The following is a 42,020-nucleotide window of genomic DNA, read 5'->3' on the forward strand; positions in this document are numbered from 1 at the left end:
GGGGGAGGGAGATGGGGATGAGGCGGCGGAGCCGGCGTTCGGCGGGGCGAACGGATCGCGTGGCGCCCAACGCGGCGGGGAGAACCACGCGTTGCGCTCGTCCCGCACCAGAGTGCCGTCGGGGGCCATCAGCATGGCTTCGTAGGATCCGTCATTGCCGAGCACGGGAACCCCGTCATGGACGCCGAACCGGTAGTGCACCAGACTGCCGGGGCGATACGGGCGGTCGGAGAGAATTCCGGGCCCGGGCAGTCCCAGGGTCGCCTGGTGCAGTTCTTCGGCGAGTTCGCGGAGGTGGACCTCGTCGCCCTCGGGATAGGCGGTGAGGAACTTTCCGCCGGCGCCCCGGTCGTACTGCCGCGAAACGAGTTCGGTCGCCCGTGCCAGAGATCCTGCGTATTTGAACTGGCAGCGACGGCGGGCCAGGACATCGGAGGCCCGCGCCAGCACGAGCGGAGCGGACAGAGGAGTCGCGGAGAGGTGAAGTTTCCAACCCTGAATCCGGTGGCCCCTGTTGTGCGGTGCGACATGGCACCAGAAGTCTCCGTCACTGATGTACCAGTCCGTGGCCCCATGGCGTGCAAGAGCCGCCTGAACGCATCCGGAAAGCAGCGAGGACTCTCCCGGGAACGCGTGAACGTCGTACGGCATAAGGGATGTCGCTCCTCCGCGTGGACGGCGATGCGAAGAAGTATCACACCTGTGGTGAAATCCTGCTGAAATAGGTGATCTCATGATTGCGGGCAGGGGGGACTGCCCGGATCCGCGAGCGGATCCGACGATCGTGGCGCCGGCCACCGTCGCGGCCGGCACCACATCGGACGGCGGGAGTTCAGCCCACGTGCCACTGCTGTTACGGACTTGCGCCGTTCCACGGGTTCGCGCCCCAACCTGATCCTTCTGACGAACCTGGACGTGCCGGGCACTGTCGCTGCGCGGACGGCCGATGAGTCTGTCAGACCGGATGTTTGCGGATCCGCCAGAGGGCGAGAACGGCCAGAAGGGTTGTCAGGACGGCGAAGAGCGCGGTCTCCAGGTACTGGAAGGTCCAGTAGCGGTCGGCCGGCTGTTCGGTGATCTCGACGCGGATGTCGCCCTTGGCCAGGCAGGTGGGCAGTTCGGAGAGCGAGCTGTGATCCATGCAGTTCTGGAACCAGGCGGTGCGGCCCACCTCCTTGCCCGCGGAATCGAGGATCGGGCTGGTGTCGACGACCCAAGGCCCCCCGGGGATGCGCAGACCACCGATCTCACCGTACGTGCCGATCTTCGTCAGACGGCCGATCAGGTCGGCGGTGAGCGGCACCGAGGTGCGGACCGGAGCTTCGTAGTGCGGGCGGATCAGGGCGGGTACGGCGATCTGGAGGGCTGTGAAGACCACCAGGGTGGCGGCCATGGCGGGCACAGTGCGACGCAGGACCAGGCCCAGGGTCACGCCCAGGACGAAGGCGAAGGCGGCGTAGCCGAGTGGGGCGAGGTCGCGCGAGGCGAAGTTCACCGGTTCGAAACGGTTGTTGAGGACGGTGGTCACCGGGCCGGCCGCCCAGGTCAGCAGCAGGCTGTACACGCCGGCGGTGGCCATGCTCAGCAGGCCGACCAGCGCGAGTTTGGCGGCGAGCCACCGGGTGCGGGTGACGCTCTGGTTCCACACCAGCCGATGGGTGCCGGCCTCCAGCTCGCGGGCGATCAGCGGTGCGCCCCAGAAGACGCCGATGACACCGGGGACGGCGAGCAGCAGATAGCCGAGCAGGTCGGTCTGGAGGCTGTAGCGGTCGGCGAGAGCGCCGAGCGGGCCGGAGCACGCGTCGCGGGCGGCGCAGTGCGCGAGGGTGTCGTCGTACGCGCCGTGGATCCGCCCGCCGAGCACGACGAGGTAGACGGCCAGGAGCACGAGGGCCCCGAGGCCCACCAGCGTCTGGGCGCGGAACTGGCGCCAGGTCATCCAGATCACCGGTGGTCCTCCACGGTGGTCGATGGGGGTACCCCCGGTCGGAGGCGGGGGGAGGGCGGGGTGTCACCGCGGTCGGCCCGGCCGAGGTAGGCGAGGGCCAGCTCTTCGAGGCCGACGTCCGCCGTGGTCCAGGGGCCGCCGGCCAGCAGCGCGCGATCGGCGCGGACAATGGCGGTACTCTCCCGGCCGTCCCGTTCGGCCGGGTCGGTGAGTGCGACGATGTCCGCCGCCGTGAGCAGGGCCAGGAGGTCCGACCGGCGCGCGGTGACACGAACATGGTCGGCCAGCAGTCGTGTGATGTCGCCGGCCAGCTGGACCCGGGAGCCCGCCAGCACGATCAGGTGGTCGCACACCCGCTCCACGTCGGGCAGCGCGTGGGAGGAGAGGATGGCGGCGGCGCCGAGTTCGGTGACGGACTCCAGCAGGTGGTCCAGGAAAGCGTGCCGGGCCAGCGGGTCCAGGGCGGCGGCGGGCTCGTCGAGGATCAGCAGCTCGGGCCGCTTGGCCGCGGCGACGGTCAGGGCGAGTTGGGCACGCTGGCCGCCGGAGAGCCGGCCTGCCTTCTGCCGTGGGTCGAGGTCGACGCGGGCGAGTCGGCGGCGGGCGAGGGCCGCGTCCCAGGCGGGGTTGAGCCGGGCGCCCATCCGCAGGTGGTCGGCGACGGAGAGCTCGGCGTAGACGGGCGTGTCCTGGGCGACGAAGCCGACCTTGGCCAAGTGGGCGGGGCCCGCGGCGGGCGTGCCGCCCAGGACGCGGATCGTGCCCGAGCTGGGCCTGATCAGGCCGCAGGCCAGTTGCAGCAGGGTCGACTTGCCCGCGCCGTTCGGGCCGACCAGTCCGATCACCCGGCCGGGCGGAACGTCCAGGTCGACGTCGGTGAGCGCGTGGTGGCGGCCGTACCGCTTGCCCAGCCTCATGGCTTCGAGTACCGGTGTCATGTGCTCCCTCCCCGCCTCAGCCGCGCGGGCGGCGCTCGGCGCGCCACGACTTGACGAGCCGGTAGACGCCGTAGCCGACCGCGAACAGAACCGCCAGATTGAGCGCCCACCAGGCATACAGGAGCGGGCTCCGCTCGGTCTTCTCGGCCTGGGCCGCCGCCGTGGCGAGCAGGGTGGGTGTTGCTGAAATGAGATCAACCATGGGGCACAGCCTGCGGAACGCCCGCTGACCGCCGCAGCGGCCGAAGGTACGGTTCCTTGATCATCGAGTCGTACTTTCGGCTGGTTCGGGGGCCGGGCCGCATCGCCTAGCGTGTGCATGGTGAGTACGACAAAGCGGTACGCCCGGGGGCCGGAGTGGCTGGTCAACGCGGCACTGGGGATGTTGTTCGCCATGGTGCTGGTCGTCATGGCCGCCCAGTACGCGGCGCAGGGCCGGGTCTGGGCCCTCGACGCGGCGGTCGGCGCCGTCGTCTGCCTGATCGCGCTCGTCCGCGGCCGCCACCCGGGCCGGGCGGCGGCCCTGGGACTGGTCGTGGCAGGCATCGCGGCGGTGATCGCTCGGCTCGCCCACCTGCCCGGTGAGCCCGGAGCCGCCGCCGTGCTGGGACTGCTCGTGCTCGGCGGCCGCGCGGTACGCGCGCTCGCCCGGCGGCAGGCGGCCGCCGTCGCGGTGGCCGGGCTGGCCCTGATGACGGTCGGCCTGCTGACCGGCGAAGCGCCGAGCACCCCGTTCCGGGTCGGGATCGAGGTCTGGATCCTCGCGCTCGGGGCCGGCCTCGGCCTGCGCTTCCTGGATCACCGCCGCCGGGCCGCCACCGAGGCCGTGCGGCAGGACGAACGGCTCGCCCTGGCCCGGGAGTTGCACGACATGGTCGCTCATCACATCACCGGCATCGTGGTCCAGACCCAGGCCGCCCGGATCGTGGCCAGACGGCGGCCCGAGAGCCTGGACGCCACGCTCGCCGGCATCGAGGAGGCCGGCGGCGAAGCCCTCGCCGCGATGCGCCGGGTGGTCGGCCTGCTGCGCGATGCCGACGACGTGTCCACCACGGTTCCTCCGGCGTCCGGTCCGGATCAACTGGGCGAACTGGTCCGGCGGTTCGACGGGCACGGCCCCGAGGTGAGCCTACGACTGCCGGCCGACCCGACGCCCTGGCCGCCCGAGGTGGCCACCACCGTCCACCGGATCGTCCAGGAAGCCCTGACCAACATCGCCCGCCACGCCGCGCACGCCCGCTCCGCCGCCGTCGACATCACCCACGGCCCGGACACCGTCACCGTCACGGTCAGCGACGACGCCCCACCCGGCCACGCCCCGCGCAAGCGCCACGGCGGCTACGGCCTGATCGGCATGCGTGAACGCGTCGAGGCACTCGGCGGCCGGCTGTCCGCGGGACCCGGCCGCGACGCCGGATGGTCGGTTCACGCCACCCTGCCCGTCCCGGAGAGGAAGTCCCGTTGACCATCCGCGTCCTGCTCGCCGACGACCAGGCGATGATCCGGAGCGGCCTGCGGCTCATCCTCGAGGACCACGACGACATCGCCGTCGTCGGAGAGGCCGCCGACGGCGCCGCGGCGGTCGAACTCGCCCGCCGGCTGCGCCCCGACGTATGCCTGGTCGACATCCGCATGCCCGGCCTGGACGGCATCGACGTCACCCGCGCCCTGGCCGGCCCCGGAGCCGCCGACCCGCTCCGGGTGGTCATCGTCACCACCTTCGACCTGGACGAATACATCCACGGGGCGCTGCGCGCCGGGGCCGTCGGCTTCGTCCTCAAGGGCGCCGCGCCCGCGCTGCTCGTCGAGGCCGTCCGGTCGGCCCACGCCGGGGACGCCCTGATCTCCCCGTCCATCACCCTGCGGCTGCTCCGCGACCTCGCCCCGGCCCGTACGACCACCGTCGCCCGGCCGGCCCAACCGCTCTCCGCGCGCGAGACGGAGGTGATCCGGGCCATCGCGAGGGGCCGCACCAACCAGGAGATCGCCGCCACCCTCTTCATCACCCTCAGCACCGTCAAGAGTCACCTGGCGACCATCCAGAACAAACTCGGTGTCCGCAACCGCGTCGAGATCGCCGCCTGGGCCTGGGAGAGCCGCCTCATGGACTCCTCCGGCCCAGGCGACTGAGCACCTGCCGTGATGTCGCTTCCGGCCTTCGCGTCCGGCCGGTCGGCCGGAGCCCATGCGTTACGGACGGTTGGCGGCGCATTTCAGGTCGGTCCGTGGGAGGTTGCCGTTCGTCAGGTAGGCGTTGACAGCGTCGTTCACGCAGGTGTTGCCGTATTCGGTGCCGTAGACCGCGTGGCGGAAGGAGTCCGTTCGAAACGGGCGCCGGTGGTACCCAACGCCGTGCGACGGGCGGGGAGGAAGTCGATGACCGGGTCGCCAAGGCCACCCTCGTTGACCACCAGGGTGCCGATGCGGTGGGCCGCGTCCGCCGCCGGGATCCGGGCGAGGGCGACGGTCACGGTCCTGCCGCCGGGCCGCGTGTGGTCCAGTGGGACGGCCAGCCGCGCGCACCGGGCGCCCGCCGCCTCCAGTTCTCTGCCCGCGCTGTCGTCGGGGCCGCGCACGCAGCTTCCCCACGTCAGCTGTGGTGCGGCCGGGGCGGCAGCGGCCGTCCCCGGCGCGGTGCCGAGGCCCGGGTCCCCGCGCTCATGGCCGACGCCGTCCCGGGATTTCAGGGCATGAGGTCGCTCACGTGGAGGGCGACGGGTCCGAAGAGGTCCCTGATGGTCGTCAGGGCCGTGCTCTGGAGGGCCGCTGCGGGCACCGTGGTGCCGTCCGGGGCCGCCAGCGACCGTGTCGCGGTGGCCTCGGCGACGACCGTGGGGCGGTAGCCGAGGTTGAAGGCGCCCTGGGCGGTGAACGTGACGCACATGTGGGTCATGAACCCGGCCAGCACCACGTCGGGCCCGGCGCCCAGCGCGCGCAGCGTCGCGTCCAGGTCGGTGGCGTGGAAAGCGTTGGGGAACTGCTTGACCACCACGGGTTCCCCCTTGAGCGGGGCGACCTCGTCGCTGATCGCGCCGATGTCGGCCCGGACGTCGTAAGGGGTCCCCGGGCCGCCGTCGTTGACCACGTGCACCACCGGTGCCCCCTGGGAGCGGGCGGCGCTCAGCAGCCGGGCGCCGGCGACGAGGGCCTCCTCGACGCCCTCCAGGGCCATGACGCCGGAGCGGTAGGTGTTCTGGAAGTCGATCAAAACGACAGTGGTGTCCTTCAGGAGCGGCAGCTTGCTGTCGAGGCCGATCACGTCGCGCAGGCTCGTCGATATAGACATGGGTGCATTCCTCTCAATTGCGAACATAAGGGGCGCATCGAGGCGCGCTGGCGCACGGCCGCGATACAAGGAAACAGGCGGATGACGGTCAGGCAGTGCGGAAGCGGCGGCGATACGCGGCCGGGGTGGTGCTGATCTGCCGGCGGAACGCCCGGTGCAAGGTCTCCAGCGACCGCAGACCGCAGGTGAGGGCGACCTGCTCCAGGGGCTGGTCGGTGGTCTCCAGCAGCCGGCGGGCGGCCTCGACCCGGGCGGCTTCGACGTAGGCGGCGGGGGTGGCGCCGGTCTCCTGGGTGAACACGCGGGAGAAGTGCCGTTCGCTCAGGCACATCCGCGCCGCCAGAGCGGCCGCCGACAAATCCTCGTCGAGGTGTTCGCCGATGTACTGGCGCAGCTCGTCGATGTCCCTGCGGGAGGAGGCCGGGCGGCTGATCGGCACGCTGAACTGGCTCTGCCCACCATGTCGTCTGAGGTAGACGACCAGCTGCCGGGCGACGGCCAGCGCCAGGTCCTCGCCGTGGTCCTCCGCGACCAGGGCGAGCGCCAGGTCCAGGCAGGCGCTGATGCCCGCCCCGGTCCACACCCGCCCGGAACGGATGAAGATCGGGTCCGCGTCGACCTCGACCCGCGGATGGTCGGCGGCCAGCTGCGCTGCGGTGGACCAGTGGGTGGTCGCCCTCCTGCCGTCCAGCACGCCGGCCGCGGCCAGCAGGTGCGCGCCCACGCACACCGAGGCGACGCGCCGCGCGTGGGGAGCGGTGGCCCTGACCCAGTCCACGATGTCGTCGTCGATCCGGGCCCGGGGGCCCTCGGGTCCCAGGTCGACCGCGCCGGGGACGAGCAGCGTGTCCACCGCCGTCCCCACGTCGCCCAGGCTCATGTCGGTCACCAGGCGCACACCCGCCGATGTCGCCACGGCCTGGCCTGCCGGACCGGGACCGGCCAGCAGGACCTCGTAGGCGGCGCGGCCGCCGCCTTCCCGGTTGGCCAGCGCGAACACCTCGGCCGGGCCGGTGGCGTCGAGGAGATCGACGTCGGGAAAGACCGCGATCACAACGCGGTGGTGCGTCTGGTGCATGCCCCCATCGTCCAGTCATCACGGTCACGACCGCAATGACGCGGTTCTGTCACATCCGGACACCGGGGGCGTTCACCGCGTGGAGTCCGGGCCGCCGCCCGTTCCGGGTTTGCCGCCTTCACGGGCGCGAGCCGCCGCCTCGAGCGCCGCGGTCGGCGACCAGCTCCGCCGCCGGGTTTCCCCGCCAGCGCGTATGAGCCGGTACGTGTTCGCCTTTCATCAGGAAGGAGTCGGCGTCGATGTGGGCGTTGTCGTCGATGACGACGCCGTAGTGGACGAACGCGCTGGTGCCGATGGTGCAGTCGTTGCCGATCGCGATGGGGCCGGACTTGAAGACACCGTCCTCCAGGGAGTGGGCCTGGAGAGTGCTGCCCGCGTTGAGGGCGCAGTCGTCGCCGACCCGGGTGAGGGTGCGCTCGATGATGTGGCATCCGTCGTCGAGGACCCGGTGGCCGATGCGGACTCCGAGGAGCCGCCAGATGACCGGCTTGAGCGGGGTTCCGTTGAAGATGGCGAGGTAGACCGTGGCCGGTACCTTCCAGTACCGCTCGTGTCTCCAGAAATCCTTCTCGTAGATGGAGCAGAAGCGGGGCCGCAGTCCGTGCGGGCCCACCACGGCCCGTTCGACCAGGACGAACCAGCCCACGGTGAACGCGAGCCCGAGTACGACGGAGCAGGCTGTGCTCAGCCAGTACGACACGTCGTTGTCTCCCGAGGGGAGCATGGAGATCAGCACCAGGCCGAAGACGTACAGACACCGGACGGTCAGGAACAGGGCGACGGTGACGGCGTTGTGGCGGTTCTTGGCCGCGAGCCCCCTGCGGCGCTCGGGTCCTGTGCCCATGTGGTCGAAGCGGCGGTCGCGTTCGACCGAGCGCGGGATGTCGAAGGGCGGCGAGCCGAGCAACCCGGTGTTCTCCTTGACCGTGCCACTGACCGGGATCATGGTCTTGGTCGCCAGCAGACAGCCGTCGCCGGTCCTGCCGCCGGCGGGGTAGGCGATGTTGTTGCCCAGGAAATTGTTCCGGCCGACGGCGGCCGGGACGGCACGGAAGGAGGTGCTGGAGAATTCGGCGTTCATCAAGGACAGCCCGTCCGAGACCATGGTCCCGGTGCCTATGCGGCTGAGGGTGGGGACTTCGTGCTTGACGACCATGCCGAAGTTGGACCCGGTCTGCTCGAGAGGTTTCAGCCGGTAGCCGAGGGCGTGCAGATAGTGCACGACGGCCGAGCTGTCGCCGAACAGGGCGTTGAAGAAGCCGATGTTGGTGAGGCGGGCGGTGGCGCGTTGCAGTGCGAACCGCGCGCCGTAGAGCGGATGGACCACGTTCGGCCTGACCAGGCGGCACAGCAACCGCGACAGGGCCGCGATCAGGATCGGTCCGAGGACGGCCAGGCCGAGCACCGCGATGGCGGATACCCGCAGGCCGTCGGCGTAGTACGTCCAGCTGTCCGGGCCGGCCGCGCCCGTGACCGCACCGGCCAGTGGGGAGGGCCGGGACTCCAGCAGCGCGGCGACGGTGATGCCGCCCACCCCGGCGATGGCCACCTCGGCCAGCAGCCAGACGACGCTGTGGCAGGCGCGGCGCACGTTGCCGCAACGGGCCGGCGGGACCGTGAGGTACTGGCAGCCGGCCGGTGCCGGTACGGCCGGTGAGCCGTGCCAGCACTGCCCGTCCGGTACGGACTGGCCGGAGTGCAGTGCGGAGGCGTGGCCGAGCTGGGCGGCGTCCCCGAGGCGCACGTCGATGTCGAGGGTGCTGTGCTCGCCGACGAAGGCGCCGTCGCCGATGGTGACGCGGCCGGTCTCGATGACCCCGTCGTGGGCCCGGTAGCCGTTGAGATAGGTGTCCTTGCGAATGACGCAGTCGGCTCCGATGGTGAGCAGGTCGGTGCACACCGGTACCCGGAGGGTGAGGATCAGGACGTGGGGTCCGATCCTGGCGCCCAGGGCTCTCAGGTACAGCGTGTACAGCGGCGTTCCGACGGACAGCAGGGCGAGCGGGTTGGTGGTGACCAGGGTCTTGACGCACCAGAAGCGGACGTAGGCCATGCTCCACAAGGGGATGCGCCGCGCCGACCACCGGCCGACGAGAGCCCACTTCGCGGCGATCGGCACCAGACCCGTCGCGCCCAGCGCCACGGCGGCGAAGAGGATCGCGCGCCCGTAGGCGTCGGGCCATCCACTGCCCTGCCTCACCCAGGCGGTCCCGGCGTCGAGCGCCACCGAGCCGAGGCATACGTAGGTCAGGAACAAGAGGAGTTGCGCTGCCGTGCACAGGGCGTACCGGGGGGTGCTCGCCGTAGGCGCCGGTGCGAGTGGCGGCGTTTGACGCGGTGCCTGTGCCGGTGTGCGGTCCGGTGCGGCCGGCGCCGTCCGGTCCAGGGCCGCGGCGAGGGCGCGTACGGTGGGATGCAGGTAGACGTCCTTCATCGACACGCCGGGCAGGCCCGGGAGTTCGCGGGCCGCCGCGTTGAAGTGGGCCATCAGCAGCGAGTTGGCGCCGAGTTCGTCGAAGAAGTGGCTGTCCACGGAGACTTGTTCGACCCGTAGGGTACGGGCCAGCAGCTCGGCCAGCGCGCGTTCGGTGCCGGTCGTCGGTGCGACGAAGTCGCGCCGCGCGGTGAGCCGGCGCGGTGCGGCCGGTGCGGGCAGACGGCTGCGGTCGGCCTTGCCGCTGGGCAGTACCGGTATCGACGCGATGGGTTCCAGGTAGGCGGGGACCATATAGCCCGGCAGCCGCTCCCGCAGCTGCAGGACGACGTGATCGGGGTCCACGACGGCGTCTTCGCGCGTGGTGTAGAACGCGCACAGTTCCACGGCGTCCGGGGCGGCCTCGTGCCGGGTCACCACGGCCTGGGCGATTCCGGGGACGTGGAGCAACACCGATTCGATCTCGGCCAGTTCCACACGGTAGCCGCGGATCTTGACCTGGGTGTCGATGCGGCCGTGGTGCTCGATCTCGCCGTGAGCGTTGATCCTGCCCAGGTCCCCGGTGCGGTAGATCCTGCCGGACGGGTTGTCGGGAATGCCGAGGAAGTCCGGGACGAAGGCGCGTTCGGTGAGGTCCGGCCTGTTGAGGTAGCCGTTGGCGAGCCCTGTGCCGGCGATGGCGATCTCGCCCATCGTGCCGGGTGGCAGAGCGGTGTTCTCCCTGGGGGCGAGCAGGACCACCGCGTACGTCGGCAGCGGGACGCCGATCGTCACCGGACGGTCCGGGTCCAGCAGGGTCCAGGTCGCGGTGACGGTCGCCTCGGTCGGGCCGTAGACATTGAGGAACCGCCGTCCGGGCCGGTGCCAGCGGCGGACGAGGTCCTGCGGGCACGACTCCCCGGAGACCAGCAGGAACCGCAGCTCGGAGTGGCCGGCGTCCAGTGTGGCCAGCAGCGTGGGTACGCAGCACAGCGCGGTGACCTGCCGGTCCCGCAGGAAGGCGTCCAGCTCGGCCCCGAGCAGTCCGGGCCCGGCGGGCCGGGGCACCAGCGTCGCACCGGCCATCCAGGGCACCCACGTCTCCTCGACGGAGAAGTCGAAGGCGAGGGTCATGCCCTGGTACACCCGGTCCTCGGCGGTGATGCCGTAGACCTCCGCCGCTACGCGCACGAAGTTGCAGATGGCCGGGTGCCCGATGGCCACTCCCTTGGGGCGGCCGGTGGAGCCCGAGGTGTAGATGACGTAGCAGAGATCGTCGGCTTGCCGTCCGGTGGTGGTGGCGGTGGTATCGAGGCGTCGGGTGGGTCGCCGCGCCATGTCGGCCCGTATCCGGTCCAGGTACAACAGCTCTGTTCCATCCGGGAGATGGGCCACCCGGTCGTCGAGACGGGAGAGCGTCAGGACCGTTCGCACGGCGGCGTCGGAGACGATGTACGACAGCCGGTCCGCCGGGAATCCGACGTCCATCGGGACGTACGCGGCGTGCGCCTTCAGCACGCCCAGCATCCCGACGTAGGCGTCCACCGGGTCGTCCAGCAGCAGCCCGATCCGGTCAGCGGGGCGTGTGCCCTGGTCCAGCAGAAAGCGGGCGAGCTGATTCGCCCTGCCGTCCAGCTGCGCGTAGGTCAGCGTGACATCACCGGCGTCCACCGCGAGCCGGCTCTCCTGCCCCTCCGCACGCAGCTGGTCGCACCGCTCCTCGAACAGATGCTCAAGCCGCTCGCCGTCCCGCCACCGGACGGACCCGCCGTCCCCGGCGCAGGTCAGCACCCCGTCCGGTCGACTCGACGACCGTGGCACCCACTGCCGCGGTGGATCCCGCCCGGGGGTCTCTCTTTCTCTCCGCTCACCATCCGAGGTCATGATTCGCCACACAAAACCGCGATCCCATACATTTTACCGCCCGACACCCCACCGCCACAGCCTTGTGAAATCCGGCCCGGCGGGTCTGTCGGCCGGCCGTGTGAGCCGTCCAGGTGAGCTGTCGCCGGGGGCGGGGCTCTCGGCGTGCGTCGGCAGGCGGCGGGCCCTTGACTGGAGAGCGAACCACTGAGGGCGCCCCTGGAGGAGAAATGACTCGACGCTGGACACACCGCGCGACGGGCGTGACTGAAAGAGCGGATCGGAACGATCAACAGGGGTCCGGCCCGGCGGCGGTCGCGGTGCCGCCACGCCGGTGGTGACAGCGGTGGGCAGGTCAAGGGCGGTGAGGTCGAGGTGGGTAGGCGTCGGGGTTCCTCCGGAGCAGCGTTGACTGCCTTGGTGACAAGGTCGATTCTGCTGGGAGCAGGCACTGTTGCCCATCAGTGATCACCCTGGCCACGGACCCCTGATTCACCCCTGATTCACCCCTGAGACACCGCCCACCCAACCCGTGCCGCGTTCCGCGGACGGCCTGCGGGATCAGGCGCGGTCGGCGGCGATGAGCAGGTACTGGAAGCTGCCGTTCTTGTACGCGGTCAGGAACGTGTCCTCGATGCCGGTGGCCAGGGAGGACTGGGCGCGCAGTTCCCAGTACGGGATGGTCGCCGCGGTGAGGTCCACCACGCTGATCGGCACGAGCCGGTGGTTGGCCAGCTCCCTGAAATAGGCGGAGCGGGGGTGGATGTCGCAGATGTAGTGGGCGTTGATCGTCGAGACTTCGCGGGAGGGCAGCCCGTAGGTGTCGTTGTAGCAGCCGGTGATGGTGACGTACCGGCCACCGCGTACGAGGAGGCGGGCGTATTCGGCGAACAGCGTCGACAGGTCGACGTACATCGTGGATTCGTTGTTCCAGATGGCGCGGAACGAGCTGGACTCGAAGCCGGTGTCGAGCATGTTCCTGAGGTGGAAACGAACCTTGTCGTCCACGCCGTGCTTCCCGGCCTGTTCGGTGGCGAAGGCCACCTGGGTCTCGGAAATGGAGATCCCGTCGACGTGGCAGCCGAACCGCTTGTTGGCGACCAGGCTGCCGCCGCCCCGTCCGCAGCCGGAGTCCAGGAGGCGTTCGTCAGGGTTGACGGCGCCGAGGTGGTCGGCCAGGAAGTCGGCCTGGTCGCACTCCAGGCGGTGCAGTTCGGCGATGATGTGCTCGTCGCGGGTGCCCTGGGGAGCCTGCAGGACGGACCAGTCGACGCTGCCGATGCCGTAGTGGTGGTGGTAGAAGCCGTCGACCGCGCCCAGGCGGAGGTTGACGGGGTTGCTCTCGTGGTTCCAGTAATCGGCCACCGACTCCTGGTAGGGGCTGATGGCCGGAGCTGCTGCCGCGCCGGCGCGGGGCGCTGTGGTGGTCATGCGGGTGTCTTCTCTCACCAGTAGTTGGGTAGGGAGTAGCGGTGGGTGTTGGTGTGGTGCCATTCGTGGTTGCCGGCGACCCAGGCGGTGAGTCCGGCGGTGTAGCGGGCCAGGACCGGGTTCTCGGTGGCCAGGACGGAGGATTCGTCCTCGAAGGCGTGCATGATCTCGTTGTGGATGCCGACGGCCTTGAGGTAGGCGTCCTTGAGGCCGCGGCGCTCCTCGGCGGCGATCACTACCGGGAGGTTCAGGTGGTGCTCGTCGGCGGCCATCTCCTTGGTGAAGGAGTACAGGTCGTTGACGAGTGTGGTGGCGTTGCAGGCCAGCGCGGTGACGCGCTGGACCTCGGGACGGGAGTAGAGCGGATCGGGAAGCTCGTAGCCGTCCACGGTGTCCACGATGGACAGGCAGGGGCGGAAGTTGTTGAACTGCCGCATCACGAGGTATTGCCACACCGGTGGGGTGGTGCGGGTCTGTGCCCAGGCGCCCTCGGCGAGATATCCCAGGTGGAGGCGCGCCATGTCGTGGAGGAACCGGGTGACCTGGCCGGGAGTGGCGATGTCCCGGAAGGCGCGGATCGCACCGGCGTAGGAGCGCAGCGAGGCGTCCGCGCCCAGGCCATCGTGCCACTGCCGCTGGTAGTCGTCCGCGGTGTGCAAGGGATCCAGGGAGCTGTGCGCGATGATGAGCCGGCCGCCCAGGCCGATGGGGGATCCGCCGTACTCCTCGCAGTAGCAGTTGTCGACGACGTTCTCCGCGACCAGGAGTTTGCCCGCGACGACGAGGCGTTCCAGGTCGGCCCCCGCGGGGTGTTGCAGGACGACCGCACGGCCGAACTGGAATCCGGTGAAGTCTCCGGCCCATTGAGGGGGGAACAGTTCGAGTTCACGGGCCCAGGCTTCGAGTCGCCGGTCCACCTCGGCGACCTTGGCAGGGTCGGCCGGTACGGCGGGCGGGCAGTGGAGGCCCGGGATCGGGTCGCCTGCGCGGGGCCGGTCCGTGAGGGCGGGAGCAGAAGCAGGAGCGGCCCGGCTGTGGTCAGCGGGTGGCGGAAGGAGGTCCCTGGCCGCTGCTGTGCCCAGGCCGGTCGGGCCGCCGGCGAGCCACGCCGCTGCCAGGCTCGCCGAGGAGGACGGATTCGTTCGCCCGGGCGGTGCCGGGGTGGAGGGCAAGGCGCTCACCAGACCCGCCGCCTCATGGATGGTGGGAGCGGCGGGCATCCGGGGTGACGACGACACCGTCTCAGCCCTCCTCCGCTCGTCTGTCCGGGTACTCAGTCACGCGGTCGTACCTCGACGTTTTCGAGAATGCCGATCGCGTCCGGCACCAGGACGGCGGCGGAGTAGTAGGCGCTGACGAGGTAGGAGATGATCGCCTTCTCGTCGATTCCCATGAACCGGGCGTTGAGTCCGGGCTCGACCTCGTCGGGCAGGCCGGTCTGGTAGAGGCCGATGACGCCTTCGTTGTCCTCGCCGGTGCGCATGGCGATGATGGACGAGGTCTGGTGTTCCGAGACCGGGATCTTGCCGCACGGCAGGATCGGCACGCCTCGCCACGCGGGGATGTGGTGGCCGTCGACATCGACGCTGCTGATGGCCAGGCCCCGCTTGTTGCATTCCTTGCCGAAGGCGGCGATGGCACGTGGGTGGGCGAAGATGTACCGGGTCCCACGGCGCATGCTCAGCAGGTCGTCGAAGTCGTCCGGGGTGGGCGGGCCGGAGTGGGTCGGGATGCGCTGGTCGAAGTCGGTGTTGCTGAGCAGCCCGAAGTCGGGGTTGTTGACCAGCTCGTTCTCCTGACGCTCGCGCAGCGCCTCGATGGTGAGCCGCAGCTGCTGCTGTGTCTGGTTCATCGGCTGGTTGTAGAGGTCGGCCACCCGGCTGTGCACCTTCAGGACCGTCTGCGCCACGCTCAGCTCGTACTCGCGCGGGTTGAGTTCGTAGTCCGCGAACGTGGTCGGCAGCGTGGGCTCGCCCGTGTGGCTGGACAGGAACTCGATCGCGGCCTCACCGGCCTTGTTCGTCGGTTTCCGCGCGTCGGTCATGCGCCGGTGGACGTGCGACCGCAGTGCTTCGTGCTGGCCTGCGACCGTCTTGTACGCGCTGTGCGGCAGCGTCAGGACCGTCGTCGCGGTGGTCGCGCGGGCCGTGAAGTCCCATTTGCCGTCCGCCTCGGCCAGAACGTTGCCGCCGAAGCTGTCACCGTCCGACAGTCGGCCCACGACGTCCTCGCCCTCGTACTTCGCGGGCCTGACCTTGTCCACTCTGCCGTGCACGACCAGGAAGACGTGATCAGCCTTCCGGCCCTCCTGCACAATGACCTGACCGGGGTCGAACTCCTTCTGTTCGAACTTGTCGGCCAGCGCGCCCAGCGCCGTGCGGTCATCGAACCCCTGCAGCAGCGGCAGCTCGGCCAGCTCCTCCGGGATCACACGAACCTTGGCCCCGTTCTTCTCGAACGTGACCTTCCCGTCCCCGACGGTGAACGACAGACGCCGGTTCACCCGGTAGGTGGCGCCGGGAACATCCACCCACGGCAGCTTCCGCAGCAGCCACCGTGAGCTGATCCCCTGCATCTGGGGCTCGGACTTGGTGGTGGTCGCGAGGTTCCGCGCCGCCGCTGTGCTGAGGCTGAGCTGCTCCTCTGTTCGTTCCTGTGTCTTCGCGGCCGTACTTGGGCGCGTCTCGACAGTCATGGACTACCTCTCCCCATTCATGATTCATGAGATGATCCGCCTGGCTCCAGCAGGGCAGACGTCACCAAGAGTCAGAAATGCCGGTTTTGTAGCTATTAGTAACGCATTGGGGCAAGTGTGGGCGGCAGGCGCGCTGCCGTATCCGGCCCGGCGTGGCCCTCGCGCGAGCCGGACAGCAGGACGGCCGCGCGAGGGCGCGACGAACCGCTTTTTGGACCGTATGCTTTACGGCCGCTTGACGGCTCTGCCGTCTGCGGGGGAAGGGAACGGTTCGGACCGGCGGCCGTGCATCTGTAGCGAGCTGTACCGATCCGTGCCGAGCCCATTCCTCGTTCCGGCGAGGCCGGTGCCGCCACCGCGACGATCGCGGCAGCCGCGGGCGTTCCGGCGACCTGTGAGACGTTCGCTGCTCTGCCGCCCGAGGTGATCCTCGCCGCGCAGGACGCACCGCTGCGCCAACAGGATGGGTTTGCCTACGCTTTGAAAACCGTTGACCCCTATCGCCACCGGCCACGGGGGAGTACGACGATGACTTGCTCGCCTGTGGACGTGGGGCGGCGCCACCGGTGGACCCGGAGGTGCCGGAGCCGTGCCGTCTCCACCCGGCCGGACGGGAGACGCCTTCGCGCCAATCAGCCCAACCGGGTTCGTACGTCTGCCACTCGCCGCGCCGTGGCGGTAACCTGCGCTCGCCTCGCGACCCGGCATCGGGACGCGCCGGGTCGGCACGACTCCTGCTTCACGCACTTCAGGTCCATGTACTTCCGTCCGTCGACGAAGACAAAGGGGACACATGAAGTCGCACTTCCGTTTGCCCGGAATCCTGGCGGCCGCCGCGGCACTGCTCCTCACCTCGGGTGTGACCACGGCCTCCGCGACCACACAGCAGGACACCGGGAAGTCAGAGAGACGCGCGCAGAACGGGGCCGACAGCTACGGCTGGGTCCGCAACGCCAACAGCGGCCAGTGTCTGGCCGTCCCGGGTGCCAGCACGGAGAACGGCAAAGGGCTCATCCAGTGGGGTTGCGGCAGCTGGCGTGACCACTACTGGGAGTTCGAATACGCCTTCTCCAGCGGCGCCATCAGCTATTACCGCGTGCACAACCTGAACAGCGGCCAGTGCCTGGCGGTCCCGGGCGCCAGCACCACCGCCGGCACCCAGGTCATTCAGTGGCCCTGCGGCACGTGGCCCGATCACTACTGGGGCATCGAGTACACGAGCAACGGCAAGCGGCTCGTGAACTGGAACAGCAGGCAGTGCCTGGCCATCCCCGGCGCGAGCACCGCCCAGGGCGAGAAGGTCATCCAGTGGCCCTGCGGCACATGGCCCGACCACTACTGGAACTTCTGAGACACGGTCCGAAAGCGCACACGGGCATGCTCTGCGGTGTGGTCACCGCAGGGCATGCCCGGCCGTCCACGGCCACTGCGACCGACGGGTTGGGCAAGCAGAATTGACGACGTCGGACAACCCTCAGTAGTCGAACGTCTCGAAGGTGACGACTGCGGTGTCCTCGCCTTCCCAGCGGACGTCCACCCTCACCTCGTCGGCCTCAAGTCCGCCCGGCGGCCTGAGGATGCCGAGGGCGAGCCCTTCCTTCCGTTCCGCCACGCTGTCGGATCCCACCCCGTCCGGCCGGTTCCGCTCCCCGGGGAGCGAAGCGAGCCAGGGGTGGGCATCGGCGCGCCGCATGCGGAAGGTGCCCGACTGGGTGTGGCCCGCGAGGCCGCCGACGAACTCGGTGCACCGTTGGTCGCTCGCATGGTCGGGAAGCACCCAGCCCATGGCGTACATGGCCTCCGAGCAGGCTATCGGGCGTTCCTGGAAGCCCTTGCCCACGGCGTCCCCGGCCCCGGTGAAGGCGTACGCCAGGCCCCCCAGGGCCGCGGTCGCGGCCAAGGCGATGAGCCACCGCGCCTTACGGCGCTTCGGGCGAGGGGCGGGCGCTGGGGTCATCGCGGCTATAGACACCGAGAAAGTATGACCTAATGCCATGTGTCCTGGTGGCAGGTCGGCCTCGGGGGGGCAGGGCGATGGTCTTACGGGCACGGCAGGGCAGAACACTTCTGGGTCTCGGGACTTGGCCTCGACGGGAGCGTGCGGCGGCGCCGGGCATGCCACCAACTGCTGATTGGCACTCGACCCGGAACGGGGCGTCGGTGAGACTGGGGCATCTCGTACTTGAAGGAGTTGTGATGCAGGTAGCCGTGGTCACCTTCGACGGGTTCAACGAACTCGACAGCTTCATCGCTTCCGCGTTGATCAACCGATGCCGTAAGGACGGCTTGGAAGCTTTCATTACGACGCCGACGCCGGTGGTCACGTCGATGAGCGGCGTGGAGGTGACCGGGCAACGCCCGATGGAGTTCGTGACCGAGGCCGACGTCGTGCTGATCGGCAGCGGAGTGAAGACACGCGACGTCGTCGCCGACGACCTGCTGATCTCCAGGTTGCCGCTCGACCCTTCGCGACAGCTGATCGGTGCGCAGTGCTCCGGCGCGCTGGTGCTCGCCCGGCTCGGGTTGCTGAGGGACATGCCCGCGTGCACGGACAACACGAGCCGGCCCTTTGTCGAGGCCTGCGACGTCACCGTGCTGGACGCGCCGTTCCACGCCGAGGGGAACATCGCTACGGCGGGCGGCTGCCTGGCGTCCCAGTATCTCGCCACGTGGGTGATCACACGAACGCTCGGGGCGGACGCCGCGCGCGCCGTCATCGACTACGTGGCTCCGGTCGGTGAGAACCAGGAGACGGTCGAGCGCGCCATGCGGGCCGTCCACGCGGGCGAGGCCGCACTGCGCTGACGCCCTCTGCGCAGTGTTCGGCGATCGTGGTACCAGCCACTGCCGAGGCCGGTACCACATCGGGCGGCGGGAGCGCAGCCCACGTGCCACCGTTGCTGTGGACTCCCGTTGCAGTCCCACATTCGCCACGGAGGCGCCGTTGTCCGTCTGTTCGGCGCCTCGGCGGCGACATGATGGATACAGACCGGACACTGATGTTCGGCTGGTTCGCCGCACCTAGTGCTGTGACCGGGATGGTCCACCGTGATCGGAAGGCGGCTCGCGGGACGAGCGCCCGCGCAACGGCTGGTATTACTGGGGCATGCAGGAAGAGACGGCACGCTCCGCGATCGACACGTTCATCTCCGCGTTTAACGCCTCGGACGACAGCTATGTGACTGCCCTGCTTTCCCAGGCCCTGACCTCAGACGTGGTCTTCTGGGGGCCGTTGGGTCGCAGCGAAGGAATCGCGGCGGTCGAGCGGTTCGTGCTGGAGATCCGGCGCCACCCGGCGGGGACCGGCACGATGGTGCGCTGCTCAGCGGTGGACATGCCTGACGAGTGGGCCCGGTACCAGTGGGTCTTCACCACGCCGAATGGAGGCCCCCGCCTGGCGGGAACGGACGTCGTCCATCTGCGGCGGAGCCTCATCGACCAGGTCATCGTCTTTGCGGGGGAGATCGAGCCGTCCGCCTCCTGAGTCGTCCTTCTGTCGCTGTCCTTCTCGTGAACTTGTCCCTTTCGGCACTCCGGGGCTGCGGTTCGCGGTCGGTCAGGCCGCGGCGTTGAGGGGGCGTCCGCCCCAGCGGATGCCCTTCTCGCTGCGGATGCGGGCGCGTTCCTTGCGTTGGGCGGCAAGTACGTCGGGGTGGCGGGCGTTGGCGTTGCGCCAGTGCAGGTAGCGGTGCAGTGCCTGGGTTTGCGTGGGGTGGCTGCGGTGGTGGGAGTTGGCCAGGGTGAACTGCCGCAGTGGGCCGAAGTGGGCCTCGATCGGGTTGGCCCAGGATGCGTAGGTTGGGGTGAAGCACAGCTCGACCTTGTTCTTCTTCGCCCAGCGGCGGATGGCGGCGCTGGTGTGGGCGGAGAGGTTGTCCAGGATGATGTGGATCGAGGCGCCGTCGGGTCGGGCGGCGCGGATCGACTTCAGGGCGGCCAGGGTGTTGGCAGTGCCCCTGCGGCGGCGGTGACGCCCCACAGGCGGTCGTCGCCCACGGAGTAGCAGCCGTGGAAGTAGGTGACGCCGTGGGGGCGGCGGTAGGTCGCCGGCAGCCGGTTTGGCTTGATGCCGCGGCGCCGGAGCAGGCGCCGTAAGGCTTCACGGCCGATGCGGATGACACGTCCGTGCACTTCCCGCAGGTAGGCGGCGAGTTTGCGGATCGACCAGCGGGTGAAGGGCTGGCCGAGCCTGGTGGGGCGGGTGGTGGCCGTCCGGATGACGAAGTCCTCGTCGTCAGGGGTGAGCAGGCGGGGACGGCCTCCCGCCCGCTGAGGGTCCAGGCAGGCCAGGCCGATCTCGTTGAAGCGGTGGATCACGTCGCGCACGGTGTCCTCATCGGCCTGGACCGGCTGGGCGATCACCGGCACCTCCAGCGGTCGAATGGACGTCACCGCACATCCAACCGTCACGACCACCAACCCGGCGAACCTACGCGGTCACAGCACTAGCAGAGGGTCCCGACGGAGGTGATCTCCAGGGGTGGTCGGGAGTCGATGCCGGTACGGGGCATCAGGATGAGTGATCCGCCTCTGTACGTGATCCGTGCCGGGTGGTCGGTGTTGTTCTCGACCACGCGCACCAAGAAGTACGGGCTGAAGTCCTCCACCTTGCACTCGCGAATCGTCATCGGCTCGGGAATGCCGAATCCGGCCCCCGTGAGGCAGAGGTACCCGCTGGGACACAGTGGCGAGGCGGGAGCGACTGCCGCGGTGGCCGGGCCCGAGCAGACGCCCACGAAGGAAGCTGCGAGGGCGGCCGCCGCGGCAAGGGCCTTCGCGGCAGGCCGTCTGCGCCGGCCGGGGTGGTTGAGGCGACGGTGAGGTTGCCAGTCCATTGCGGCCTCCAGAGGAGTCAGGAGGACGGCGCCTGCCGCATGGCACATCGCGCCCACGGTGCGCCGCCCTTCAAGGACGATTCAGCGGGCTGCTCCACCTACGTGTAAAGCCCTGGTCCCGCCACTTTCACCGCGCGTCACCGTGCGCACGTGACCGAAGCCTGGCCGGCGAGAGGCAGTCCGGTGGCGTTCACCAGTCGAGCAGATCCATGGAACTCCGACCGAGCCAGTCCCCGAACGACACGGGCTGACCGCCGAGGTTCAGGGGCAGGATCTGGTCGCAGGTGGCGCGGGCATCGAACCACATCGTGCCTCGGTGCGGACCGGTGACAACGAGCAGAGTCGAGAAGCCGCAGCCGTTCTCCTGGATGAACACGGCACCGGATGTCTTGCGCTCCTGGAGCACCTCGTACTCCGCGTCCCACTGCTTCCACGCCTCCCGGTAGGCATCGTGGTCCGGGAAGTTCTCTTCCAGTGGCTCGCGTGCGTCGAGCTCGTCCTCGTCGGCGCGGTAGGAGTCGGGATGGGGGAAGGCGGTGGTGAGCAGGTCGTAGTTGGTGGTCGAGTCTCCTTGCCAGCCCCATCCGGCGGCGGTTCGGCACAGGCGGTTCACCGTGCCACCGGCGCTCTGCCGGAACAAGTACTCCCGGTACTCTGCCGGAAACGTAATGCCCAGTTCCGCCTCCGCCTCGCAGACCTCTGCCTTGGACAGTGGCGCCGGGTAGGAGTCCCGCGCCGAGGACGGGTGGCCAAGCTCGTCATGGCGTCGCCCCCGCACCAGGCGCTCGGCTCTCGCTATCCAGTCGATCGTCATACGGGTGAGGGTAGACAGCGGCGATCCACCGGACTGTGTCGGGCACGCCGACGTGGACGACCCGAAATCGCATGCGATCTTCGCCCGGTCATGCTGGGATCACTCGCCATGAGTGATCTTTTCCTCGATGAAGCCGACCTGATGGACAGGATGGAACGGAACCTGGCGGAACATGCCAGTCACCTGCATCGCAGCATGACCGGCGCGGCCGTCACGGAGGCTGGTGACCTCCTGGTCGCCGACAGTGGCCTGGACGACGACACTTTCAACATCGTTGCCGCGGCCCGCTTCACCGTCACCAACGCTACGGCACGTATCACCGAGACCGCTCGGACGCTGGCCCGCACAGGCCGCCGTTTCTCCTGGTGGGTGGGGCCTGCCTCGACACCACTGGACCTCACCATCCGCCTGACGGCGGCCGGTCTGCCGGCGTCCGAACGCGAGACGGCGATGTGGGCCGAGCTGGACGACACCCTGCCACTGCCTACCGTCCAAGGACTGGACATCCAGAGGGTGGCGACGCCCGAACAGCTTGCCGACTACGCCACGGTTCTCGCCGCGAACTGGGACCCGCCCGCCGACACCGTCCGCCGCTTCTTCGCCCAGGCCGCCCCGCAGGCACTGGCAGCGCACTGCCCGGCCCGGTACCTGGTCGGCTACGTGGAGAGCCGTCCGGTCTGTTCGGCTGAAGTGTTCCATCACGCGGGGGTCGCCGGTATCTACAACATCTCCACCCTGGCCGCCCACCGCCGACGTGGCTACGGCGGTGCCATCACGCTCGCAGCACTCCGCACGGCCCGCGACCGGGATCACCGCATCGCGGTCCTGCAGGCGTCAGCCGAGGGCGAGCCCGTCTACCGCCGCCTGGGGTTCCGCTCCTGCGGCCAGTTCACCGAACACACCATCAACCCCTGAACCACCTGAACTCCACTGGCTCTCCGCCCGCCTTTCCCGACGGTGCCGGCCACAGCCACTCGGCTGGGCCGAGGCGGCGAGTCATTGTCGGGGGGTGGGGAGAGTGGAGGTGGCGATCCGGCCCAGGAGAGTGGCGAGCTGCCGGGGCATGGAGAGGAACGGCGAGTGGCTGCTCGGCAGCCGGTGGACGGAATCGGCGCGCGTCGCGAGCTCGCGTTGCCGGGACGGTTCGAGCGACTGGTCGCGGTCGCAGACGATGTAGGCGGAGGGCACGGTGCGCCATCCTGCCGCGGTCACCCGATCCGTGAAGGTCCGGACGCTCTGCGGTCGCAGCCGGGCCACGGCGCGGTCGGCAACGGCCTCGGGCACGTCGTCGAAGAGTATCCGCCGGGCGTCCTCGTACGGCGGGGTGTGGCCCGTGTCGTCGTCCGGCGCGGGTGTTCCGAGAAACGTGAGTAGGCTTTCGCCCACGTCCAGTTGGAATGCGGCGAGGTACACCGCCCCTACCACGTTCGCGGCATCCGCGATGGCCTCCGTGGTGGGGACGCCGCCGTAGGAGTGGGCGATCACCACCACCGGGCCGTCGATGCGTCGGAGGCTGTCCCGGATGGCGTTCGCGTCGTCCAACACGCCCGCCGGGCAGGCGCCGTGATGCCGGCCGACCGGGGGATTGGCGCTGGGCAGGTCGACGGCGTCGGACCGCCAACCGTCGGCGTCGAGCGCGGCGCGTACGGGGTCCCAGCACCACGCTCCGTGCCAGGCTCCGTGGACCAGCAGGAAGGTCGGCCGGCCGGTGTCGGCGTTCATGTGCGGTACCTCCGATACACGGTCGTGCTCGACCCGGCCGGAATGTTCCTGTACGGGTTCGACCACGAGTGCGACGCCACTCCGTGGCGGGCACACCCCCGCGCACACTGGCCCGGTCTGCTCGACGGTTCGCCCGCTTCCCTTGCACACTACGCCACGGCGTCGGAGTCCCAGTTCCTGACCATCGTTCGGAGGTTCTGCGCGGTCGCGAGGGCGGCCGCGCAGAACCGGAGAACGGTTTACGGCGCGTCCGCCGGCTGGCCGCTCGTGCGTAAGGTGTCACAGCACATGGCCGGTTCCAGTGCGTGCTCGTCCGTCTCGGGCAGCTCCTGCAACTCCAAGACGTTGTCTTCCATGCTCTCACCTCCCTTCCCCGGCCTAGGCGCGGTCAGGGCTTCACGCACCGTTGTGCGGCGGATTCAGGATGCCGTAGCTGGTCTCCGCGGTGTCGCAGCACATCCACGGCTCCTGTGCCTGTTCGTCCGCTGCCGGCAGCTCCTGTAGCTGCAGGATTGTTTCTTCCACGGTTTCTACGCTCCTTCCGGACGTGCCGTCGGTGGCTCTGTCCCGTCCACCGTCCAGGGGCGGGCGCCCCCGTGCTTGAGGCGTAGCAGCAGGTCCAAGGCGCCTGCCAGGCCCACCTGGTAGCTCACGCAGAACTCGCGCAGCGTGTCGTCGGGGACGACCAGCCGCCCGTCCTGCCGTGCGGCGCGCGTGTAGAGGCAGTAGGCGGATTCGGCGGCCCGGGTGCGGTAGGTCGCGTCGCTGGTGATGTCGGCGAGGTCGACCAGCAGCTGGGCGTTTCCGGCCACGCCGTGGCACGTGCCGGGACCGAGCCGCCAGCGGTCCAGATGGGCCGCGCGCGCCGCGCGCTCCGCGTACTCGCGGAACAGCGGCTCCCCTGTGGACTGCCACAGCCTGACGAGTGCCGTCCCGATGCCGGAAGCGCCGTTGCACCAGAAGTCGAGGCCCGTCCGGTCGCTACGGCCCGGCCCCTTGGGCCAGACCGCGAAGTCACCCCGGCGCTCGGCCACGGCGCACAACGCGTGTCCGCCGCCGATCGCGATGTCGACGAGTTCCGGACGGTCGAGATCGCGTCCGGCGGCGAGCAGGAAGGCGACGTGGCCCGCGACGCCGTGTGCGAAGCCATAGGACGCGGAGCCCGCGAGCTCGCGGCGGTGTGCCGCGCCCAGCGGCCAGTCCACTCCGGAGCCGGGTTCCGCGGTGCGGCGGACCACTCCGTCCGCGTACCGCGACGCCCGTTCGGCGAAACGCGGGTCGCCTGTGGTGTGCCACAGGTGGAGCTGGGCCAGACCGGCACCGGCGAGACCGTGGCAGATGTCGGGGACGGCCCACTCCAGCGGAATGCGCAGGGCGTAGCTCCTGGCCAGGTCCGCGAGTCCGGAGTCACCGAGTGTCAGCGCCGCGTCGTGCAGTGCCCAGACCGTACCCGAGCGGCCGAAGTAGAGGCCGGGCAGGATGCGACCGGGCTGGGTGAGCCGTGTGCCGACCCAGTGGGCCACCGTGCGCAGCAGGGGCTCGAGGGAGGGTGCCTCACCCGTCCGAACCGCTCTGTCGAGAACGGCCAGTACGCCCGCCGCGCCTTGCTGGAGGTTGCAGGGGTCTCCCTCCGGCAGGGACCCGGGCCGGGGCCACAGGTGTGGGGCACTCGGGTCGGCGGTGGCGGCGATGTGTGCGAGCCCGTCGTGCAACAGCCGGTCGAGCGCGGCACCTTCCAGGGCGGGTGCGGACGACGCCGGTGGGCTCGTGGGCTCGGCCCGCAGGAACGCGGCGGCCTTCTCCAGCGGCCAGCGATCCGGTGCGTCGGCCGTGAGGCCCAGGACGAGAGGAGCGAGGGCGCCGAGGGCGGGGCAGTCGCCGGCGGCGGCTTCCACGATCTCCGCGAGGCGGTCTCCGGCGGACCGCGCGGGTGCGGTGTCCTGGGCGAGCAGTGGGTTGATGCCGGTGGTGGCGTGGAGCAGGGTGGCACCCAGGCTGAAGCAGTCCACCTCGGGGCCGGGCGCGGGCCCCGTACCCGTGCGGGAGAGGTACTCGGGCGCGGTGAAGCCTTCGGTACCCGCCACATGGGCCGTACCGCCGGCGCGTACCGCGCATTCCAGGTCGACGAGGACGGGGGTGCCGTCGCGTCTCATGACGATGTTGGTCGGTTTGAGGTCGCGCAGTACGAAGCCGGCGGCGTGAGCTTCTCCGACCAGGCGGACGAGCTCACGCGCGAGCCGCCACGCCACCGGGGCCGACAGCGAACCTCCCTCGCGCGACGCCTCTTCCGCCGACCACTGTTGGAGGTTCTCACCGTCGACCAGGTCCTCGGCCAGGAAGAGGTGCTCGCCGGCCTCGAAGACCTCGTGGGGAGCGGGGACGATGCCGCTCGGTGCCAGGCGGGCCAGCACGCCGGCTTCGTAGCGCAGCCAGTCCCGGGCGTCCGTCCCGCCGGGCTGCGCACCGACATGCGCGCGTGCCTCCTTCAGCAGGACGTCCTCGCCGGTGTGCTGGTGCAGTGCGCGGTAGACACCGCCGCGGTTGGAGTGGCGGATCGCTTCCCGGACGAGATAGCGATCGGCCAGGAGCACCGGATCGCCCCGTTCCCGGCGGCCGTCCGCAGGGGCGGGTGGGTCGAAGGGTAATCGTGCCCAGGAAGGGGGCGAGAACCAGGGGTTGCGTTCGTCGGTGACCAGGCTCCCGTCCGGAGCCTGGAGCCGGCCCCGGAAGAAGCCCTCGTCGTCGAGTTCGCGCGGCGGCGCGAAGCAGCCGTAGCGGTAGTGCACCAGACTGTCCGGCCGGTACCGCCGGTCCGACAGGATCCTCGGCCCGGCCAGCCCGAGCGTGGCCCGGTGCAGCTCCTCGGCGAGCGCGCGTAGTTGGTCGTCGTCGGCGGGGTAGATCGTCAGGAACTTACCCGCGTGCTCCCGCCGGGCCCGGACCGAGGTGAGGGCGGCGGTGACATGGGGCGAGACCGCGAACTTGAACGCGCACCGGTGAGTTACGAGAACGGGTGCCGCTCGCTCCAGCACCCGGTGAGCGGAATCGACGGTGGCCGACAGATGCAGCTTCCACCCCTGCCTCCGTCCCCGGTGCCCGAGCGGTGTGACCATGCACCAGGTTTCACTGTCGCGCAGCACCCACGCGGACTGCTCGGCTCCGAGATTCCGCACGACAACGTCCTGATAGCTCCCCTGAGGGTTCGCCGTCACGCAGTCAGAGTGGCATGGTTACCGGGCCCAGTCGAGGCTTTGACGGAACGGTAGAGCTCGTTCCCCGTCTGCTTGTCCGCCGTTATGCGCGGATCCCTCACGAATTCGAACCTTTGCGGCTGAGCTTCTTCATGGAGCCGCCGTCGATGTTCCACCCCACCCGGAAGGGGAATCGTCGAGGGCTGCTCAGGGCGAGGGAGAAGTGGGTGCAAGGGATGGTGTTCGAGCCGTCCAGTGCGACCGCGTCACTCTTGATCGCTTCCGTCGGCTCAGGGGGCGACCCGTTCGCTCAGGAAGCCGGGGGCATATCCGCTCTCATTTCCGGTAGTCATGCGAAAGACCCCCTCACGCTCAGTCGCGTCGAATTGTTGCTCGAGCCGCGCCGGGCGCGTGGCGCCCGGGCGTCATGGTTGTGCGAAGTGCTTCTCGAGCCAGCCGAGCAAGGCCGCGAAGGCCGGGGACATGTCGGCGTCGGACTGGGTGAGGTCGGTCGAACGGCCTTTGTCCTCCACCGTGATCGTGTAGCTCATCGCGTCCCTGGCACGGCTGGGGCGTTTTTCCTTGGCCGCTTCCTCGGTCGCTTCCTCGGTCGTGGGGATGGCCGCCGCCACGAGCCGGGCCAACTCCTCCGCGGCGCTCCGGGGCAGAGCGTCGGTGTCCAGCGCCTTGGGCGGGAGGCGGAGGTGGATCGCGGCCGCCTGCCCGCCGTGCGTCGCCAACGTCACTTTCATCGCGCGACCGCTCCACCGAGTCCCTTGGCGCCCTTCAGCACGTCACTTCCTGGCCAGCCCCGCCACCTGGGCGGTCAGTGCCTCGACCTGCTTGGCCAAGGCCGCGAGGCTGCCGTTGTCCCGGCCCGCGACGCCGTACCGGCCGGCCGCGAGGGTCCGTGACCGGGCGACCCCGGCCGGGACCCCGCTGATCTGAATGCCCACCCCCTGCCACGCCGCCAGTACGGCCAGCTGTTCGGCGCTGCCGTCCCCGTACAATCCACCGGCCTTCTGGTAGGTGGTGTCCGCGAAGTCCTGGAACTGGGTGTCGATGGTGGAAGCCTTGAGGGATTCGTACCAGATGAGTCCCGGGGCCTCCCACGCGAATCCGCCGATGCCCATCGCCGTCAGGTAGAACGCCTTGTTCGGAATGCCGGAGTTGATGTGGACCCCGCCGTGGTCCCCTTGCTCGGTGTCCGGCAGGGTGACGTATTTGCTCATGTGGTCGGGCTGGGGGTCCCGGCCGAACAGGTCGTTGTCGTAGGCATGCCCCGGGGCCGCCATCGAACGCAGGGCATCGGCATCGATACCGGGAGTGAAGACCTCGGATCCGATCAGCCAGTCCGCTTCCTCGGCCGACTGCTTCAGCGCCCACTGCTTGACCAGTGACCCGAAGACATCCGAGACGGACTCGTTCAGGGCCCCGGGCTGATGATGGTATTCGAGTGCTGCGGTGTTCTCGGTGACTCCGTGTGTCAACTCGTGGGCGATCACGTCGAGGGACCCGGTGAAGTCGGTGAATATCTTTCCGTCCCCGTCGCCGAAGACCATCTGCTGGCCGTCCCAGAACGCGTTGTTGAATTTGGTGCTGAAGTGGACGTATCCGTCGAGGCGCATTCCCCGGTCGTCGATCGAATCACGAGCGAGCGCCGCACGGTAGAACTCGTACGTCGCGCCGAGCCCGTCGAACGCTCGGTTGACGGACTGGTCCGTGGCGGCCGGTCCGTCCTCCGGCCGGGCCACGACGGCCGAGGACAGAAGCCTGCCGTTCTGGCAGTCGAAGATGGTCCGCCGGCCGTTTCCGTGGGCGGCGGCGCCGGCGAAGGATGCCCGCACCGTCCGCTCGCCCCGCAACCGAGCGGTGGTCAGCAAAGTGTCCAACGCGACCTGATGCACATCGCTGTCTTCACTTCTCAGGAGCTTGTCGAGAAGGTGTGGCGGGATGACACAGTTGAGTCGGCAATTCCTAGTCATGGGATACCTCGTGTGCGAGGAGAAACGGTAATGAACCTTGCCCGGGGAGCGTTGTGTCCCGGCCGGTTCGGCCGGCAGCGACAAGCAGATGGTTGATCCTGCCTTCGTCGATGACGCGCTACCGAAGGCGTCGCACCGAAGGTGTCGTCCGGCGATCGACTTCACCGTCTACGTCGTGCGCGCGGCGGAAGACGCGAAACACGTCCATTTACGAGTATCCGCTCGCCGCAGGCGGCGCGCACCCCGAGCGGGGCCCCTCCTCTTACCGAGAGCTGTGCGCCGTAGGCTACCCGCGACTCTCTCGGGAACGGTGGTGTCGCCGGGCAGGGCCATGATGGAGCCGGCGCGACCTGAAGCTCCCCGATGCCTGAGAGATCCTGGAGGACGAGGCCGACCAGGGCTCTGGTGATCAGCAGGTCGTGGCCACGATTGTGGTTCTATGGGGCGGACGCCCCTCAGGACCGCGGCCTGACCCAGACGCCCCGGGCGGTCAGACCACCAGCGCCGCGTGCAGCGCATTGAAGCGGTCCGCTCTTACATGGCCGGAATGCGCCTCTCGATATGTCATGTGGGCATTGGCCCCACAATCCTGTCGCGGTCTGCGCCGTCACGGCGGTGCTACGTCGCCTACCAGCGTCCACGACGTGCGCTCGGGCACCGCCCAACTGGTGGAGCCTGCAGGGCTGCTGCGGGCGAACTCCTCGGATTCACCGTGTCCGTACTCGAAGTGCAGCGTCGATCGGTCGCATCGATAGCTGTGCGAGAGGCCACGGGGCCTGGTTGGCAGCTTGCCGCCGGAGGCTTGGCGGTGGTCGATGGTCAGGGTGGTCGTGCCCGTGGCCGCTGTCTTGGTCTGAAGATGGACGCCCAGCGCGGCTTCCCAGTGGTAGATGGCGCGGCTAGCGCGGGTGAGCGTGACGGGCGTGGCGCCTGCGCTGCCCTCGGCCTTGAAGGAGGGTGCCATCTCGACTCCGGATCCGTCGGAGCGGTAGGTCCTGGTGTACGACGTGGTGCTGGTGAGCAGGACTGTACTCGGGTCTTTGCCAGGAAGGGGTTGTCGCAGGACGGCTTTGGTGAGGTGCCACTCGCCGACCAGACAGGGATCTCTGGCCGGCACCGGGCTGCCTTGGCCGGGTGTTTCCTTTTCGATGGCCGACTGGGTGCACAGTGTGTTCATGGCTGTGAACGCGTCCACTGCCTCCCTCAAGTCGCCTTTCCGGGTGGTGGTGGCCACGCCTTCTCCGACGCGGGCGAGCTGCGGGTCGTCGGCGTGGGAGAGAACGGTGCCGAGCCAGGTGAACTGTGTGACGTCGCTGGTGGTGATTCCGCGCTTGTTCTCCTCGATCACGGTGTTGATGGCGGAGAATCCGTACCCCTTGGGGAGCCAGGCGCACAGAGCCCGGGTCCCGCGGTCCGCCGGGAGGCGCAGTCCGGCGTCCGGGTCTGCGCCCTTGCTGGACGGGTTGCCTTGTGCGGGGGCGGAGGGACCCCCGAGGGTCCAGAGCCGCGCGGTGGTGCCCAGGGAGGCGATGCCGACCGCCATTACCAGCACCGCCGAGGCTCGTAAGACCCGTACGGTCAGGCGGTCACCGGAGGGCGTGGCGCGTCGGCGGGCGCGGACGCGCTGTCGTAGGAGGAACAGACCGCGGCCGGTCAGGGCGCCGCCGAGCACGAAAGCCAGGGATGTCAGTGACCCCTGGCCCAGCCGCACGGCGCTCATGTTCCGCAGCACGTGCCACGGAATGCCGGTGCCGAGCACGGCGTCCCTGAGGACCACTGCTGTGGTGATGGCCAGCACGATGCACACGCCGCTGAGAAGGGCTGCTGACAGGCCGTGCACAATGCCCAAGGACACACTTTGGCGTCCGGCCACCCACGCGACCAGCATCCCCGCCAGCACCTGGAGCACGGCGAGGGCGGTGAACTGCTGGAGCAGTACGGCGGTGGCGTCGGAAGGCCGGGGAACGGTCACTGTCCGGTCCCACCAGTGGTCCAGTGGGCCGATGAACGCCAGGGAGGCCACCGCCGAGGCGCCCGCGACCGTGAACACCAGCCGCTGTGGCGTCGACGAGATATCGGTGCGTTCATCCGGACGGGCGGTGAGACAAGCCCCGAGGAGCGGCAGCGCGCCCAGGCCGGCCAGCGCGGCGACATCCAGACCCGGAGTTGTCGTCAGCAACAGGTCGTACGCGAAGGGGACGGAGCCGTCCGAGCACGAGGGCCCGGCGTGTCCCACCTGCCAGAGGGAGAACAGGTACACCAACGGGAGCGTCAGCGCCGCGGCGGTCGTCAAGTGGGCCCATGCTCGCGGTGGGTGCGCCTGCGGGCCGGGCTGCAGGACTGGGACCGAGACAATGAGCCACTCCACCAGGAGAACGAGCCCTCCAGCCAGCACTCCCGCCGTGATCAAGGCATCCGCAGGGTCCGCCATGAGGTGCGTCCACCATTGCGCGTGGAATTCTTTCCAGTTCAGTCCCTCGCCCACCAACATGCCGGCCGCGGCAGCGACGCCCGCACACGCACCGCGAATCCGAATCTTTCGCCTGGCCTCCACGCCTGCTCCTGCCGCGCGGAGCACACAGGCGGAAAGGACCAACGCGATAGGTACGGCCATAAGGAAGCCGGCCTGGGGCGTCGTCCACATGGTTCGTGTGCCCCAGGCCTGGAACATCGTCTGGAGTCCGGGAAGCCCCAGACCGACGGCGGCTCCGGCAGCGAAGGGCTCGACGAGTCCGAGGCGCAGCAGTGCGTCCGGGGCCCGGAGGACGTCGAGACGGCGGGCGAACGACGGGTGAAGGACGCGTGTCTGCCGGATACGGTGGTACCAGCGCCCCCATGCCGGCCGTATGGCCGCGACAGCCCCGCGCCGCTCTCGTTCCCTCTCATGCGCTGCCTGGAGCTCCGCGACGAGGCCGCCGGCGTCGTCGGTCTGGGCGGCGCGCACGTCGGCGTAGTGTTCGCGGGCTCGGTGGATCGAGCACACGGCCAGCCACACCAGGCCGACAGCACTGGCCAGCTGCCACAGCGGCCCCTGCCACTGCCACGCGAAACCGCGCACGAAGTCGAGGAGGGCGACAGCCAGCAACGGGCCGGCCACGAGGATCAGGAAGGCGAACCAGCTCATGCGTGTCAGCTGCGTACGGTCCACGTCCCGGTTGCGGCAATGGGCGAGCTCGTGCCGCACGATGCCCCGGAACCGGTCCGGGTGGTGCTTGTACGTCAGCAGCAGTTCCCAGTCGAGCGCGATCCGGTACCGCGGAAACCGACCGAATACCGATGTCCCGGCCGCTCCGACGAAGACGCCGAGCGGTCGGCTCACCCCGCACTCCTCGTGCAACGCGGCAAGGTCGGCGAGCAGCTGGGCGTACGCATCTCCCATAACGGTCTGAACCCGCTGCGCGCCGACCGGTATCAGCCTGTGACGGCGGCAGTACCAGGAGGGATGCAGTAAGTACAGCAGGAAGATCACGATCAGGAGGACCACGAGCGCCACCACGACCGGGCCCATCTGTGACCGGACGGTCTGCAAGGGACACGCGGCCACCGCCTTGACGTAGTCTCCCGTGCTGCTGGACATCGGGACCCGCCGCAGACAATCTCTCATCGAGATAGGTCCCTGCAGGAGCACCGTGTAGTTCCGGAAGAGGGGAACGGCGGCGAAGAGCAGGGAGAAGACCAGCAGCGCGAAGCGGGTGGAAGTGGAGGACGGCGAGCGCAGAACGAAGTTACTCGGGCTCACGGCTGCTCCTCTGCGGCAGTCGCGAAGCAGCGGTCTCGGCGATCTCGCCAGCTCTCTGTGCGTCCAGGCCCGCGCGTCGCAAGTCCCGCTCAAGGCGCCGGCGGAAGCGGCGTCGGACCGCGACGGTGACGGGAGGGATCCGGTCGCTGGACTGGATGAACAGCCGTCGCCGGAGCCGCTTCCACCCGGTCAGCAGCCCTTCCTTGACAGTGTCGCGGGCGATGTCGTTGAGCGCCGCGAAGAGGATCGCGGTGACGACGGCGACGACGTCCAGTCCCGACGCGGTCACAGGAGAGCGGCGCCGCCTTCGCGACGCGTACAGAACGGTCGGGTCGGAAAGACATAGGGAGGTCCGGTCCTCGAAGCCGGGTAACTCCTCCGGCGCATGATCCTGGACGACCGCCCTTACGAAGTCCGCAACCGACTCGCCGCCTCGCTCACCCATGACGCCCCCTCAAAGCAGCGCGTGCCCGACCAGGTATGGCTCTCCACTCCTGGGAAATACTCATCCTTGTCACCTCACTGCTGCGCGGGTAACAGCACGTACCAGGGCACTCGATGCGTGCAACCGGCGCATGGGCGCCATGGTGGGTGTTGTGCGTCTCGTGGCTGATCCATGCCCGTCGGCGTGAGCTGACGTCGCCGTCGACACGCTCTCAACCGGCGACCGTTCAGGATGAAAGGGGTTTGCTCGGCCCAGCCCAAAGGACAAGGGCGCGGACGTGGCTTCGGCGTCGTGCGGGAGCGCGACGAGATGTCTGTTATGCCGGTAGCCGGTGAAGATGGCTCAAGCCTTCCAAAGCCTGTCGCGTAGTTCCGGATCGGTGTGGCATACGGGACCTGCCGACTGTGTGTGATAGCCCGTGTGAGGGACGGACACGGCGCGTGCGTCGGCCGTAGCATGACCTGTCATGGGCAACAGGCAAGCGTCGTACCCCTTTTCCGACGTCGACGCCCATCCCGACCCGGGCCGCTTGATCGACACGCTGTACAGCTTGCGGAGCGAAGCCTTCTACGTTTCCTACAAGCAGCGTCTGCTGGAGCTGCTCCGAGCCCGGCCCGGGCAGCGCTTCCTGGATGTCGGGGCCGGCACGGGTGACGCCGCCGGGAAGCTTTCCGCCACGACCGGTGCGGAGGTCGTGGCCTGCGACCTGGCCAAGGTCATGTGCGCCGAGATGAGGAAGAACGGGCTACGGCACGTTGCCGTGGCCGACGTGCACCGTCTGCCTTTCAGGGACGCGGCCTTCGACGGGGTCTGGGCCGACCGTGTTCTTCAGCACGTGGAGGATCCCGGGCAGGCCCTGGCCGAGATGGTCCGGGTCGCCCGTCCCGGAGGCCGCGTCGTCGTATTCGATCCGGACTCGGGCACACAGGCCCTGAACATCGAGGATCACCGCCTCGCGGCCCGGATCCTGTCCCTGCGGCAGGCCGTGAGCCTGCGCCACAGCACCGTCGCCCGCCAGGTGCCGGGCATCCTCGCCGCGCTCGGCCTCCAGGAGGTCCATGTGGAGACCCGCACGCTTCTCGTCCGTGACCGGGAAACCGTGGACCGCGTGATGAGCATCCGTGGCTGGGCCGACGCGTTCGCCGATCTCGGCCGCCTCGAGCGGGCCGAGGCCCGCCGCTTCAATACCCTCCTCGACGAGGCGATCCGCAGCGGGAGGTTCCTCTACTCGGTCACGTACTTCCTCACTTCCGCGACCGTGGCCGGGCGCCACGCCAGGAGCTCACCGCGTTGAGCGGTAACGACCTGCACGGCCAGCTCAACGTCGCACCCCGATCCGGCGTCACGAGACAGGCTTCAGGCGGTGGAGCCCGTGGGGCGGAGGGTGCCACCAGCCGCTGGCTGACTACCTGACCGGCAACCATGCGGTCGTTGGGCCAGAGCTCACCAGGTCGAACGATCTAATTGCGCTGAGCCGAATCGCAGGACTCCAGGATATCCGCCTCGAGCTGTATCGGGTAGCCTTGCACGCCTTGGCGTTGTGCGTAAATTAAGCCCCCTGGGGAAACGTGAGGACCTGCATTTCCTTATGTGCTGTTCCAGGCGTTTCGATGTGGGTGTTCGGAAGGGATTGGAACAGTCATGCAAGCGATACATTCTGATCGCTTTACATGGCACGGCGTTTCCTGGACAGCCCGATGAACCCATGCGGCCGGTGCGGGATGAGGCGGGGGGTGTTCTTCACGGCCCGGTTTTGTCCCCGACTCCGACGCCGTCACCACAGCACCCACGCCAAGATCATCTGACCTTGGCGTGAACGGAGCAACGTATTTCTGATCAGTCGAGCCTGGCCAACCAGGCTCGAACCTCCGGTGTTCGGGGCGAATCCAGGCCGCCCAGTCGCTCTGCGGCGTCAGTGCCCAGTCGCTGGGCGCCATCCACGTTCCCGGCAGCGGCTCGTGCCCGGGCTTCACCGTACAGGCACAGCGCGGCGAGCTCTTCCTGGCCAGTGCGCTCGGCACCTGTGAAGGCTGCCTGGAAGGTTTCCTCGGCCGTACTGTGATCGTCTTCCGCCACGTATGACTCGGCCAGCCGTAGCCGCAGCCGGGCGATTACCGCGGCGTTGCCCCGCTCCAACCGCATGGCTCGTAGCAGTCGTTCCTGTGCGGCCTGGGTGTGGCCTTGCGCCAGCTCGAGCTCGGATTGTGCCTCAAGGGCATCCACCAATACCTCGCGGACCGCGATGCGCTCCGCGATGCTCAGGCTCTCGCGTAGATGCCTCTCGGCTGCCTCGTGCTGTCCGGACAAAAGTTCCTGCCGGGCCAGTGCGTTCAGAGCGTCGCTCAGCTTCTCAGGCCGGGCCTGCGACCGTGCCCCTTGCACCGCCTCATGCAGCAGTGACCCGGCCTCGTCGAACCTGCCCATGCCGGTCAGCACTCGCCCCAGGTTGATCAGGAGCGGTACGCGCTCGTGGTAGTCCAGTTCGCGGGCCAGTTCAAGAGCCCTGGTCAAAAGCGCGTGCGCTTCAGCGTGGTAGCCACGGCGAGTGGCGAGCCAGCCGAGCCCGTGCAAAGCGTCCACCTCGTCTGTGCCCAACTGTTCGGTGCGGGCTAGTTCGAGGCACTCCTCGAACATTTCCCGCGCCTCCGTATACGCGCCCGCCAGCGCCCGCATCCAGCCGCTGACCTGCAACAATCCTGCGATCTGCGACGGATCGCCGGCTTCGCGGGCCAGTTCCAGACCACGCTGCAAGTGCACCGCAGCCTCGTCGTGCCTTCCCTGCAGACCAGCCACCCAGCCCAGACCCTGTAGTGCTGGGACGGCATCGGCGCCCTGTGCGCCAATGAGCGCGTCGGAGAAGTGGCGGCGGGCACGCTCCCAGTCGCCGCGCATGCCGACACTCCAACCCAGCTTCAGCAAGAGACCAATGATCTCGCCAACCGAGTCGGACTCCTGGGCGCGATGCATGCCCTCGTCGAGGTACCGACCGCCTTCCCGCAAGTCGCCACGCTCCAGGACCACGCTGCCGAGTCGCAATAGCGTACGAGCCTCGGCGCGCGCGTCTCCAACGGCGCGGGCCGCATGCAGGGCATGCTGGAGGTGGGGCTCGGCCACGGTGTAGAGCCCGCGGTGAACCAGCAGGGGATAGGCGGCATCGATGCCCGCGAGCAGCTCTTCGTGCATGCCGTGGCGATGAGCATGGTCGAGTGCCTGCAGGACGTTGCCGAATTCGCGCTGAAACTCCTCGCTGGTCATGGCGCCCTCCTCGGCTCCACCGGCTGCGCTGCCTTCTTCGGTTCCTGTAGCACTCCTTCCGCCGATCAGGCTCACGTACACAGTGACCATTCGACGCTCTGCCTTGGCCAGCAGGCTGTGACCTGGCCCCGAGATCCCGATGGCTTTGGCTCGTACATAGTCGTGGACCACTTGGTGCACCGTGTAGCGGTCCTGTCCAGCGGACTCCAACAGCCCGGATCGTACGGTGGCGTGCAGGACGTCCAGTACCGACTGGGCAACGGCCTGCGCAGCAGCCGCCGGGAAGCTATTGGGCTTCGCCGGGAACGCGGCGAGGGCGAGCAGTGCCCGCTGTGCCTCGTCCGGAATCCGGTCGTAGCTGACGTCCAGCGCGGCCAACAGTGATATGGGCAAATCGCCGGGGATGCTGGGGTGGGCGGCGGCAGGGGCTTGGCGGCGCTCCAGACGCAACCGCTCCTCTGCCCAGCGCAGCCGGTCCAAAGTCTCGGTGACCGATGCATGGCCGTCGATCGCAGCCGCACGCAGTTGGTGGCCCATCAGTATCAGGGCCAATGGAAGGCCGCCGACGAGCGCGACCAGCCGGACCGCAGCTTCGCGGTTGGTGCCCAGTGAATCCTCTGTCAAGGCTTCCAGCAGATGAAGGCCCTCGTCGGCTGCCAGTTCGTCGACCCGCAACGCAGAACCGCCGAACTCCAGGGCTACCCGGGGGAAGCGAGTGGTCAGGAGATGCGCGCAGCCAGGGCCGCCGACCTGGAAAGCGAGCGCGTCGTCCGGGTCCCACGCGTCGTCGATGACAAGCAGAAAGCGCCGTGAGCCGATTCGTCGAGCCAGCGATTCGGACCAAGCGAGCGCGCTGGGTGCGCTCACCTCCTGCGGGCTGAGCCCCACTTGCTCGCCCCACAACGCGAGGTGTCGCACCACGTCCGTAGCGTTTGCCCGCGATCCCAGGCCTGCCCAGAGCACGCCGTCCGGGAAACGTTCCCGTACGTCTCTGTCGTAGGCGAGGTCAAGAGCCAGTGCGGTCTTCCCGACGCCGGGCAGTCCGTAGAGTGCTACCGCTCCGTTGAGTAGCGACTCCCTGATACGGGTGCGTAATCCGGTGCGTCCGATGAGGAGGCCGGAGGGACGGGAAGGGGCGAGAAACGGCGGGGGAGCGGGCTTGGCCTGGGAGTGGATGTGGATGGTGGCGTGGTCGCCGACCACTGCGACATCGACATCTCCGTGGAATTTCACAGAGGTGGGCTGTTCGGGCTGCTCCCCATGCATGACGTTACATCGACGGTGTGGCGGTGCCCGGTCCGGGATCGGATGTCGGGAGTGGCTTGTCAGGCTTGTTGATGGTGACGTTCACGTGCGCGTCGTCACCCACGACGGCACTGCCGACCTCTCCTTGGAAGCGCGTGCTGTACTTCGGCGCCGAACCGTCCTCCTGTCCCGTCTGCTGAAGCACCTGCTGCGCCACGGACATCAGCTCCGCGTCCTCGGCGGCCCCGGCATCGGTCAACTCGGCCCGCAGCGGACGCGCCCAGGTTTGTGGATCCCGCTCGAACCGATCGAACACCAGGAGGCCATGCTCGTTTGCGGCGAGTCGGGCGCGCACCCGCTCGCGCAGCTCACGGTAGGCAGACAGGACCGCGTTCCTGACGGAGTCCTTCGCGGCATCAGTCATGCCCGCCGTGGCGCCGGCCACCAGGGCTGTGACAATCAGCGAAACCGGCTCCATCGCACCCTCCCTGGCTCCTACCGCGATCCGCGTACAGAACGTAACGCCGTGTGCCTGCTGGAGCCAGGGTCAGGTCTTTCCGGCCAACTCTGGCTGCGCGACGTTCTCAAGCAACCTGAGCGGCGAATTCCGCACGGATGTGTCGTCCGGACAGCCCCTTCATCGGAGAGGCCGCCTGAACCGGACAACGAAGAGAGCGGTATTTCGGTATTTATGATGGAACTTGCGAGCTCGTTGGTCATCGTGCCGGCGCTGACTGAAAGTGGTCACGCTCCGCCTCCTGTATGACCTGGGTCCTGCTGAGGCGGATCTTTTGATCGGCCCGATAGAGGAGGTCCGAGACGCCCGCATACGTACCATCTTCACTGCGGAGTCTCGTTTCTTGGAGCAAGGCGCGCTTCTTCGGGCCAGGGGCAACGCCGATCCCCTCGACCGGGCAGGCCGACTGCTGAGCCGGCAGCCCGTACGCGAGGCCGAGGGCACGGTGCCCGGCATGGCGACGGCATGCTCGGCCCGGCTATCTGATGCGATTGAACGTTTCCTCCTCTGCCCGTTTTCGACCGCCCGCACCGATTCGTCACTCGTTCCGGTGATTGCGGGCCGGACTTTCGTTGACCGAACCTGGAATACCGGACGGGTGCGTCGCACCGGCCCGGGGCGGCTTTCCAGCCGGAGGGGCCGTCGGAGGATCAGGGGGAGAGGCCATGCCGGACATCGCACCGTCGACCGCCGCCACCGAGCCCGTTACGGGTGCCGCCGGTGACCCGCGCCAGGATGCCCCCGCCGTCGGCTCGCGGCCCTGGGCGCCGCCCGCGTTCACCGATGTCGAGCTCGCCGCCGAGGTCACCGCCTACGCCGGACGGTGGTAGCCCCCACCCGGAACGGAATCCCGCGACCGGGAGGAACCCCATGACCGACCCGGAGGCCCGCAGCACGGCCGAGTTCACCGCCGCCCTCCACGCGCACGAGGACCGGTACTGGCACAAGCACCCCCTCCACCTCCGGCTGCACGAAGGACGCCTCGCGCCGGACGAGTTGCGGCAGTGGATCGCCAACCGGTGGTACTACCAGAAGTGGCTGCCCCAGAAGGACGCCGCCATCATCGCCAACTGCCCCCTCGCCGACGTGCGTCGGCGCTGGGTGCGGCGCATCGCCGACCAGGACGGCAGCGGCGACCGGCCCGGCGGGCACGCCCAGTGGCTCGACCTCGCCGAGGCCGCCGGGCTCACCCGCGCCGAGGTCCTGGACGAACGCCACGTCCTGCCCGGGGTGCGCTTCGCCACCGACGCGTACGTCGCCTTCGCCCGCAACCGGCCCTGGACCGAGGCCGTCGCCGCCTCCCTCACCGAGCTCTTCTCACCCGCCCTCATGCGCACCCGCCTCACCGCCCTGCGCACCCACTACCCCTGGATCGCCCCCACCGGCCACCGCTACCACCAGACCCGCCCCGACACCGCCACCGACGACGCCGGCCACGCGCTCACCCTCGTCACCACCCACTGCGTCACCCGCGAACAGCAGGACGCCGCCCTCGCCGCGCTCGGGTTCAAATGCGAGGTGCTGTGGAGCATGCTTGACGCTCTTGAGCACGAACACGCTGGTCGCGGCCGGTGACTTGTTGGAGGCTGCGGCCGGGCGTACGGCTGGCCCACGACTCCGTCCGGGACGCCGGTGTACTGCTGCACCCCGAGGGGGTGCTGATCGTGAACGAGACGGCTGCCCGCGTTCTCGCCCTCTGCGACGGGAAGACGGACCTGGCCGCGATCGCCGACGTCCTGTCCCGGACGTATGACGTCGTTCCCGTGCACGACCTCGAGGGTTTTCTCGACGCGCTGGCCCGGCGGCGGTTGGTCGAGCCCGCCGAAGGGGCCCGCCATGGATAAGCCGCTCGGCATGCTCGCCGAGCTCACCTACCGCTGCCCCCTCCGCTGCGGCTACTGCTCCAACCCCACAGGCCCCCACGCGCGCTCCGGCGAGCTCACCACCGAAGAGTGGTACCGGGTACTCGACGAAGCCCGCGCGCTGGGAGTGCTCCAGGTCCATCTCTCCGGAGGAGAACCCCTTCTGCGCCGCGACCTGCCCGGTCTCGTCGCCCACGCGCATCACCTCGGGCTCTACAGCAGCCTCATCACCGGCGGGCAGGGCCTGAACACCGACCGACTGGCCACCCTTGTCGCATCCGGCCTCGACCACATACAGATCAGCGTCCAGGACGCCGACGCCACGGCCGCCGACGCCATCGCCGGACGCTCCGCACACCGGCGCAAACTCACCGCCGCCCGGCTGGTCAAGGAAGCCGGTCTCCCTCTCACCCTCAATGTCGTTCTGCACCGCGCCAACATCGGCCGCATCGCCGCCCTCGTCGACCTGGCCCTACGACTGCGCGCCGACCGGCTCGAACTCGCCAACGCGCAGTACTACGGGTCGGCCCTGCTCAACCTCCGCTCCCTGCTGCCCACCCGCGCACAGCTCGACGCGGCGGAGACCGTCGTACAGGAGGCCCGGCACACCCTCGCCCGCCGACTGGAGATCGTCTATGTGCGCTCCGACCTCCACGACGGCGTCCCCAAGCCCTGTATGCATGGGTGGGGCAGCCGGCAGTTCACCGTCACGCCGGGCGGCGACGTTCTTCCCTGTCCGGCCGCCGCGCGCATCCCCGGACTGGACGTGCCCCAAGTTCGGCGGGCGTCCCTCGCTGACATCTGGTTCCATTCGTCCGTGTTCAACCGCTTCCGGGGGACGGAATGGATGCCCGAGCCCTGCCGCAGCTGCCCGCTCAAGGAGACCGACCACGGCGGCTGCCGCTGCCAGGCCTTCCAGCTGACCGGCGACCCCGCCGCCACCGACCCGGCCTGCCGGCTCTCCCCGCACCACGCGCTCGTACGCGCCCTCGTCCAGGACGCCGAAACCGCCCCCGACACGCTTCGGTACCGGGCATGAGGCTACGGATCCTGGGCACCGCGGCCGGCGGCGGGCTGCCGCAGTGGAACTGCGCCTGCCCCGGCTGTGCCCGGGCCCGCGCCGCCGGGCCCCGCGCCTGGCGCACCCAGGAGTGCCTGGCCGTCTCCGTCTCCCCGGACGCCTGGTACCTCGTCAACGCCTCACCCGACGACCGCGCCCAGATCCTCGCCGCCCCCGGCCTCGCCCCGCCCGACGGCACCCGCCACACCCCGCTGCGCGGCGTCCTCCTCACCGACGGCGAACTCGACCACACCGCCGGACTGCTGGCCCTGCGCGAGGGCGCCGCCCTCGACCTGTACGCCCCGCCCGCCGTCCTGGACGCGCTGGACGGCCCGTTCCCGCTCCGTACGCTGCTCGCGCCCTATGGCTCCGCCCGCTGGCACGCGGTGGGATCCGGCCCGGGCGAGGACGCTCTGCTTCTGGACGGCGGGCGGCTGCGGGTGACGCCCGTCCCCGTCAGCGACAAACGGCCCCGGTATGCCTCCGGAACCGTCGCCCCCGGGCCCTGGGTGGTCGCCTACCGGTTCGACGACACCGCCACCGGCGGCGCCGCCGTCTACGCGCCCTCCCTCGCCCGCTGGCCGGACACCCTCGACGCCGCTCTGGCCGGGGCGGACTGCCTGATCCTCGACGGCACCTTCTGGAGCGAGGACGAGATGGGCGGCGCCCGCGCGATGGGCCACCTCCCCGTCGACGGCCCCGGTGGGACGCTCGTACGCCTGCGCGATCACCAGGACGTCCGCTGTCTCTACACCCACCTCAACAACACCAACCCCCTCGCGGACCCGGCATCCCCCGAGCGCACCGCCCTCGTCGGGACGCCGGTGGAGGTTCCCTCCGACGGGATGGAGATCGAGTTGTGAGTGCCTTCTAGCCGCTTGTGTTCATCGCGGTCGTGTTCATCGCGGTCGTGTTCATCGCGAACTCCACCGCCGCCACCCGCTCCCGCGACACCCGGTCCAGCAGCACCACCGACGCCGCCTCCGGCAGCGAGCCCCCGGACAGCCCGCCCAGCAGCCGGTCCAGCCCCCTGCGGTGCCTGTCGAAGACGCGCCGGGGCGCCCACCGGCCCCGGGCCTCCTGACCGGCCAGGGCCTCGCTCGCGGTCACGTCCAGCAGGATCAGATGCAGCTCGTGCCCCTGCCGCGCAGCCTCCCGCGCCAGCCACCGGCGCATCCACGCCCGGCTGCCGCAGTCGTGCACCAGGAACGGCCGGCCGCCGCGCACCTCCGCGCGCAGCCACCGGAAGTGTTTCGCGCGGGCCCAAGGGCGGTACACGGCGTACGGCAGCCAGGCGGGCATGACCGCTTCGCACGCTTCGTGGGCCGTGCGTGGGTCCACGGCGGGGGCGGTCGTGGACGCGGACAGACGCCGTAGCAGGGTGCTCTTTCCGCTGCCGGGCAGGCCGGAGACGACCAGTACGGTGCCCGCCGGGTAGGACAGGGTGAGCGGGGGGCCTTCCTGGCCCCGTAGGTCCGTCAGGCCGTGCGGCGTCGTCGCCGTCGCCACGGTGGCCGACCCGCGTATGTGGTCCACGTCCAGTCCTTTGCTCGTGTGTCGGAAGCCCAGTCGTGGAGACGGCTCTCGTGGCCGGCCGGTTGCCCCGCACCGGGGGCGCCCTGTTCGGGTGCGGCCCGGTGGGCTGGTTGTGCCCACCCTCCCCCAGCTACCGCTGGGGGGCTGTCCCTTATACACATC

Annotated in this window: 36 protein-coding genes and 2 pseudogenes; 12 read left to right on the forward strand and 26 right to left on the reverse strand. The window is 69.4% G+C overall.

Going from position 1 to position 42,020, the window contains the following annotated elements; translation table 11 throughout:
* The 4 genes and pseudogenes from K6I33_RS02450 to K6I33_RS02465 form a co-directional block, all read right to left on the reverse strand.
* Nucleotides 1-450: pseudogene (locus K6I33_RS02450) on the reverse strand (serine/threonine protein kinase); the annotation flags it as partial.
* Between the two features lie 505 nt (nt 451-955).
* Entirely contained in the window at nt 956-1,939 is a 984-nt protein-coding gene (locus K6I33_RS02455; protein ID WP_229348017.1) for an ABC transporter permease subunit, read from the reverse strand.
* A 5-nt stretch (nt 1,940-1,944) separates the two neighbouring features.
* Nucleotides 1,945-2,886 (reverse strand): ABC transporter ATP-binding protein, encoded by a 942-nt coding sequence (locus K6I33_RS02460; protein ID WP_229347989.1) that lies wholly within the window; start codon nt 2,884-2,886, stop codon nt 1,945-1,947.
* A gap of 16 nt (nt 2,887-2,902) precedes the next feature.
* A complete protein-coding gene (locus tag K6I33_RS02465; protein ID WP_229347990.1) occupies nt 2,903-3,088 on the reverse strand; it encodes a hypothetical protein in 186 nt (61 codons plus the stop codon).
* Between the two features lie 120 nt (nt 3,089-3,208).
* On the opposite strand from K6I33_RS02465, the gene K6I33_RS35705 reads away from it, so the two are divergent.
* Both K6I33_RS35705 and K6I33_RS02475 read left to right on the forward strand, forming a co-directional pair.
* Entirely contained in the window at nt 3,209-4,351 is a 1,143-nt protein-coding gene (locus tag K6I33_RS35705; RefSeq protein WP_229347991.1) for a histidine kinase, read from the forward strand.
* A complete protein-coding gene (locus K6I33_RS02475) occupies nt 4,303-5,016 on the forward strand; it encodes a response regulator transcription factor (protein WP_229347992.1) in 714 nt (237 codons plus the stop codon). Before K6I33_RS35705 ends, K6I33_RS02475 begins: the two co-directional genes overlap by 49 nt.
* Before the next feature lie 60 nt (nt 5,017-5,076).
* On the opposite strand, the gene K6I33_RS36530 is transcribed toward K6I33_RS02475, so the two are convergent.
* From K6I33_RS36530 to K6I33_RS02510, 8 genes are all read right to left on the reverse strand, one after another.
* Nucleotides 5,077-5,157 (reverse strand): hypothetical protein, encoded by an 81-nt coding sequence (locus tag K6I33_RS36530; RefSeq protein WP_374283068.1) that lies wholly within the window; start codon nt 5,155-5,157, stop codon nt 5,077-5,079.
* Nucleotides 5,154-5,462 (reverse strand): hypothetical protein, encoded by a 309-nt coding sequence (locus K6I33_RS36240; protein ID WP_308297023.1) that lies wholly within the window; start codon nt 5,460-5,462, stop codon nt 5,154-5,156. The genes K6I33_RS36530 and K6I33_RS36240 overlap by 4 nt, the downstream gene beginning before the upstream one ends.
* 107 nt (nt 5,463-5,569) lie before the next feature.
* Nucleotides 5,570-6,172: a cysteine hydrolase family protein gene (locus tag K6I33_RS02485; protein WP_229347993.1), complete on the reverse strand. Its 603-nt coding sequence runs from the start codon at nt 6,170-6,172 to the stop codon at nt 5,570-5,572.
* A gap of 88 nt (nt 6,173-6,260) precedes the next feature.
* Nucleotides 6,261-7,250 (reverse strand): GlxA family transcriptional regulator, encoded by a 990-nt coding sequence (locus tag K6I33_RS02490; RefSeq protein WP_229347994.1) that lies wholly within the window; start codon nt 7,248-7,250, stop codon nt 6,261-6,263.
* A gap of 118 nt (nt 7,251-7,368) precedes the next feature.
* Nucleotides 7,369-11,454 (reverse strand): Pls/PosA family non-ribosomal peptide synthetase, encoded by a 4,086-nt coding sequence (locus tag K6I33_RS02495; RefSeq protein ID WP_229347995.1) that lies wholly within the window; start codon nt 11,452-11,454, stop codon nt 7,369-7,371.
* A gap of 633 nt (nt 11,455-12,087) precedes the next feature.
* Nucleotides 12,088-12,957 carry a geranyl diphosphate 2-C-methyltransferase gene (locus tag K6I33_RS02500; RefSeq protein ID WP_229347996.1) on the reverse strand — a complete coding sequence of 290 codons (870 nt, stop codon included), beginning with the start codon at nt 12,955-12,957 and terminating at the stop codon, nt 12,088-12,090.
* A gap of 14 nt (nt 12,958-12,971) precedes the next feature.
* A complete protein-coding gene (locus tag K6I33_RS02505) occupies nt 12,972-14,195 on the reverse strand; it encodes a family 2 encapsulin nanocompartment cargo protein terpene cyclase (protein WP_229347997.1) in 1,224 nt (407 codons plus the stop codon).
* A gap of 35 nt (nt 14,196-14,230) precedes the next feature.
* Entirely contained in the window at nt 14,231-15,652 is a 1,422-nt protein-coding gene (locus K6I33_RS02510) for a family 2B encapsulin nanocompartment shell protein (protein ID WP_229347998.1), read from the reverse strand.
* 793 nt (nt 15,653-16,445) lie between these two features.
* On the opposite strand from K6I33_RS02510, the gene K6I33_RS02515 reads away from it, so the two are divergent.
* Nucleotides 16,446-17,003: an RICIN domain-containing protein gene (locus K6I33_RS02515; RefSeq protein ID WP_229347999.1), complete on the forward strand. Its 558-nt coding sequence runs from the start codon at nt 16,446-16,448 to the stop codon at nt 17,001-17,003.
* Between the two features lie 123 nt (nt 17,004-17,126).
* Here K6I33_RS02515 and K6I33_RS02520 read toward each other — a convergent pair whose 3' ends face one another.
* Nucleotides 17,127-17,552, reverse strand: coding sequence for a hypothetical protein (locus K6I33_RS02520; protein WP_229348000.1), 426 nt, complete (start codon nt 17,550-17,552; stop codon nt 17,127-17,129).
* Nucleotides 17,553-17,848: 296 nt separating this feature from the next.
* On the opposite strand from K6I33_RS02520, the gene K6I33_RS02525 reads away from it, so the two are divergent.
* Both K6I33_RS02525 and K6I33_RS02530 read left to right on the forward strand, forming a co-directional pair.
* On the forward strand, nt 17,849-18,457 hold the full coding sequence (locus K6I33_RS02525) for an AraC family transcriptional regulator (RefSeq protein WP_229348001.1): 609 nt from the start codon (nt 17,849-17,851) through the stop codon (nt 18,455-18,457).
* Nucleotides 18,458-18,758: 301 nt separating this feature from the next.
* A complete protein-coding gene (locus K6I33_RS02530) occupies nt 18,759-19,136 on the forward strand; it encodes a nuclear transport factor 2 family protein (protein ID WP_229348002.1) in 378 nt (125 codons plus the stop codon).
* A 72-nt stretch (nt 19,137-19,208) separates the two neighbouring features.
* Here the strand turns inward: K6I33_RS02530 and K6I33_RS02535 are convergent.
* From K6I33_RS02535 to K6I33_RS02545, 3 genes and pseudogenes are all read right to left on the reverse strand, one after another.
* Nucleotides 19,209-20,071 (reverse strand): annotated as a pseudogene (locus K6I33_RS02535) (helix-turn-helix domain-containing protein).
* A gap of 26 nt (nt 20,072-20,097) precedes the next feature.
* Nucleotides 20,098-20,280, reverse strand: a complete 183-nt coding sequence (locus tag K6I33_RS02540) for a hypothetical protein (RefSeq protein ID WP_229348003.1) — start codon at nt 20,278-20,280, stop codon at nt 20,098-20,100.
* A gap of 397 nt (nt 20,281-20,677) precedes the next feature.
* Nucleotides 20,678-21,301: an SMI1/KNR4 family protein gene (locus K6I33_RS02545; RefSeq protein WP_229348004.1), complete on the reverse strand. Its 624-nt coding sequence runs from the start codon at nt 21,299-21,301 to the stop codon at nt 20,678-20,680.
* Between the two features lie 150 nt (nt 21,302-21,451).
* On the opposite strand from K6I33_RS02545, the gene K6I33_RS02550 reads away from it, so the two are divergent.
* The gene (locus K6I33_RS02550) at nt 21,452-22,216 is read left to right on the forward strand and encodes a GNAT family N-acetyltransferase (RefSeq protein WP_229348018.1); all 765 of its coding nucleotides are present in this window, start codon (nt 21,452-21,454) and stop codon (nt 22,214-22,216) included.
* An 81-nt stretch (nt 22,217-22,297) separates the two neighbouring features.
* On the opposite strand, the gene K6I33_RS02555 is transcribed toward K6I33_RS02550, so the two are convergent.
* The 7 genes from K6I33_RS02555 to K6I33_RS02580 form a co-directional block, all read right to left on the reverse strand.
* Complete coding sequence (locus K6I33_RS02555; protein WP_229348005.1) at nt 22,298-23,023, reverse strand: alpha/beta fold hydrolase; 726 nt, start codon at nt 23,021-23,023, stop codon at nt 22,298-22,300.
* Nucleotides 23,024-23,419: 396 nt separating this feature from the next.
* A complete protein-coding gene (locus K6I33_RS35935; protein WP_275126616.1) occupies nt 23,420-23,548 on the reverse strand; it encodes a hypothetical protein in 129 nt (42 codons plus the stop codon).
* A gap of 5 nt (nt 23,549-23,553) precedes the next feature.
* Nucleotides 23,554-26,196 (reverse strand): class IV lanthionine synthetase LanL, encoded by a 2,643-nt coding sequence (gene lanL / locus K6I33_RS02560; RefSeq protein ID WP_374283057.1) that lies wholly within the window; start codon nt 26,194-26,196, stop codon nt 23,554-23,556.
* A 443-nt stretch (nt 26,197-26,639) separates the two neighbouring features.
* On the reverse strand, nt 26,640-26,966 hold the full coding sequence (locus tag K6I33_RS02565) for a protealysin inhibitor emfourin (RefSeq protein ID WP_229348006.1): 327 nt from the start codon (nt 26,964-26,966) through the stop codon (nt 26,640-26,642).
* A gap of 42 nt (nt 26,967-27,008) precedes the next feature.
* Entirely contained in the window at nt 27,009-28,199 is a 1,191-nt protein-coding gene (locus tag K6I33_RS02570) for a M4 family metallopeptidase (RefSeq protein ID WP_229348020.1), read from the reverse strand.
* 607 nt (nt 28,200-28,806) lie between these two features.
* Nucleotides 28,807-31,938, reverse strand: coding sequence for a M48 family metalloprotease (locus tag K6I33_RS02575; RefSeq protein ID WP_229348007.1), 3,132 nt, complete (start codon nt 31,936-31,938; stop codon nt 28,807-28,809).
* Nucleotides 31,925-32,227 carry a hypothetical protein gene (locus K6I33_RS02580; protein WP_229348008.1) on the reverse strand — a complete coding sequence of 101 codons (303 nt, stop codon included), beginning with the start codon at nt 32,225-32,227 and terminating at the stop codon, nt 31,925-31,927. The genes K6I33_RS02575 and K6I33_RS02580 overlap by 14 nt, the downstream gene beginning before the upstream one ends.
* Before the next feature lie 622 nt (nt 32,228-32,849).
* Between K6I33_RS02580 and K6I33_RS02585 the strand changes: the two genes are divergently transcribed.
* Complete coding sequence (locus K6I33_RS02585) at nt 32,850-33,677, forward strand: methyltransferase domain-containing protein (protein ID WP_229348009.1); 828 nt, start codon at nt 32,850-32,852, stop codon at nt 33,675-33,677.
* Between the two features lie 542 nt (nt 33,678-34,219).
* Here K6I33_RS02585 and K6I33_RS02590 read toward each other — a convergent pair.
* On the reverse strand, nt 34,220-36,904 hold the full coding sequence (locus K6I33_RS02590) for a tetratricopeptide repeat protein (protein WP_229348010.1): 2,685 nt from the start codon (nt 36,902-36,904) through the stop codon (nt 34,220-34,222).
* A gap of 4 nt (nt 36,905-36,908) precedes the next feature.
* On the reverse strand, nt 36,909-37,361 hold the full coding sequence (locus K6I33_RS02595; RefSeq protein WP_229348011.1) for a hypothetical protein: 453 nt from the start codon (nt 37,359-37,361) through the stop codon (nt 36,909-36,911).
* Nucleotides 37,362-38,065: 704 nt separating this feature from the next.
* Between K6I33_RS02595 and pqqA the strand changes: the two genes are divergently transcribed.
* The 5 genes from pqqA to pqqB are packed head-to-tail and all read left to right on the forward strand — an operon-like array spanning nt 38,066 to nt 41,185.
* Complete coding sequence (gene pqqA / locus K6I33_RS02600) at nt 38,066-38,230, forward strand: pyrroloquinoline quinone precursor peptide PqqA (RefSeq protein ID WP_229348012.1); 165 nt, start codon at nt 38,066-38,068, stop codon at nt 38,228-38,230.
* A 40-nt stretch (nt 38,231-38,270) separates the two neighbouring features.
* Nucleotides 38,271-38,975 carry a pyrroloquinoline-quinone synthase PqqC gene (gene pqqC / locus K6I33_RS02605; protein WP_229348013.1) on the forward strand — a complete coding sequence of 235 codons (705 nt, stop codon included), beginning with the start codon at nt 38,271-38,273 and terminating at the stop codon, nt 38,973-38,975.
* Entirely contained in the window at nt 38,972-39,244 is a 273-nt protein-coding gene (gene pqqD, locus K6I33_RS02610; RefSeq protein ID WP_229348014.1) for a pyrroloquinoline quinone biosynthesis peptide chaperone PqqD, read from the forward strand. The genes pqqC and pqqD overlap by 4 nt, the downstream gene beginning before the upstream one ends.
* Nucleotides 39,237-40,301, forward strand: coding sequence for a pyrroloquinoline quinone biosynthesis protein PqqE (gene pqqE, locus K6I33_RS02615; RefSeq protein WP_229348015.1), 1,065 nt, complete (start codon nt 39,237-39,239; stop codon nt 40,299-40,301). Before pqqD ends, pqqE begins: the two co-directional genes overlap by 8 nt.
* Nucleotides 40,298-41,185 (forward strand): pyrroloquinoline quinone biosynthesis protein PqqB, encoded by an 888-nt coding sequence (pqqB, locus tag K6I33_RS02620; RefSeq protein WP_229348016.1) that lies wholly within the window; start codon nt 40,298-40,300, stop codon nt 41,183-41,185. The genes pqqE and pqqB overlap by 4 nt, the downstream gene beginning before the upstream one ends.
* Nucleotides 41,186-41,192: 7 nt before the next feature.
* Here the strand turns inward: pqqB and K6I33_RS35940 are convergent, their stop codons facing one another.
* Nucleotides 41,193-41,858: an AAA family ATPase gene (locus K6I33_RS35940; protein WP_308297028.1), complete on the reverse strand. Its 666-nt coding sequence runs from the start codon at nt 41,856-41,858 to the stop codon at nt 41,193-41,195.
* Between the last annotated feature and the right edge of the window lie 162 nt (nt 41,859-42,020).

This window comes from Streptomyces sp. UNOB3_S3, assembly GCF_020740895.1.
Lineage (GTDB): Bacteria > Actinomycetota > Actinomycetes > Streptomycetales > Streptomycetaceae > Streptomyces.

What these genes read in the sequence shown, in the direction of transcription:
- K6I33_RS02555 (WP_229348005.1), bottom strand. Translation starts at nt 23,023, where the DNA reads ATGAACGCCGACACCGGCCGGCCGACCTTCCTGCTGGTCCACGGAGCC.
- K6I33_RS02515 (WP_229347999.1), top strand. Translation starts at nt 16,446, where the DNA reads ATGAAGTCGCACTTCCGTTTGCCCGGAATCCTGGCGGCCGCCGCGGCA.
- K6I33_RS02475 (WP_229347992.1), top strand. Translation starts at nt 4,303, where the DNA reads ATGGTCGGTTCACGCCACCCTGCCCGTCCCGGAGAGGAAGTCCCGTTG.
- K6I33_RS02465 (WP_229347990.1), bottom strand. Translation starts at nt 3,088, where the DNA reads ATGGTTGATCTCATTTCAGCAACACCCACCCTGCTCGCCACGGCGGCG.
- K6I33_RS02595 (WP_229348011.1), bottom strand. Translation starts at nt 37,361, where the DNA reads ATGGAGCCGGTTTCGCTGATTGTCACAGCCCTGGTGGCCGGCGCCACG.
- pqqA (WP_229348012.1), top strand. Translation starts at nt 38,066, where the DNA reads ATGCCGGACATCGCACCGTCGACCGCCGCCACCGAGCCCGTTACGGGT.
- K6I33_RS02510 (WP_229347998.1), bottom strand. Translation starts at nt 15,652, where the DNA reads ATGACTGTCGAGACGCGCCCAAGTACGGCCGCGAAGACACAGGAACGA.
- K6I33_RS02530 (WP_229348002.1), top strand. Translation starts at nt 18,759, where the DNA reads ATGCAGGAAGAGACGGCACGCTCCGCGATCGACACGTTCATCTCCGCG.
- K6I33_RS02550 (WP_229348018.1), top strand. Translation starts at nt 21,452, where the DNA reads ATGGAACGGAACCTGGCGGAACATGCCAGTCACCTGCATCGCAGCATG.
- pqqE (WP_229348015.1), top strand. Translation starts at nt 39,237, where the DNA reads ATGGATAAGCCGCTCGGCATGCTCGCCGAGCTCACCTACCGCTGCCCC.
- K6I33_RS02485 (WP_229347993.1), bottom strand. Translation starts at nt 6,172, where the DNA reads ATGTCTATATCGACGAGCCTGCGCGACGTGATCGGCCTCGACAGCAAG.
- K6I33_RS02460 (WP_229347989.1), bottom strand. Translation starts at nt 2,886, where the DNA reads ATGACACCGGTACTCGAAGCCATGAGGCTGGGCAAGCGGTACGGCCGC.
- pqqC (WP_229348013.1), top strand. Translation starts at nt 38,271, where the DNA reads ATGACCGACCCGGAGGCCCGCAGCACGGCCGAGTTCACCGCCGCCCTC.
- K6I33_RS02570 (WP_229348020.1), bottom strand. Translation starts at nt 28,199, where the DNA reads ATGACTAGGAATTGCCGACTCAACTGTGTCATCCCGCCACACCTTCTC.
- K6I33_RS02585 (WP_229348009.1), top strand. Translation starts at nt 32,850, where the DNA reads ATGGGCAACAGGCAAGCGTCGTACCCCTTTTCCGACGTCGACGCCCAT.
- pqqB (WP_229348016.1), top strand. Translation starts at nt 40,298, where the DNA reads ATGAGGCTACGGATCCTGGGCACCGCGGCCGGCGGCGGGCTGCCGCAG.
- K6I33_RS02565 (WP_229348006.1), bottom strand. Translation starts at nt 26,966, where the DNA reads ATGAAAGTGACGTTGGCGACGCACGGCGGGCAGGCGGCCGCGATCCAC.
- K6I33_RS02490 (WP_229347994.1), bottom strand. Translation starts at nt 7,250, where the DNA reads ATGCACCAGACGCACCACCGCGTTGTGATCGCGGTCTTTCCCGACGTC.
- K6I33_RS02540 (WP_229348003.1), bottom strand. Translation starts at nt 20,280, where the DNA reads ATGACGATTCGCGAGTGCAAGGTGGAGGACTTCAGCCCGTACTTCTTG.
- K6I33_RS02525 (WP_229348001.1), top strand. Translation starts at nt 17,849, where the DNA reads ATGCAGGTAGCCGTGGTCACCTTCGACGGGTTCAACGAACTCGACAGC.
- K6I33_RS02590 (WP_229348010.1), bottom strand. Translation starts at nt 36,904, where the DNA reads ATGCATGGGGAGCAGCCCGAACAGCCCACCTCTGTGAAATTCCACGGA.
- K6I33_RS02545 (WP_229348004.1), bottom strand. Translation starts at nt 21,301, where the DNA reads ATGACGATCGACTGGATAGCGAGAGCCGAGCGCCTGGTGCGGGGGCGA.
- K6I33_RS02455 (WP_229348017.1), bottom strand. Translation starts at nt 1,939, where the DNA reads ATGACCTGGCGCCAGTTCCGCGCCCAGACGCTGGTGGGCCTCGGGGCC.
- K6I33_RS02500 (WP_229347996.1), bottom strand. Translation starts at nt 12,957, where the DNA reads ATGACCACCACAGCGCCCCGCGCCGGCGCGGCAGCAGCTCCGGCCATC.